Annotated in this window: 49 protein-coding genes (2 of these 49 cut by a window edge); 21 read left to right on the forward strand and 28 right to left on the reverse strand. The window is 35.3% G+C overall.

Annotated features, from left to right (window positions below; genetic code table 11):
- From A6I66_RS06335 to hemA, 12 genes are all read right to left on the reverse strand, one after another.
- On the reverse strand, positions 1-354 hold the 5' portion of the coding sequence (locus A6I66_RS06335; protein WP_157614110.1) for a serine hydrolase domain-containing protein. It extends 795 nt beyond the left edge of the window; 354 of the gene's 1,149 nt are visible here — the first part of the coding sequence; the start codon lies at positions 352-354; its stop codon lies beyond the left edge, outside the window.
- A 73-nt stretch (positions 355-427) separates the two neighbouring features.
- Positions 428-901 carry a methylated-DNA--[protein]-cysteine S-methyltransferase gene (locus A6I66_RS06340; protein WP_067146786.1) on the reverse strand — a complete coding sequence of 158 codons (474 nt, stop codon included), beginning with the start codon at positions 899-901 and terminating at the stop codon, positions 428-430.
- Entirely contained in the window at positions 902-1,990 is a 1,089-nt protein-coding gene (locus A6I66_RS06345; protein ID WP_067146788.1) for a CNNM domain-containing protein, read from the reverse strand.
- Between the two features lie 110 nt (positions 1,991-2,100).
- Positions 2,101-3,093 carry a porphobilinogen synthase gene (hemB, locus tag A6I66_RS06350; protein ID WP_067146790.1) on the reverse strand — a complete coding sequence of 331 codons (993 nt, stop codon included), beginning with the start codon at positions 3,091-3,093 and terminating at the stop codon, positions 2,101-2,103.
- 7 nt (positions 3,094-3,100) lie between these two features.
- Positions 3,101-3,487, reverse strand: coding sequence for a YchJ family protein (locus A6I66_RS06355; RefSeq protein WP_067146792.1), 387 nt, complete (start codon positions 3,485-3,487; stop codon positions 3,101-3,103).
- Between the two features lie 3 nt (positions 3,488-3,490).
- On the reverse strand, positions 3,491-4,522 hold the full coding sequence (locus A6I66_RS06360) for a DUF4421 family protein (RefSeq protein ID WP_169815713.1): 1,032 nt from the start codon (positions 4,520-4,522) through the stop codon (positions 3,491-3,493).
- The gene (gene hemF, locus A6I66_RS06365) at positions 4,519-5,421 is read right to left on the reverse strand and encodes an oxygen-dependent coproporphyrinogen oxidase (protein WP_067146796.1); all 903 of its coding nucleotides are present in this window, start codon (positions 5,419-5,421) and stop codon (positions 4,519-4,521) included. Before hemF ends, A6I66_RS06360 begins: the two co-directional genes overlap by 4 nt.
- Positions 5,422-5,454: 33 nt before the next feature.
- Complete coding sequence (gene nhaA, locus A6I66_RS06370; RefSeq protein WP_067146798.1) at positions 5,455-6,807, reverse strand: Na+/H+ antiporter NhaA; 1,353 nt, start codon at positions 6,805-6,807, stop codon at positions 5,455-5,457.
- 13 nt (positions 6,808-6,820) lie between these two features.
- Positions 6,821-7,558 carry an EI24 domain-containing protein gene (locus A6I66_RS06375; RefSeq protein WP_067146800.1) on the reverse strand — a complete coding sequence of 246 codons (738 nt, stop codon included), beginning with the start codon at positions 7,556-7,558 and terminating at the stop codon, positions 6,821-6,823.
- A 97-nt stretch (positions 7,559-7,655) separates the two neighbouring features.
- Positions 7,656-8,681: a uroporphyrinogen decarboxylase gene (gene hemE / locus A6I66_RS06380; protein ID WP_067146802.1), complete on the reverse strand. Its 1,026-nt coding sequence runs from the start codon at positions 8,679-8,681 to the stop codon at positions 7,656-7,658.
- A gap of 211 nt (positions 8,682-8,892) precedes the next feature.
- The gene (gene hemC, locus A6I66_RS06385; RefSeq protein WP_067146804.1) at positions 8,893-10,470 is read right to left on the reverse strand and encodes a hydroxymethylbilane synthase; all 1,578 of its coding nucleotides are present in this window, start codon (positions 10,468-10,470) and stop codon (positions 8,893-8,895) included.
- Positions 10,463-11,725 carry a glutamyl-tRNA reductase gene (hemA, locus tag A6I66_RS06390; RefSeq protein WP_067146806.1) on the reverse strand — a complete coding sequence of 421 codons (1,263 nt, stop codon included), beginning with the start codon at positions 11,723-11,725 and terminating at the stop codon, positions 10,463-10,465. Before hemA ends, hemC begins: the two co-directional genes overlap by 8 nt.
- Before the next feature lie 188 nt (positions 11,726-11,913).
- Here hemA and A6I66_RS06395 point away from each other — a divergent pair, with 188 nt between their 5' ends.
- From A6I66_RS06395 to A6I66_RS06425, 8 genes are all read left to right on the forward strand, one after another.
- Positions 11,914-12,813: a helix-turn-helix transcriptional regulator gene (locus A6I66_RS06395; protein ID WP_067146808.1), complete on the forward strand. Its 900-nt coding sequence runs from the start codon at positions 11,914-11,916 to the stop codon at positions 12,811-12,813.
- A gap of 94 nt (positions 12,814-12,907) precedes the next feature.
- Positions 12,908-13,072 carry a hypothetical protein gene (locus tag A6I66_RS16730; protein WP_169815714.1) on the forward strand — a complete coding sequence of 55 codons (165 nt, stop codon included), beginning with the start codon at positions 12,908-12,910 and terminating at the stop codon, positions 13,070-13,072.
- Between the two features lie 500 nt (positions 13,073-13,572).
- Complete coding sequence (locus tag A6I66_RS06400; protein WP_157614113.1) at positions 13,573-14,322, forward strand: hypothetical protein; 750 nt, start codon at positions 13,573-13,575, stop codon at positions 14,320-14,322.
- Between the two features lie 153 nt (positions 14,323-14,475).
- Complete coding sequence (hemH, locus tag A6I66_RS06405; RefSeq protein ID WP_067146812.1) at positions 14,476-15,501, forward strand: ferrochelatase; 1,026 nt, start codon at positions 14,476-14,478, stop codon at positions 15,499-15,501.
- A gap of 8 nt (positions 15,502-15,509) precedes the next feature.
- Positions 15,510-16,862, forward strand: a complete 1,353-nt coding sequence (locus A6I66_RS06410; RefSeq protein WP_067146814.1) for an MATE family efflux transporter — start codon at positions 15,510-15,512, stop codon at positions 16,860-16,862.
- 22 nt (positions 16,863-16,884) lie between these two features.
- Positions 16,885-17,433, forward strand: coding sequence for a CopD family protein (locus tag A6I66_RS06415; RefSeq protein WP_067146820.1), 549 nt, complete (start codon positions 16,885-16,887; stop codon positions 17,431-17,433).
- Between the two features lie 145 nt (positions 17,434-17,578).
- Complete coding sequence (locus A6I66_RS06420) at positions 17,579-18,994, forward strand: sensor histidine kinase (protein WP_067146822.1); 1,416 nt, start codon at positions 17,579-17,581, stop codon at positions 18,992-18,994.
- Between the two features lie 121 nt (positions 18,995-19,115).
- Entirely contained in the window at positions 19,116-19,898 is a 783-nt protein-coding gene (locus A6I66_RS06425) for an enoyl-CoA hydratase/isomerase family protein (protein ID WP_067147069.1), read from the forward strand.
- 71 nt (positions 19,899-19,969) lie between these two features.
- Here A6I66_RS06425 and A6I66_RS06430 read toward each other — a convergent pair whose 3' ends face one another.
- Positions 19,970-20,323, reverse strand: coding sequence for a winged helix-turn-helix transcriptional regulator (locus A6I66_RS06430; RefSeq protein ID WP_067146824.1), 354 nt, complete (start codon positions 20,321-20,323; stop codon positions 19,970-19,972).
- A 110-nt stretch (positions 20,324-20,433) separates the two neighbouring features.
- On the opposite strand from A6I66_RS06430, the gene A6I66_RS06435 reads away from it, so the two are divergent.
- The gene (locus tag A6I66_RS06435; RefSeq protein ID WP_067146826.1) at positions 20,434-20,811 is read left to right on the forward strand and encodes a DoxX family protein; all 378 of its coding nucleotides are present in this window, start codon (positions 20,434-20,436) and stop codon (positions 20,809-20,811) included.
- Between the two features lie 138 nt (positions 20,812-20,949).
- Here the strand turns inward: A6I66_RS06435 and A6I66_RS06440 are convergent, their stop codons facing one another.
- The 6 genes from A6I66_RS06440 to A6I66_RS06465 form a co-directional block, all read right to left on the reverse strand.
- Positions 20,950-21,549, reverse strand: coding sequence for a hypothetical protein (locus A6I66_RS06440; protein WP_067146828.1), 600 nt, complete (start codon positions 21,547-21,549; stop codon positions 20,950-20,952).
- A gap of 224 nt (positions 21,550-21,773) precedes the next feature.
- Complete coding sequence (locus tag A6I66_RS06445; RefSeq protein WP_067146830.1) at positions 21,774-22,379, reverse strand: hypothetical protein; 606 nt, start codon at positions 22,377-22,379, stop codon at positions 21,774-21,776.
- Positions 22,380-22,799: 420 nt separating this feature from the next.
- Complete coding sequence (locus A6I66_RS06450; protein WP_067146832.1) at positions 22,800-23,405, reverse strand: hypothetical protein; 606 nt, start codon at positions 23,403-23,405, stop codon at positions 22,800-22,802.
- A 434-nt stretch (positions 23,406-23,839) separates the two neighbouring features.
- Positions 23,840-24,439: a hypothetical protein gene (locus A6I66_RS06455; RefSeq protein WP_067146834.1), complete on the reverse strand. Its 600-nt coding sequence runs from the start codon at positions 24,437-24,439 to the stop codon at positions 23,840-23,842.
- 231 nt (positions 24,440-24,670) lie between these two features.
- Positions 24,671-25,084 carry a hypothetical protein gene (locus tag A6I66_RS06460; protein WP_211267538.1) on the reverse strand — a complete coding sequence of 138 codons (414 nt, stop codon included), beginning with the start codon at positions 25,082-25,084 and terminating at the stop codon, positions 24,671-24,673.
- A 301-nt stretch (positions 25,085-25,385) separates the two neighbouring features.
- Positions 25,386-25,985 (reverse strand): hypothetical protein, encoded by a 600-nt coding sequence (locus tag A6I66_RS06465; protein WP_067146838.1) that lies wholly within the window; start codon positions 25,983-25,985, stop codon positions 25,386-25,388.
- A 205-nt stretch (positions 25,986-26,190) separates the two neighbouring features.
- On the opposite strand from A6I66_RS06465, the gene A6I66_RS06470 reads away from it, so the two are divergent.
- Positions 26,191-27,066 (forward strand): AraC family transcriptional regulator, encoded by an 876-nt coding sequence (locus tag A6I66_RS06470; RefSeq protein ID WP_067146840.1) that lies wholly within the window; start codon positions 26,191-26,193, stop codon positions 27,064-27,066.
- Between the two features lie 78 nt (positions 27,067-27,144).
- On the opposite strand, the gene A6I66_RS06475 is transcribed toward A6I66_RS06470, so the two are convergent.
- From A6I66_RS06475 to A6I66_RS06490, 4 genes are all read right to left on the reverse strand, one after another.
- Positions 27,145-27,801 carry an HD domain-containing protein gene (locus A6I66_RS06475; RefSeq protein ID WP_067146843.1) on the reverse strand — a complete coding sequence of 219 codons (657 nt, stop codon included), beginning with the start codon at positions 27,799-27,801 and terminating at the stop codon, positions 27,145-27,147.
- A gap of 205 nt (positions 27,802-28,006) precedes the next feature.
- On the reverse strand, positions 28,007-29,008 hold the full coding sequence (locus A6I66_RS06480; RefSeq protein WP_067146844.1) for an acyl-ACP desaturase: 1,002 nt from the start codon (positions 29,006-29,008) through the stop codon (positions 28,007-28,009).
- 11 nt (positions 29,009-29,019) lie between these two features.
- Entirely contained in the window at positions 29,020-29,757 is a 738-nt protein-coding gene (locus tag A6I66_RS06485) for a lysophospholipid acyltransferase family protein (protein WP_067146846.1), read from the reverse strand.
- A gap of 145 nt (positions 29,758-29,902) precedes the next feature.
- Positions 29,903-30,313, reverse strand: coding sequence for a BrxA/BrxB family bacilliredoxin (locus A6I66_RS06490; RefSeq protein WP_067146848.1), 411 nt, complete (start codon positions 30,311-30,313; stop codon positions 29,903-29,905).
- A 210-nt stretch (positions 30,314-30,523) separates the two neighbouring features.
- On the opposite strand from A6I66_RS06490, the gene A6I66_RS06495 reads away from it, so the two are divergent.
- Together A6I66_RS06495 and hmpA are read left to right on the forward strand one after the other, a co-directional pair.
- A complete protein-coding gene (locus A6I66_RS06495) occupies positions 30,524-31,279 on the forward strand; it encodes a TerB family tellurite resistance protein (RefSeq protein WP_067146851.1) in 756 nt (251 codons plus the stop codon).
- A gap of 210 nt (positions 31,280-31,489) precedes the next feature.
- A complete protein-coding gene (gene hmpA / locus A6I66_RS06500) occupies positions 31,490-32,695 on the forward strand; it encodes an NO-inducible flavohemoprotein (protein ID WP_067146853.1) in 1,206 nt (401 codons plus the stop codon).
- Between the two features lie 94 nt (positions 32,696-32,789).
- Here the strand turns inward: hmpA and A6I66_RS06505 are convergent, their stop codons facing one another.
- Positions 32,790-33,809: a S66 peptidase family protein gene (locus tag A6I66_RS06505; RefSeq protein WP_084399530.1), complete on the reverse strand. Its 1,020-nt coding sequence runs from the start codon at positions 33,807-33,809 to the stop codon at positions 32,790-32,792.
- Between the two features lie 129 nt (positions 33,810-33,938).
- Here A6I66_RS06505 and metG point away from each other — a divergent pair, with 129 nt between their 5' ends.
- The 6 genes from metG (at position 33,939) to A6I66_RS06535 (ending at position 41,752) form a co-directional block, all read left to right on the forward strand.
- The gene (gene metG / locus A6I66_RS06510; RefSeq protein ID WP_067146855.1) at positions 33,939-35,999 is read left to right on the forward strand and encodes a methionine--tRNA ligase; all 2,061 of its coding nucleotides are present in this window, start codon (positions 33,939-33,941) and stop codon (positions 35,997-35,999) included.
- 173 nt (positions 36,000-36,172) lie between these two features.
- A complete protein-coding gene (locus tag A6I66_RS06515; RefSeq protein WP_067146857.1) occupies positions 36,173-36,649 on the forward strand; it encodes a lipocalin family protein in 477 nt (158 codons plus the stop codon).
- Positions 36,650-36,695: 46 nt separating this feature from the next.
- Positions 36,696-37,397, forward strand: a complete 702-nt coding sequence (locus tag A6I66_RS06520) for an OmpA family protein (protein ID WP_067146858.1) — start codon at positions 36,696-36,698, stop codon at positions 37,395-37,397.
- 166 nt (positions 37,398-37,563) lie between these two features.
- Positions 37,564-38,082, forward strand: a complete 519-nt coding sequence (locus A6I66_RS06525; protein WP_067146860.1) for a ferritin — start codon at positions 37,564-37,566, stop codon at positions 38,080-38,082.
- Between the two features lie 683 nt (positions 38,083-38,765).
- Complete coding sequence (locus tag A6I66_RS06530; RefSeq protein WP_067146862.1) at positions 38,766-39,368, forward strand: alpha-ketoglutarate-dependent dioxygenase AlkB family protein; 603 nt, start codon at positions 38,766-38,768, stop codon at positions 39,366-39,368.
- Between the two features lie 257 nt (positions 39,369-39,625).
- A complete protein-coding gene (locus A6I66_RS06535) occupies positions 39,626-41,752 on the forward strand; it encodes a Tex family protein (RefSeq protein ID WP_067146864.1) in 2,127 nt (708 codons plus the stop codon).
- Positions 41,753-42,013: 261 nt separating this feature from the next.
- Here the strand turns inward: A6I66_RS06535 and A6I66_RS06540 are convergent, their stop codons facing one another.
- The 4 genes from A6I66_RS06540 to A6I66_RS06555 all read right to left on the reverse strand — a co-directional run bounded on the left by A6I66_RS06540 (position 42,014) and on the right by A6I66_RS06555 (position 47,536).
- Positions 42,014-42,445, reverse strand: a complete 432-nt coding sequence (locus A6I66_RS06540; RefSeq protein ID WP_067146866.1) for a tellurite resistance TerB family protein — start codon at positions 42,443-42,445, stop codon at positions 42,014-42,016.
- 92 nt (positions 42,446-42,537) lie between these two features.
- Positions 42,538-44,337 carry a YfiR/HmsC family protein gene (locus A6I66_RS06545; protein ID WP_169815715.1) on the reverse strand — a complete coding sequence of 600 codons (1,800 nt, stop codon included), beginning with the start codon at positions 44,335-44,337 and terminating at the stop codon, positions 42,538-42,540.
- Between the two features lie 4 nt (positions 44,338-44,341).
- The gene (locus tag A6I66_RS06550) at positions 44,342-47,047 is read right to left on the reverse strand and encodes a TonB-dependent receptor (RefSeq protein ID WP_067146870.1); all 2,706 of its coding nucleotides are present in this window, start codon (positions 47,045-47,047) and stop codon (positions 44,342-44,344) included.
- A 72-nt stretch (positions 47,048-47,119) separates the two neighbouring features.
- Positions 47,120-47,536 (reverse strand): response regulator, encoded by a 417-nt coding sequence (locus A6I66_RS06555; protein ID WP_067146872.1) that lies wholly within the window; start codon positions 47,534-47,536, stop codon positions 47,120-47,122.
- 241 nt (positions 47,537-47,777) lie between these two features.
- Between A6I66_RS06555 and mfd the strand changes: the two genes are divergently transcribed.
- The 3 genes from mfd to A6I66_RS06570 form a co-directional block, all read left to right on the forward strand.
- Positions 47,778-51,128, forward strand: a complete 3,351-nt coding sequence (gene mfd, locus A6I66_RS06560; protein WP_067146874.1) for a transcription-repair coupling factor — start codon at positions 47,778-47,780, stop codon at positions 51,126-51,128.
- Between the two features lie 107 nt (positions 51,129-51,235).
- A complete protein-coding gene (locus tag A6I66_RS06565) occupies positions 51,236-52,522 on the forward strand; it encodes a peroxiredoxin family protein (protein WP_157614117.1) in 1,287 nt (428 codons plus the stop codon).
- Positions 52,523-53,197: 675 nt separating this feature from the next.
- Positions 53,198-57,671 carry the 5' portion of a LamG-like jellyroll fold domain-containing protein gene (locus A6I66_RS06570; RefSeq protein ID WP_067146878.1) on the forward strand. The gene runs 53 nt beyond the window's last position, so only the first 4,474 of its 4,527 coding nucleotides appear in the window; the start codon lies at positions 53,198-53,200; the stop codon falls past the right edge of the window.

Genomic DNA, 57,671 nt, shown 5'->3' on the forward strand with positions numbered 1-57,671 from the left:
GTTGGTTTTTGAGGCATCGCTATAATCCGGCGCATACCATTCGTAATAAATACTGTCGTTTTTAATTATTAAATAGGCTACAGTACCTAATTTTTCATTAAAAGTGTTAAGTCTTTCAGTAGATTCTACCGTGTTGTAATTTTTATGAAGTGGCCATGGCGAAATGTTGTTTCCTTTTTTAATAGTATCGTTTTCAAAATATGGATAGTCGTCAATAAAAACGGTTTTATGTCCTGTGAAATATACAATTCTAGCACCTCTTAAAATATAGTCGTAATCGAAAATATAAAGTAATGCAATGATGGCTACAACAAGAATAGCAAGCCATTTAATAACGCGTTTAATGAATTTCATATAAAAAACTTTTAGTTGAAATAAATATAGGAAATATTTTAAGTTTTAGTACCTATAACCGCTTTGAAAGCTTTTAAAACAAAGTTTGTTGCTTGTTAGAGCTCTCGTGATTAAGAAGCCATTGTTTACGATGTAAGCCACCAGCATATCCGGTTAAACTACCGTCGCTACCAATGACGCGATAGCAAGGCACGATAATCCACAAGGGGTTTTTGGCATTAGCATTGGCAACAGCCCGAATGGCTTTTGGCTGATCCATTTGCTTTGATAACTCTAGATAAGACAGGCTTTTTCCAAAAGGAATTTGTTCCAAATATTTCCAGACTTTCTTTTGAAAATCGGTGCCTTTGGGGTTTAATGTTAATTGGAATTGTTGGCGTTCTCCGTTAAAATATGCTTTAAGTTGCCTAGCACAGTCTTGTAATACATGAGGGATGGTTTCGGTTTCCACAGCTTTAGAATTACTTATGCTAACCGAATTAATGCCGTTTTCATCACCACAAATTTTTGCATAGCCTAGAGGCGTATGGATGATGCAGCTTTCCATTTATTCTAAAGGCTTGGTTTTGTCTTCAAAAATCCCTAGTTTTTTGGCGCGTACTTCCCAGCTTTTTCTGGCTAAAAGTTGCAGGTCTGATACGTTGTCACTCTCATCCATAATTTCTAGACCTAATAAGGTTTCGATAACATCTTCCATAGTTACTAGGCCGCTTACGGTACCATATTCGTCGACAACTAAAGCCATGTGATTTCTGCTTTCGATAAGTTGTTCAAACAAATCGGGGATGGGCAGGGTGCGGTTCACAATAATAATGTTTCGTTTAAGTTCGGAAAGTGTTTTGCTACCGTTCCCTAAAGCCATTTCTTTAAAAATTTCATCTTTAAGTACCAACCCTTTGATATCGTCGGGTTCGTTTACAAAAACAGGAATACGAGAAAAACGTAAATTGATATTTTGTTTGAAAAATTCTTCAACGGTGGTGTTTTCATCAACAGTTTTCATGACGGTTCTAGGGGTCATAACATCTTTGGCGAAGACCTCTTTAAAAGTTAATAGGTTTTTTATGACTTTGCTCTCATTCTCTTGAAAAACGCCTTCTTCATGAGCTAAATCGGTCATATCCATAAAACTTTGACGGGTTAGAACACTACCATGACCTTTACCGCCTATAAGTTTAGTGGTAAGTTGTAGTAACCATAAAATACCGGTCCATTTTAATGGAAAAATTAAAATCGTTAGGGTTTTTGAAGTGAAATTAGCCAACTGCCTCCAATAGGTAGCACCAATAGTTTTCGGAATAATTTCTGAAGCTACTAGAATTAAAAAAGTCATTATAGCCGAAACTACCCCAACGGTATTAATGCCAAAAAGTTCAATTTTAAATGGTAATTTTTCTGCTTGTATACCAACCATCATGGCTCCTAAAGTATGTGCAATGGTGTTAAGAGTTAAAATGGCTATAAGCGGTTTATCGACATCTTTTTTAAGGGACTCTAAAGTGAGTGCGTATTCTTTTTGTTCACGCTTTTTAAGGTTGATAAAAGTAGGCGTGACGCTTAGTAAAACGGCTTCTAGTATAGAACATAAAAAGGAAAAAAAGATGGATAAGGTTGCCCAAAAAATTAATGTGCTCATTAAAAATGTTTTTTGATGAAGACTAATTTACGAAAGTAATTTTACAACAGGATTTTGCAGCCTTTTATTTAGTTGAAAGGCTGCAAAATTAATTTGATTTGAAGGTTTAATTAGCCGTTTAAAATTTTAATCACATCTTTGGCAAAATAAGAAGCGATAATATCAGCGCCAGCACGCTTAAAAGCGGTGGTAGTTTCCATCATAACTTGATCGTGATCTAACCAGCCTTTTTCGGCAGCAGCTTTTATCATAGCATATTCACCAGAAACTTGATATACAGCTACGGGAACATCCACTTCATTTTTAATGTCTCTTAAGATATCTAAATAAGAAAGTCCTGGTTTTACCATCACGATATCGGCACCTTCATCAATATCCATTTCGGTTTCACGAAGGGCTTCAAAACGGTTACCGTAATCCATTTGATAGGTTTTTTTATCTTTTGGAATATCAACTAAATCCACAGGAGCAGAATCTAAAGCATCACGAAAAGGACCATAAAAAGCAGAGGCATATTTTGCTGAGTAGCTCATAATCCCTGTGTTGATGAAACCTTCATCTTCCAAAGCTTCACGAATGCTTAAAATACGACCATCCATCATATCGCTTGGTGCTACAAAATCGGCACCAGCTGTAGCGTGAGAAATGCTCATTTCAGCTAAAAACGCGGCAGTATCGTCGTTTATAATTTGTCCGTTTTCAATAATACCATCATGACCGTAAATTGAGTATGGATCTAGGGCTACATCGGTCATAACCAACATATCAGGGCAGGCATTTTTAACCGTTTTAATGGCGCGTTGCATCAAACCGTTTGGGTTTAAAGCTTCAGTACCCTTATTGTCTTTTAAGTTATCTGGTACTTTTACAAAAAGCAACACCGATTTTAAGCCTAGTTGCCAAAGTGCTTTAACTTCAGCTTCTAATAAATCCAAACTATAACGGAAGTAATTAGGCATCGATGGAATTTCATCTTTAACCCCTTTGCCTTCAACCACAAAAAGCGGTACTAAAAAATCGTTTGGCGTGAGTATGGTTTCTCTAACTAGAGAACGAATGGCTTCATTGGTTCTTAATCGTCTATTTCTTTTTAAAGGGAACATAGTTTTTTTATTTACTGAGTCCTAAATACATCCAAAGGTTGTTTTCTTTTAAAAATGCCGATTTTTCATGAATACAGTCTACTTTACCATTTTCATAAAAATAGGCATCAAAGGTAACAGTGCCTTCAGAATCTTTTTCTAGGCCTTTTGTGGTTTCTAATACGTCTAATTTAATCCATTGTACCGATTTTGCCCAGTTTACAATGGCTTTCTTTTCTTTAGGTTGCCTTGTTTTACTGTGGTGACTAGCCATTAAATAATCGCCATCGGCCAAAACAAAAGCACTATATCTAGAGCGCATAAGCTGCTCGGCAGTTTTAGCATGAGCTATGTTTTGGTGCACTTTTATGCAACAATTGGCATAGGTTTCTTGGCTTCCGCAGGGGCAATTCATAACTTAGTTAAAATGTAGTTTTTTGTTAACGCTATCGGCTTTGTTTACCATTTTTCTGGAAGCTTTAAAACGATATCCTACAAAAAATTGCATGAAGGGAATGTTATCTTTAACATAGGACGAGGCATCACTATTATAGTTTAAGATAAGATAATTGTATTGAGCGCCTAAGTATAATTGTTTGATGTCGTAGGTTATGGTTCCCGAAAAGTCTAATTCTGTAAGCAGGGAAACTAAATTTTCATCATCATCAGAATTTTTACTGAAGTTAGCGCCAATACCGGCCGAAACCCCTGCGGAGATAAACAAATTTTTAGTTGGCACAAAATTGTATAAGTATGAAGGTGCTAAGGCTATATCGAAGGCCCTATATTCTGTGTCTACAGACGCTCCTGTTGCTTCATTATAAGCTCTGAGGTTATGTTTTGTATAGTAATACACGAGGTTAGGCATAAACGTTCCTGCGCTTTTTAGCTGTTTTTCGTTTTGTGATGCTCGGGCCCTATACGAGAAATTTTCATTAAATATGTATGAGGTGGTACCACCTATTTTAAATGATTTAGTTTTAGGGAGGTAGACTTGATGATTGTCTTGATCTTTTAAATGAAAGCCCTTTTGGCTATAAATATCTAAAGTTTGCATCCAATGTTTACCAAAGTAATTTCTGAAATTAAAATTTACAACCTTGGAATCCTTGTCATCAGGATTTTCAGCTAATGCATTTGGAGAAAATGAATAGGATGCTGAAATTGATCTAAAAGCCACCGAAGCTCCAATTTTATCTTGTTTATTAGGGTTTAACTGATACTGAATATGCGATTCATCACCACGTCCTCTTATTGTTAAAGGGTTGGAGGTTTTTATAAAGAATGCACGTGCTGTAACTCGATTTTTATAAATGTATATGTAATCGTTATTTTGTACGCCGTAAATAATTTCTTGTAAGCTGTCGTTTACTGCATTTTGTGGTTCATTTTGAGCAAAAAGTGAGGTGCTTAATAAGCTCAGAAGGAGGTAGATTGGTTTTAATTTCAAACCCATGATTTTGGTTCTTGTAATGTTTTAATTAGTTTTTCTTCGTCACTGCCAGGTTTTGGGTGGTGGTCATACACCCATTGTACATGCGGCGGTAAACTCATTAAAATACTTTCTATACGGCCGTTTGTTTTTAAACCGAAAAGGGTGCCTTTGTCGTGTACCAGATTAAATTCCACATAGCGCCCACGACGAATTTCTTGCCAATTGCGCTGATCTTGGGTATAGGGAAGATCTTTTCTACGTTCAATAATAGGAACATAAGCCTCTAGGAAACTATCGCCAACTTCGGTAACAAAGTTGTACCAATCTTCCATGGACATGGTGTCATTGGCTTTGCAATAATCGAAAAACAAGCCACCAATACCACGCCCCTCATTGCGGTGGGCATTATAAAAGTATTCGTCGCAACGTTTTTTATAGGTTGGGTAAAACTCTGGGCTGTGTTTATCGCAAGCTGTTTTACAGGTTTGATGAAAATGTTTAGCATCTTCATCAAACAAGTAATACGGTGTTAAATCTTGTCCGCCACCAAACCAGCTATCAATAATTTCACCTTTATCATCATACATTTCAAAGTAGCGCCAATTGGCATGTACCGTCGGAGCCATAGGGTTTTTAGGGTGGAGCACTAAACTTAATCCGCAGGCAAAAAAATCAACATCACCTACTTTAAAATAGGCCTGCATAGATTTAGGTAATTTACCGTGTACACCGGAGATGTTTACACCGCCTTTTTCAAAAACATGTCCATTTTCAATTACTCGGGTTCTTCCGCCGCCACCTTCTGGACGTTCCCATAAATCTTCTTGAAATATGGCTTTACCATCAATAAGCTCTAATTTAGAAGTGATTTGATCTTGTAAATTTTGAATGTATTGATAAAATTTATCTTTCATCTATAAATGAATCTTCTTGTTTTAAATGGTGTTTTAAGGTATTATTACTTCATCAGGATCTTGATTTTGTTTCACTTTCGAGCCCTGACTTTTAAGTAGAAAATAACCAATAATCCCTGAAATTGATGAACCAATTAAGATACCTATTTTGGCAGAATCTATATATTTTGGTTGATCTGCAAATGCTAAACTAGCAATAAATATTGCCATAGTAAACCCGATACCCGCTAAAAACGAAACACCAATAATATGTGATTTCGAGATATCGATAGGGATACTAATTATTTTTAATTTATTTGCCAACAACACAAATACGGAAACTCCAATACTTTTACCTAATAGTAAACATAAAGCAATATTAAGTACTAGTGGAAAATCTAAACCTTCACTACTGCTCAAACTAACTCCCGAATTGGCCAGTGCAAATATAGGAATGATAAAGTAAGCGACCCAATCGTGTAAATGATGTTCTAAATTTTGAAGTGGCGATTGGTATTTGTATGTCCATTCTTGTAATTCGTCAATTTCATGAATTTGCTCGGCAGAAAGAATGGGTTCTTTTAATTCTGAAGATCCTTTAATTTTGGTTGTGATTTCTTCTAATCGTGATAGGAATTGAGAAGTGTCCACTTTTTGTCTAATTGGCACAGAAAAGGCTAATAAGATACCTGCAAGAGTAGGGTGTACTCCAGATTTTAGGAATAAAATCCAAATGGCAATCCCGAAAATAATCATTAAGAATTTAGAATAATACCCTTTATTAGATAAGAAATATAAAATAGCTAGAAGCCCTAGTGCAACACCTAAAAACACCATTTTAATAGTGCCTGTATAGAATAAGGCAATGACAATAACAGCACCTAAATCGTCTACAATGGCGAAGGCCGTTAAAAATATTTTAAGGCTAATAGGCACTCGATCTCCCAAAACTTTTAAAATGGCTAAAGAAAAGGCAATATCGGTAGCCATAGGAATTCCCCAACCGTGTAAAGTCGCATCAGCATGTCCGCTAAAATATTTATTAATAATAAGAAAAAATACCACGGGAATAACCATACCGCCAATAGCTCCAACAAGTGGGAAAGCTAATTTTTTAGGGGAGTTAAGTTCTCCAATCAGAAATTCTCTTTTAATTTCCAGACCAATAAGGAAAAAGAAAACCGCCATGAATCCATCGTTTATCCAGTGTAATAAGGATAAATTAAGTTCAAAACGATCCGATTTGTATCCTAAATGATAGTGTTGTAATGCTGTATATCCCTCTGCAAATGGCGAATTTGCCCAGATAAGGGCTGCAATGGCAGCAAATAGGAGTAGTATACCACTAAAACTCTCAATTTTGATGAATTTTTGAAATGGGGATAAAAAGCTATTTTTTGTTTCCATATGTCTATTGTATTTATTTCTGATTTAGAACTTTAACGGTTTGGGTTGTAGCGGCGGTTACCGAAAGTGGTAATACTAAAATTACCCCAATAAATGGAATAAAGAGGCAAAGCATAAAAACGATACCGTTTCCAATAGCCAATCCGCGATTTTCATGTACAAATTTGATGCTGTTTTTATAGTTAAAATGACGTTCTAGGGTGTAATCCATATTCCCGAATCCCGCATAATAGGATTGTAAAAAAAACAATAATATGGTCGAGAAAATGTTCACAATGGGAATGAATTTCAATACTAAGATAGGCATTGTAAATAATAATTCTCTAATCAAATTACGCAGGTTAATGCGTATGCCCCGCCACAGTTGTTGAGCGAACGTGTTGTTTGTAAAATTTTGGTTAGGGTTATTGGTTAAATACACCTCAATTTTTTCGGAAACCGGACTCATAAAGGGCGCCGAAAATGCCATGACAATATGTTTAAAAAGAATAATGCCAATAGCAATTATAATTAACAGACCTAAAATGGTACCTAGGGTTGTAAACGCACTTTTACCCCAGTCCCAAATCCATAAATCTGAAACATAAGCACCTAAATTATCCGACAAGTTGTAAGCTATAATACTTATGCCAGAAGCTGTAATTAAGCTTATAAGCATAGGTATAATAAAGTATTTCCAGAGCTTTAGTTTAGATAATAAACTAAAAGCCCCTAAGTATGCTTTAACACCGCTTAGTATATTTTTTAGCATTTATTAACCAGTTTTATACTTTAATTCTTTAGGTTAAACGTTTAAGCAAGTTTTGCTGCTTTAAATATAAGCGTTATTTAGTTAGATAAAAAGCGGTTTATCGATACTCTTTTACAGCATCAATAAACGCTTTAGCATGGTCTAAAGGTATATGTGGTAGAATACCATGACCTAGATTTACAATATATTTGTCTTTACCAAACGCATCAATCATTTGGTGAACCATTTTTTTAATTTCAGCTGGAGGAGATAACAAGCGTACAGGATCAAAATTACCTTGTAAGGTGATGTTTCCTCCTGTTAAATAACGAGCATTCTGTGGTGAGCAAGTCCAATCGACACCTAAGGCCGATGCGTTACTTTTAGCCATTTCTCCAAGGGCAAACCAGCACCCTTTTCCAAAAGCAATTACTGGAGCATCGTCTTTTAAAGCTTCAATAATTTGATTGATGTATTGCCAAGAAAACTCTTGATAATCGGTTGGTGATAACATCCCTCCCCATGAATCAAACACCTGAACCGCATTTACACCTGCAACTACTTTTTCTTTTAAGTAAGCAATAGTCGTATCGGTTATTTTTTGCAATAGTTGATGCGCCGCAACGGGATTTGTAAAACAAAATTCCTTGGCTTTATCAAAGTTTTTACTGCCTTGACCTTGTACGCAGTAGCATAAAATCGTCCAAGGTGATCCAGCAAAACCAATAAGTGGGATCTCGTTATTTAAAAGTTCTTTTGTAGCCTTAATACCTTCGAAAACATAGTTTAATGCCTCTTTAACATCAGGCACTATTACGTTATCTACATCTTTTTGAGTACGCACTGGATTTGGTAAATAAGGGCCAAAATTAGGTTTCATCTGTACCTCAATATTCATAGCTTGAGGAATTACCAAAATGTCACTAAACAAAATAGCAGCATCCATACCGTAGCGTCTAATAGGCTGAACAGTAATTTCACTAGCTAGTTCTGGAGTTTGACAACGCGTGAAAAAATCATATTTTTCACGAATGGCCATGAATTCTGGTAAATAACGTCCAGCTTGACGCATCATCCAAACAGGTGGACGTTCAACAGTTTCTCCTTTTAATGCTCTTAAAAATAAATCGTTTTTAATACTCATTTTCTTGTTCCGCGAAAGCGGTAATCTTTTATCTGAAATCAGAAATCGTGTAAAACTACTAGATAAATCATTTTTCAAAAATGATATTTATCATAGTTTTAAATTCTCAACTAGAAAGTAGGTTCCCTATTTTGGGGGTACTTTAAAGTTTTAAATCTTTTTCGTTTCAGTGGTTATAAAATGTTTATTGCAGCCAAAAAATAGTTGCCTGTTAGGAAGTATAATGCGTGTTTACTAACTCAATTACACTTTCTACCGTTGGCACTTTAGCGATACGAACATCTTCAAAATGTTTTCTTGCTTCTTTAGCTGTGGTTTCACCAATACAGAATGCAATCACGTTCGATTTGTTATTTTGAACGAAACTTTCAACCGTAGAAGGGCTGTAAAACATGACACTTTCTACAGAATCAGCAACTTTAAATCCGTCAAATTTAGTTTGATATGCTTCTACCTCGGTTACCTTAATGTTATTTTCTTCTAGAATATTTGGTAAATCGTCTAGCCTTAAATCACTGCAAAAATACATGACTTCAGTACCTTCTAAATAATCAACTAAATAGGAGGCCAGTTTTTTAGCGCTATTTTCGGAGTGCTTAACTTTTCCTATGGTATTTTCTACAAGGCGTTTGGTACGACGGCCTACACAGTAAATATTTTTAAATTGTAATTCCAAGGCCGAGTAGTTTGTAATTAATGACTGTACGGCATTTTTACTGGTTATAATTACGTTTTCAACTTCGTTTTTTAGGAAACGTGGATGAATACGATTTAGGCTTATTTTAATGAAATCGGAGCTTTCGCTTGCAATATTTTCATGGAATAATAAGCGTTGATCTTCGGTAAGAGATTTTGTAGAAAAGACCGTGGTTTTCTTGCTGGATTTAATGTTATCCATCAATCGTTTACCTCCACGTTCAATTACAAAATCGGCGCAAAATTGGGCCATATCTTTATGTTCTCCTAGTTTTTTAACTCGGGTGACATCAATACGTTTAGAGCCATCTTCGCTTAATAACACTCCTTTAAAGTGAATTTCTTCATCTTTAATATAGGCTAACGCGCCTATGGGAGCAGTACAGCCGCCTTCTAATTTATTTAAAAATTCGCGCTCAATACTGGTGCAAATTTCGGTTTCTTCATGGTTTAATTCGGCACAAGCGGTTTTAACGAATTCGTCATTTTCTAATGCTGTAATCATAATCGCACCTTGCGCAGGTGCTGGAATCATCCAATCTAGGTTAAAAGATTCTTCAGGACGAATGCCTATTCTACCAATACCTGCGGCAGCAAAAATAGCAGCGTTCCAATGCTCGTTATCTTGTAATTTTTGAAGGCGTGAATTGACATTACCTCTTAAATCTACAATGGTATGCGAAGGAAAGCGGTTAAGCCATTGTGCACGACGTCTTAAGCTCCCGGTGGCAATGACAGCTTTTTTTGAAGCTAAAAACTCTTCATTGTGTTTAAAAACTAGGGTGTCGTTAACATTGCCTCGTTTTAAAACGGCAGCCTGAATAATGCCTTTAGGTAGCACTGTAGGGACATCTTTTAAAGAGTGTACGGCAATATCGATATCATCATTAAGCATGGCAATATCAAGAGTTCTTGTAAAAATACCGGTGATGCCTAATTCATAAAGAGGCTTGTCTAAAACTAAATCGCCTGTAGATTTTACAGGAACCAGTTTAGTTTTATGCCCAAGGGCTTCCAGTTGCGTTTTTACGATGTTGGCTTGCCATAGTGCTAATTCACTATCGCGCGTACCAATTCTTATGGTTTTAGACATTTTTTGTTGCGGGTTCTAACTGAAATACTTTTTTAATAAGTTCTAAACTATCGTCTGTAGAAATATTATCATCTTTAAGGTGATGAGCAAAGTGATTCGTTATTTTTTGAATGATGTTGTTGCTAATTAATTCGGCTTGTGCTTCATTAAAATCAACATTTTTTTTGCGTTGTGTGTCTAATTCTGCGGCAGCAAAATCAGATAATTTATGTTTTAATGCCTTAATGGTTGGTGCAAACTTTCTAGTTTCTAACCAACTTTTAAATTCGGCTTTAATTTCTTCAATAATAACTTCAGCTGAAGGAATATGTGCTTTACGAGCTTCTAAAGTTTGATCGGTAATTTGAGATAAATGATCGAGGTGTACTAAATTGACATGATTTAATTCTTCAACATTAGAATCAACATTTTTAGGAATGGACAAATCTAATATTAAAAGCGGTTTTTCCGACTGAATGATATGTTTATCAATGGTAGGACGTTGTGCGCCGGTAGCTACAATTAAGATGTCTGTTTTGTTTATCTCTTCTTGTAAGTTGGCGTAATCTTTAACCACCAAATTGAATTTCCCAGCAATTTGCTCAGCTCTCGTTTTGGTTCGGTTAATTAGAGTAATGTGTTCGTTTTTAGTGTGTTTTACTAAATTTTCACAGGTGTTTCTTCCAATTTTACCCGTACCGAATAACAAGATGTTTTTATCTGAAACGTTTTCTATAGTGTTTAAGATATATTGAACAGATGCAAAGGACACCGATGTGGCTCCAGATGAAATGTCAGTTTCAGTTTTTATACGCTTACTCGCTTGTATAACCGCATTAACCAAACGCTCGGTATAGTTGTTTAATAAACCGTGTTTTCTAGAAAGTTTGGTGCTTGTTTTTAACTGACTTATAATTTCAAAATCCCCTAAAATCTGACTATCTAAACCTGATCCCACACGAAACATGTGTGATATCGCCTCATTATTTTTATAGATGTAAGCCACGTTTTGAAACTCTTCAAGAGTGCCTCGGGTATTGTCACAAAGCAGCTGAATGAGTTGGAAAGGGTGTTCTGCAAAACCGTAAATTTCGGTACGGTTGCAGGTAGAAATAACCACAAGGCTTTCTATACCATTTTCTTTGGCTTGTTTTAGTAATGCTTGTTTGGCATCTTCGTCTAAGCTAAAGTGGCCTCTAATTTCGGCATCGGCTTTTTTGTAACTTAAGCCAATAGCGTAAAAGTAAGAACCTCGTGATTTATTTTTATTGTGCATGCTGGTCGCTGAAATATGTCACAAAAATATGTTCCTGCCATCAGATAAAATAACGCTAGAAGAACTTTAAGTGTCGTTTGTGGTTTTTTAGCGATGTTTTTTAGGGATATTGAGGAAATATGCTATTTTAGTACTAAAATAGGGTCATTGTAGCTTATTAGTTTAGAATCAATCTAAATAAAACAGATATGAATCAGGAATTGAATAGCGAGAAAAGTATCGCTAAAAGTACTTTTAATGAAACCTCTGTTGAGGATGGTGTTATCGTGCTTACTTTTAAAAATGAAGCCAGTGAAGTGCAATCGGCTGTAAAAGATATAGATAGTGATTATATTCAATTTCATTTTTGTGTAAAGGGTTCTAGTCAGTTTTTATTTAATGAAGGCCGTTACAAATTAAATATCCTAGAAGAAAATTCGTTGTTGCTCTATAATCCGCAACGCGATTTGCCAATCCATTTAGAAATTAATCCGCACTCATGGATGGTTTCCATTTTAATTTCCATTAAAAAGTTTCATGGTTTCTTTTCACACGAGGCCGATTATATAACTTTTTTAAGTGAAGACAATCGCGATAAAAAATACTATAAAGATGGTGTGATTACCCCTTCCATGGCCATTGTCCTTAATCAGCTCATCAATTATAATTTGAATCAATCTATTAAAGAACTTTATTTTAAAGGTAAGGCTTATGAGTTGTTAAGCTTGTATTTTAATAGAAGTGAAGATGCCGATGTGGAACAGTGTCCGTTTTTAGTTGATGAAACCAATGTGATAAAAATACGTAAGGCTAAAGATATTATTGTGGCTCGTATGGCAGAACCGCCTAGTCTACAAGAACTCGCCGATGAAATTGGTTTGAGTTTGAAAAAGCTAAAAGAAGGATTTAAGCAAATTTATGGCGATTCAGTTTTTAGTTTTCTTTTCGACTATAAAATGGAAGTAGCCCGAAAATTATTGGAATCGGGTGAAAATAATGTCAATGAAGTGGGATTAAAAGTGGGGTACAGTGCTTCCAGCCATTTCATTTCGGCCTTTAAAAAGAAGTATGGTACGACACCAAAAAAATATATTATGTCATTGAACTGATTTAGACTTTTTCTTATGCTAAAAAAATGTCCTTTTTCGCTTAAACACAAAAAGCCTAAATCAGTTCATTAAGTTGAATTTAAATTTGATGAATATGAAATATTTAACTCCAGAAATTGCCGCTTTTTATGAGCAAGCGTCAAAGAAATCTTTAGTGCAATCTAATACCTCTTGTGGCATCTTTCAAGCTTGTGAATACAATAATAAAGACCAAGAAGCTTATCAACAATATTTAGAGCGTCAATTACGTAAAGATTAATGTCGCTTTAATACCATTCTTCATTAATACAAAACTCATGCTTAAAGTTCTGTAACATAGTTTTGTATGAAAAAACTTTCTGAAAATTACCTTTCATCGATTTTTTTAAAGGATAATCCTACTTGTATCAGTTTTTGCCTATATTGGTGTAGTACAAATTGTTAGAGCAACTAGCTAACGAATGTTTAAAATGATACTGAAAGGTTTTAGAATTCAGATTTATTTTAAATGAACATTCACTCCCTCATCCGCTAGGTAAACACCAATTGAACTTGAATGCGTTTTATAATTCGTTTTCATCTCTCTCAATTTCGGTAAAATTAAAAACAACCTTTTTGGACTGTTTTATTTTATTTGAATTGATTCTGAAAGCATAAAAAAGTATAAGACGGGTTTCGATAAGTTTATTGGTAAAAAGTGAAAAATTTAATCAACTAAATTATACTAACCAAGTAAGTTTAATAGCCACCAACACTATTAACTTGCATTAAACCCAAATTATGATGAGAACTTTACTAAAAACCCTATTAATTTTTTGTGTGATTGTATCATGTAAAACAAACGGATCGGAAACGAAAGTTTCAAAAAACTGCGATTTGTTTCAAATAGGAAATTATAAATTTTTTAACCCGAGAGTTTATGAACACCCTGTAATTTTTGAAAAAGGGAATCATAATTTACTTAACAAGGATTTTACTCCAGTTTGGTATAATGGCTATTGCGCCGAGAATTTACCATCACATTTTGCGACCAAGGATGAATACCTTAAATACATCCCTACGGCTCGTATTAATAAGGAAGGCCGCGCACCATTCGATTCTTTTTATGAAGTTAATAAAAACAGTGTAAAAGGTAAGCCAGGTTTATATCACGACGATTATCACTTGCTGTTTAGAGGTACCGTGAGTGTGAAGCATTTGAAATCGGATAAAGAATACCTTCTAGTTGCTGGAAAAAACTACATCCTAAAAGAAGAAGATTACGATAAAAATACTGAGTTTTATGAGCCTAGTGTAAAAACCATGTTTGCTTATTTATTAGAAGATGGGGTTTACAAATCGGTAGATATCGATTATGTGTTAGGAAACTTTACTAAAGCACAACACGATAAAGTTTTTGAAGTTTTAAATGTGAAAAACTTAGTGAATTCAGTATGTGTTGAAAGTGTAAATACACAAGGTAAGCCAAATTTTGATAGTGCTTCATTACCTAAATGGGTGTATGATAAATCATCGGTGAGCGATTATTAATAAGAACTGCGCTATCAGTTTATAACTGATTATCTAGAATATAAATTAAAGCTTCACTTTTGTGGAGCTTTTTTTTGTCTGTCTTTGTCCTTAACTAAATTTTAAGGGCTATTACAATTAACTATTGTATTTTTGTAGCAATTAAAAAAATTGATGAAAAAAGGCGTATTACTTGTAAATTTAGGTTCTCCCGATAGTCCGGAGCCTAAAGATGTTAAAAGATATTTAGGCGAATTTTTAATGGATGAGCGCGTTATAGATATTCCCCTAGTTGCTAGAACGGCACTTGTAAAAGGAATTATTTTAAAAACACGTCCGAAAGCATCGGCAGCAGCCTACAAGAAAATATGGTGGGACGAAGGTTCGCCCTTAATCGTAATTTCGGAAAGACTTCAAAAAGGTATTCAGAAACAAGTAGATGTTCCCGTAGCCTTAGCCATGCGTTATGGAAGTATGACCATTAAAAAAGGGCTTCAGGAATTGGTAGATCAAGGTGTTGATGAGGTTTTGCTTTTTCCACTATACCCACAGTTTGCCATGGCTACCACCGAAACCATCACAGTTTTGGCTGAAGAAATTCGTCAGGCATTCTTTCCTAATTTAAAAATAGAATCTGTTCCCGCTTTTTACAACAAACCTGATTATATAGAAGTGCTATCAAATTCTGTAAAGAGACATTTGGAAGGTAAGCAAATCGATCATTTATTGTTTTCGTATCACGGGGTTCCAGAGCGTCATATTAGAAAAAGTGATGTCACCAAATCGCATTGTAAAATTGATGGGAGTTGTTGTGCTACGCCAAGTAAAGCCCACGAATTTTGTTACAGACACCAATGCCTGGAGGTTACTCGTTTAGTTGCCGAAAAACTGAATCTGAAAGAAGGTACCTTTTCTACATCCTTTCAATCCCGTTTAGGATTCGATCCTTGGTTATTGCCTTATACCGATAGAACCATAGAGCGTTTAGGGAAAAATGGCATAAAAAATATGGCTATAGTAACACCTGCTTTTGTTAGCGATTGTTTAGAAACGCTTGAAGAAATAGCCATGGAGGGTCAAGAAATCTTTCATGAAATGGGTGGAAAGGAATTTACGACCATCCCTTGTTTGAATGATGATAAACCTTTTGTAGATTTATTGTCTAACTGGATCAACACCTGGGTAACGCCACAAGCATAAATTAAATTATGGCAAAAATATCATCTCAAGACTTAGGGTCGCAGCCCATAGGAAAGCTTTTAATAAGACAAGCGGTTCCGGCGGCCATAGGAATTTTGGTGATGTCTTTAAATATATTAGTTGATACGATTTTCGTAGGCCACTGGATCGGGGTAACCGCTATTGCAGCTATAAATGTTGTACTTCCGGTGTCTTTCTTTATTGCTGCTTTAGGTATGGCCATTGGTATAGGTGGTTCGTCCATTATATCTCGAGCACTCGGGGCATCAAACCACAAAAAAGCCCTTAAGACTTTTGGCAATCAAATCACCTTAACCTTATTGCTGTGTTGCACTTTTGTTTTTGTGGGATTGCTTTATCAAGATGCTATCATTCATTCTTTTGGAGGTAAAGGCGCTATTTTTGAGCCTGCAAAAATTTATTACCGTATTGTGCTTTATGGTGTGCCTATTTTAGCTTTAAGCATGATGGGTAATACGGTTATTCGTGCTGAAGGCAAACCCAAGTTTGGTATGTATGCCATGATGATTCCGTCGGTAAGTAATTTGCTTTTAGATTACCTTTTTATAAATGTATTAGACTTAGGTATGGCGGGAGCTGCCTGGGCGACGACCTTATCATACGTATTTTGTTTTGCCTTTATTTTATGGTTTTTCTTATCGAAACATTCCGAACTTAAATTAAATTTTTCGCATTTCAGATTGCACCTCAGTGAGGTTAAAGAAATAAGTTCTTTAGGTTTTGTCACTTTAGCTAGACAAGCTGTTGTAAGTGTTACCTATTTGTTTATGAATAATATTCTGTATGAATTAGGTGGTGTTAATTCGGTTACCGCTTACGCGATTGTTGGTCGCATGCTTATGTTTGCTATGTTTCCTGTTTTAGGTGTTACCCAAGGTTTCTTGCCTATTGCTGGCTTTAATTATGGTGCTCAACAGTACAATCGTGTTAAACAATCCATTTATATCGCTATTAAATATGCATCGCTTTTAGCGACCTTAGTGTTTATAGTATTAATGACTTTTCCAGATGCGATCACTAAAATGTTTACTACCGATGCCGAGGTGATAAAAGAGACACCAAGTGCCATGCGATGGGTATTTGCGGCGACACCCATAATAGCACTGCAGCTTATTGGAGCCGCTTATTTTCAAGCTATAGGGAAGGCTAAGCCGGCGTTGTTACTAACCTTAACACGACAGGGCTTTTTCTTTATTCCGCTTATTTTTATTTTACCACAATTTTATGGGGAACTAGGCGTATGGATTTCTTTTCCTATTGCCGATACCTTGGCTACGATTGTTACGGCCTATTTTTTGAATCGTGAAATTGTTAAGACATTAAATCCGATTAAAGACTGAAAATACATCTACTATTTTAATTATGGAATATTACAATTACATTAAATCTTTTCACCTGATTTTCGTTATCACTTGGTTTGCGGGTCTGTTTTATATTCCTAGACTTTTTGTGTACCAAATTGAAGCTTTTCATAAGTCATCTCCAGATAAGGAAATCCTTGGAGATCAGTTAAAACTCATGGCGAAACGACTTTGGTATATTATTACCTGGCCTTCAGCCATATTAGCCACTATTTTTGCGATTTGGTTACTTGTTTTGCAGCCGTATTGGTTAGAGCAACCTTGGATGCATGTTAAGTTAGCCTTTGTACTTTTACTCTTTGTATATCATTTTAAAACCCATCAGTACTTTAAGCAGCTACAAAAAGGAGTGGTTAAAAAAACATCAAACTTTATGCGCATGTGGAATGAAGGTGCCACTTTTATTCTTTTTGCGGTAGTGTTTTTGGTTATATTAAAATCTGCTATTAATTGGATTTGGGGTGTGGTTGGAATCATCGTTCTTGGTATTCTTATTATGATTGGTTTTAAGGTGTATAAACGCATTCGAGATAAGAACCCGAATGCTTAACATGATAAGACAATAGCCACTTTCACTTTTTAGTAGGCTTTAAATCGCTTTGGTTTAATTATTGCTATATTTAAATCATTCAATATAAATTGACGTGCCGTTTAAATTTAAAAAACCATCGCTTCGTACTCGAATTTTTCTAGCCATGATTATGCTTGTGCTGCTGGGATCTGTGCTTATTTCTGTGGTTGCCATCAAACAATATAAACAACAGAGTGAAGATTATCACAACGACCGTTTATACGCAAAAGAGCATAGTATTAGTACGCATTTAAAGCGTGTGCTTAACGGTAGAAACAACACTTGGGAGGTTAAAACTGAGAATATTGCCGTTATTTTTAAGGAAGAAATTTATAACATAGCCGATATTCATAAACTTCAAATTAATTTATATGATTTAGATGGGACTTTGCTCATCTCTTCAAAAGCAGGTTTTAGAAATAATGTTGCAGATAAATGCATCAAAACAGAGGTTTTAAATGCGATTTCTAACACAGCTGGCCATCGGTATGTTGATAAGCATATGGAAAACGGCGAAACCTTTTTATCTTCCTACACCTATCTTACCGATCAGAAATCTAAGGCCTTAGTTATCCTTAATATACCTTATTTAGAAAACGACGATTTTTTAACCAAAGAGCTTGAAGCATTTTTAACACGAATGGCTTATGCTTTTTCCTTTGTGCTTTTTATGGCTATCGGATTGGCGTTTTTGCTTTCAAAATTCATAACCAAATCTTTAAAAACCATTAGCGATAAAATTAACGCCACACGCTTAGAAAGGTTAAATGAAAAAATTGTTATAGATGATACTAGCGAAGAGATAACAACGCTTGTAAATTCATACAATAGTATGATTGATGAACTTGAAGAAAGTGCTATACAATTGGCTAAAAGTGAACGTGAACAGGCATGGCGAGAAATGGCGAAACAGGTTGCTCATGAAATTAAAAACCCGTTAACCCCAATGCGATTAACGGTGCAAGACTTTCAAAGAAAGTTTAACCCTGAAGATGAAAATATCTATTTAAAAGTTGATGAATATACTAAAACTCTAATTCAACAAATCGACACAATGAGTTCCATTGCCTCGGCATTTTCAAATTTTGCGAAGATGCCTGCGCAACAGAATGAAAATTTAAATGTGGTTGAAATTGTTAAACTGGCCTTAGATATTTTTAATGAAAATTATATTGTTTTCTCTTCCGATCGTGAACATATCATTGCAAAATTAGACCGCACACAATTAATTCGAGTGGTTACCAACCTTGTTAAAAATGCGATTCAGGCCATGTCTGAAAATGATGAGCCCAAAATTCTAGTTAATGTTTCAGAAGTGAATAATAACGTGGTTGTTTCGGTTTCAGATAATGGTGTGGGGATTTCCGAAGCAAGTAAAAATATGGTGTTCGAACCAAAATTTACCACTAAAACAAGTGGTATGGGATTAGGCTTAGCCATGGTTAAAAATATTGTAGAAACCTATAATGGAACCATTTCCTTTGTGTCAGAAAAAGGTAAAGGTACCACGTTTAAAGTGACTTTTCCAACAGCTAATTAGAATGTTGATTACTTCGAATTTAGAAACTCTTAACAGTTAAGCTTTAAAAAATCAGTAAATTTAAGGCTTGAAAACATGGGCCTTTATGCTGATGTTGCAATTATTATTAAAAAACTTCGCTATGAGTTATAATACCATTCTTTTAAATAAATCGGCTGCCATTAGTACGATAACTATTAATCGTCCGAAAAAATTAAATGCTTTAAATAAAGAAACAATAGCCGAGTTACATGACGCCATTGACGCTTCCGATCGCGATAAAGAAACAAAAGTGATTATTATTACTGGAAGTGGAGAAAAAGCTTTTGTTGCAGGAGCCGATATTAGTGAGTTTTCAAATTTTTCTGCGGCTCAAGGTAAAATGTTGGCTGCTGAAGGTCATGAAAGTTTATTCGATTTTATTGAAAATTTATCAACCCCTGTTATCGCGGCTATAAATGGTTTTGCTTTAGGTGGCGGATTAGAATTGGCTATGGCTTGTCATTTTCGCGTGGCTAGTAATAATGCGAAACTAGGGCTTCCAGAAACTTCTCTAGGGCTTATCCCTGGTTATGGGGGTACACAACGCCTGCCACAATTAATTGGTAAAGGTCGCGCTTTAGAAATGATTATGACTGCAGGGATGATTAATGCTTCTCGGGCGTTGCATTATGGTTTGGTGAATCATGTGGTTGCTCAAGAAGAATTATTATCGTTTACTGAAAGTTTAGCTGATAAAATAACTGGTAATTCTAGTGTGGCAATAAGTACGGCTATCAAGGCTGTAAACGCTAATTTTAAGTCTGGTGTCGATGGTTTTCAAGTAGAAATACAAGGTTTTGGGGACTGTTTTGGAACCGACGATTTTAAAGAAGGTACTACTGCTTTCCTTGAAAAGCGAAAAGCCAATTTTCCAGGAAAATAAAATGGTTTTACCGAGACAGGGCTGTTTCCAGTAAGGTTTACCATACCTAGGTTAGATTTTCATACAGTTTGCTAACTGGGAATTGTAGCAAAGATTTTTTTTCTATGATTGACGCCCCAATTGTATAATTCTAAAATAACTTTTTTTAAGGATTTCGAATGTTCTGTTGGGGTGTATTCTGTTCTTACAGGAAAACCATTTAAAACAGTCCTAGTAATCAACTGGTTTTCTTCCATATCCTTTAATTCTTTTGATAGTACTTTGGTGCTTAATTTTGGAATACTACGTTCAATTTCTCTGAAATGTTTATTTCCTTCCCAAATTGAAATGAGTATTAAAATTTTCCATTTACCACCTATCACGTCTAATGTGTCTCTAACAGGAATCAGAGCAGACATACATTCTTTGTGTTCTTTCTTTTTCATTACTAATGATTTTGATTACCTTTAGGTAACCAGTTACCTAAAGGTACCTGATTACTAATGGTAATCAAAAATAGTTAATTTTGCCATATAAATAAAAACCAATATTTAAAATGAAAAATAAAGTACTTACAGTTCTATGTATTCTTTTCGGATTAATGATGATTAATTCAGGTTTTAACAAATTCTTCCACTATATGCCAATGCCAGAAATGTCTGAAGACATGATGCAAATAATGGGTGGATTTATGACCATAAAATGGATTTTTCCATTGGTTGCCATTGTTGAAATTATCGGTGGGATTCTCATTGCTATTCCAAAAAAACGAGCATTAGGAGCTATCGTAATTCTTCCTGTCGTTATAGGGATTTTTGTGCATCATCTAGTACATGATGTAGCAGGTATTGGAATAGCAATAATACTATTGGCGATTAACATTTGGGCTATTAGTGCAAATTGGGATAAATTCAAGCCAATTGTAGGAAGTTAGTTTGCTTAATTAATAAGCTATAGTAGTAAGTTTGCACTATACAAATTCTTGGAAGTGCACTACTTCTAAATACATATTACGAAAAAAGAGGGCTAGTACAGCCCTCTTTTAGTAGTTAATAAGTGGTTCTTAATTGTTTTAAAGGTGTTCAATAAATTCTCTGCCTTCGGTTTCGAAAACAATTTTATGACTGCCATCTTCTAAACCATTTAATCGATAAATGCGTTCAATGTTTGTCGTATTTTCTATGGTTTCCGAATATAAAAGACCTTCATATCCTGTGGCTACAGCATATATGTAAATTTTAAGAGGTTCGCCATTTAAAGCCAATTTGCTAATGTAAACCACATTGCCTTCAACACGTGTATGTGGCTTATAAATGATTTGCTCTTCTTCTTTATTAAATAGTACCAATCCAGATTTAACAGTAAATGGAATAGAACTAATTACAAGGCCTTTATCGACTTCAAACTTATAAGCGCCATTTGGCAATAATGTAAGATCAAATTTAGAAGAAAAATTCCCTGTTGCCTGTATCACTTCTTTATGTACTATCACGCCATGACTATCTTTAATAGATAGTAGGTTCCCTGCTTTTAAACGTTTTAAAACCAGCGAGGTGCTTGATGTTTCATTTTTAATGTTGAAAAATGGAACTTCATTTGCGAAACTTAACATGGCAGTGCACATAATTACCATCAAGATTCCTTTTTTTGAATGTTTAAGTACGTTTTTCATAATAAAGTGTTTTTAACGTTCAACATATCAAACTTAACAACTACATACGGAATATAAAACACTGATATTGACGTGTTTATATGTTATTTTACCCATTATTTTTAAGTTGTTTTAAGGTTAATAAATGCGTTTTATTCCGCCCTCTTTTGTTAAATTAATGGAAACAAAAAAAGGTGGATCTTTCATAAGATCCACCTTTTTCAGCAAAATTTAACTTTAAATTTTTAAATCGATTTTTCGAAAATACGGTCAGAAGAACGTAATACGACTTTATAGGTTCCAAAATTTAAACCATCAAGTTTATAAGCTCTTTCAATTTTTATTTCGTTTGAAGCTATTTCAGAAAGAATTAATTTTTGATCATTACCTGCTTTGCTTGTGTAATAGATGTCTATTTCTAACGGCTCACCATCTACTGCTAGCTTAGTAATGTACAAGAAGTCTCCAGCAACTCTAATAAATGGTTTATAAACCGTTTTTTCTTTTTCTTTATTGAAAATAGCGTTTCCTGAGGTAATAGAAAAAGGAATTTCTCTAATTTCTAAATCCTTTTCAACCTCAAATCTGTATTTGCCGTTGGTTAAAAAAGTTAAGTCAAATGCTCTAGAGTATCTGCCAGTTACTTTTATCATTTCCGAATAAAGTACAGTTCCATGGATGTCTTTAATCGATAATGCGCTACCTTCTTGCACACTGTTTAATGTAAAGGTTGTTTTTGCTCCAACAACATCAACGCTGAAAGTTAAATTTTCGTTAGCGAAACTTAGCATTGTAACGAATAAAGTTACTAGCAATAATCCTTTTTTTGAAAGTGTAAATATATTATTCATAATCTATTGTTTTTATCTTTTTACATGACAAAGGTATAGGAGATTGCTAATATGTAAAACATGGGGATTGACTAATTTATATACTATATTGTCTGTTATGTTGATACTGTATTTATATTGAGGTAATATAACATATAACTAGGTTAATTTGTCAGAATTGATCCAGTCAGTTACAGAGTTACAAAAAGGCAAAAGTTCAAAATTTAAAAGGTATTTCAAGAGTTAATATGATAAATTAAATGAACTTATATTATTTTTAAAATTGAGAAGATATTCTCCTGGAGGGTATTATAGGAGGGAGCGTTTTTATAATGTTTTTTAAAGCGTTTAAATTCAATACTATTCTAATTGGTGAAAACTAAAAAAGGTGACCTTATAATAAGATCACCTTTTTTATCAACTAAACTAAACTAAAATCTCTTAGATCTTTTTTTCAAACCTTCTTCCTGCAGTGTGAAGAACAACCTGGTATTCTCCGTTTTTTGCACCGCTTAATTGGTAAGCTCTTTCTATTTTATCTTTACTTTTTACTGTTTCTGAAACTACCACACTAGAATTAGCACTGTTTTTAGGAGTGAAAATAATTTCAATATCTAATGGTTCGCCATCAATGGCCAATTTGCTAACAAATACTATGTCTCCAGATACGCGAATGAAAGGTTTGTAAATTACTTTTTCTTCATTCTTATTAAATAATGCTACTCCAGATTTTACTGCGAAAGGAATTTCTTTAATCTCTAAATCTTTATCTACTTCAAACATGTAGTCTCCGTTTGCTAAGAATGATAAATCAAATTCTCTAGTGTATTTTCCAGAAGTTTTAATAGTTTCTGAAGCAATAACATGTCCTAAAGCATCTTTAAGTGAAAGTAAGCTTCCTTCTTTTACATTATTAATAGTTAAAGTTGTTTTGTTCGCTTCAACAGTAACATTGTAAAATGAATTTTCATTGGCGAAACTTACCATAGATACACATAATGCTACTAGTAAGAATCCTTTTTTTGTGTTTGTTATTATATTTTTCATAGTAAAATAATTTTATCTTTTTGTATACCACAAAGATATAGCAGAAGTATGTGCTGCAAAACATGGGAATTGACGAATTTATATGCTAGATTATCTGTTATATTTATGTTGATTTTGTGTTAAGTTAATATAGTATATATCTGAGGTAATTTTGTTTTATTTTGTGAGTTTTATCCGATGTCTTAAATGATGTTATAGCGAGGATTTCTTTGTGGATGCTGTTTTAAAAGTGGGATAAAAGAAGAGTAGACCTTTTAATTCGATTGTACGTCAATCTGAATTTATTTTAGATTCCCATATCATTGAATTTTATTAGCTTGAAATTCTGTTTCGAGTACAGATTGACTAATATTTTAATTTTTAACCTAATCCATTGTATGGAAAAAGGGTAACCTTTTTAAAGATTACCCTTATGCTATAAATCTGAGATATGTTTAGATCTTTTTTTCGAAGCTTCTATTTGCAGAATGTAATATGATTTGGTATTCACCTTTATCTTTACCTTCTAACTTATAAACTTTTTCGATTTTATCGTTAGATTGTAATTTTTCTGAAACAACAAGTGTCGAATTGAATTTGTTTTTTTCAGTAAAATAGATTTTTACATCTAAAGGTTCGCCATCTAGAGCTAGTTTGCTAATATAGACTAAATTGTTTACTACTCTAATAAATGGTTTGTAAACCACTTTTTCTTCATTAAATTCAGCAACTCCAGAATTTAAAGTAAAAGGAATTTCTTTAATCTCTAAATCTTTCACTAATTCAAAGAAATAGTTTCCGTTTGGTAAAAAGTTTAGGTCAAATTCTCTTTTGTATCTTCCAGTTGTATTAATGTTTTCAGAATATAAAACAGATCCGCTAACGTCTTTAATGGCTAAAGCTGTACCTTCTTTAGCATAGTTTAAAGTTAATGTCGTTTTGTTAGCCTCTACATTGATACTGTATAATGTGTTTTCGTTTGCGAAACTTAAGGTAGAAATTAATAATGCTACGATTAATAATCCTTTTTTTGTGTTTGTCAATATGTTATTCATAATATATAAATTTTCTATTTTGATACTACAAAGATACATGAGGTATCTGTGTTGTAAAACACTGCAATTGACGTATTTATATACCATATTAACTGTCATGCTGTCATTGTTTTATACCAGGGTTAATTGAGCATATTTTAGTGATAATTTTGCTATATTTTGAGGGCTTCCAAAAAAAAAAGGTGCACTTAAAGTACACCGTGTAATTGCTATCAATCTATTTGAGAATTATTAATATGATTTGTATAGATCAATTTTGTGTTTTTTGGGCTCTGTGTATAGCGTAATTTGCGATCTATGTTCGTAGATATTTTTAATATGACAAAAACTTTGAAATTGTTTAAGAGAAATTAGTGCTTCCTTGTTATTTATGAATGCTATTCCCGATGAAATAATAACAGGAATTCTCATAACGTTCTCAGCGTTTATTATTTTAAACGTATAGCGCCCATCATTTAAAAATTGTAGGTCAACCGATTTAATGTTCCAATAGTGTTTTTTGAAAATGACCTGCTTATTGTCATTTAGTACGACAACAGAACTTCCTTTAGGAATATCGTTCAAGGTTAGAACCGATTGTTCTTTGGTATGACTAATATTATAGTAAGCAGCTTTCTTCGCATGGCCTTGTATATGGTATAGCAAGACTATTAATAGAAGCAATGTTTGTGAGAGACTAGTTATGTTTTTCAAAATGAGAGGTTTACGTTGTAAATTTAATGTAGAGATCCTCATTTCAAAACACCATAATTGATCATAATATATGTTATATTGACTTTAAAAGTATTATGATGCTATTTTAATGTTTATTGAGATGGTTATTATGCTTCTATGAGAAAGGAAACAGTCAAGAATTTTACGTTTTGCTTAGTAAAAAAAAGGCAAAAAAAAAGTGGGCCACCACAGCCCACTTTACCAACTAAACTAAACTAAATAAGACATTAAACTAATTATTAATGAATTTCGTGTACTCCTTGTTATTAGAGTGTATTGTAATTTTATAATTTCCTTTATTCAACTTATAAACCTTCTTGATCATAAAGGCATTTTCTACTAATTCAGAATGAATCATTTCGTAAGCACCTTGTTCAACTTCATTAAAAATACTAATAATAGCTGTTTCATCGTTAGAGCAAAGTTTCGTTACATAAAGTAAATCGGCTTCTTTCTTAGTATGAGGTTTAAAGTATGTTGATTCTTCAGCTTCATCAAATTCTATTTCAGTAGCACTTACTGTAAATGGAATCATGTTTACTTCTAAATCTTTATCAATTTCAAAAACATATTCGCCACTGGCTAAATCTGTTAAATCAAATCCTTTTTTATAAGTTCCAGTGGTTTCCACCGACTCTTTAAAAATAATGATACCTTGGTTGTCTTTAATAGAAACTAAATCCCCTTGTTTGACATCCTCTAGTGTTATAGACGTTTTCTTAGCGTCTCTCTTTACGATAACCTTAGCATCTCCTTCAGCGAATCCTAAAACCGTTGCTAGCATAGCTACCATCAGGATTCCTTTTTTCGTTAGTGTAAGTACGTTTTTCATAGTGAGTCGTTTATAACGTTCAACGGTACAAAGATATGTGAGATGTAGAAGGTGCAAAACATCAATTTTGGCTTATTTATATGCTATTTTATCTGTTAACGATTTGTTAACTGTATGTGAAGTTAATTTAACATATATTTGAGTTAAATAAATATACAATGTATGCATAATAAGTATTAATTTTGCTAATAAAACAACCTCGGTTATGATTGCTAAGAAACCCACATTAAAGAAGCTAAGCCCAAGTTTTGGTAGCTCAATCTTGGTCAAACAGCATGTAGAACAGGTAGATAAGAACGGTGCCTTCTGGCATTTCCATCCAGAATTAGAACTTATATATATAAATAAAGGACAAGGTAAAACTCATATTGGTACACACTTGTCTTATTTTAACAATAGTCAGTTAATATTAATAGGTTCTAATTTACCACATAATGGTTTTACAGATCGTTTAACAGCAAATGGTACAGAAACGACCATCCAATTTAAGTCTAATTTTTTAGGAGACGATTTTTTAAGTGTTCCTGAAATGGCCAATGTCGCAGCTTTATTTGAAAGAGCTAAAAAGGGTATTCGCTTTAAAGTGGAAACCAAACAAAAATTAGGTCCGAAAATTGAAAAGTTATTTCAATATAATGGACTTAAACGTGTGATTAAATTTTTGGAGATTTTACACTATTTATCAAAAACAGACGATTACAGTTTATTAAATGCTGATGGTTTGGCTTTCGAAGCCGAAGCTCAGGACAGTGCTAAAATAGGTGTGATTTTTAAATATGTGAATAAAAACTTTACACACCATATAGCTTTAGATGAAATTGCCGATAAGGTGAGTATGACGGTTCCTGCGTTTTGTAGATACTTTAAAAAGGCCACTGGAAAAACTTTTACCCAAATTGTAAATGAATACCGAGTGGTTCATGCTACTAAATTACTTTCTGAAGAGTTAGAAATGAGTATTGCAGATGTTTGTTTCGAATGCGGATTTAATAACTTTTCACACTTTAATAAAACCTTTAATGATATTACAGGAAAAAGCGCCTCAAGTTATAGAAAGGAAATCAAGAAGATGATTAGTTAAAAGGTTATCCTTTATGACATAAAATAAAAACCTCAGGTTGGTACTATCCAATCTGAGGTTTTTTATTTGGTAATCTTATTAATTCTGTCCTTCCCATTCCTTATAAAACTGATCTAAAAACTCTAACATATAATTATGACGTTCTAATGCTATTTTTTTACCTGTTTCGGTATTCATACGATCCTTTAATAATAGGAGCTTTTCATAAAAATGATTGATAGAAGGTGCCGTTGAGTTTTTATATTCGGCTTTGGTCATATTTAAATTAGGAGCAATATCTGGATTATACAGCGCTCTATTTTTAAACCCTCCGTAATTAAAGCACCTCGCAATACCTATGGCGCCTATGGCATCCAGTCGGTCGGCATCTTGAACAATATCTAACTCTACCGATTTAAAATTTTGAGTTTCGTTTCCTCCTTTAAATGATATGTGTTTGATGATGTTTACCACGTGATTTATTACAGCTGTATCCACATGAAGCTCTGTTAAAAAACGTGAAGCCATTTTTGGTCCAACGGTTTCATCGCCATCGTGAAATTTACTATCGGCAATATCGTGAAGTAAGGCTCCTAAAGCTACGACTAATGCATCGGCCGATTCAGTCTTAGAAATGAGTAAAGCATTATTGTAAACGCGTTCTATATGAAACCAATCATGACCGCCTTCAGCATCGGCTAAAGTGGTTTTCACAAAGGCTATGGTTTTACTAATGATGACTACGGAAGTATACATAAGCTGAAATAAAAAATGAGGCTATCTAAAAAGTAAGTTTTTCGTCAACCTGAATTTATTTCAGGTTCTCATAATGATTGATTTTCAATATGATGAGATTCTGAAATAAATTCAGAATGACGATTTTTAACACTTTTTAGATAGTCTCATTAATGTGAGAACCTGAATCAAGTTCAGGTTGACGTATGTTTTTTGATTCAACAATCTATTTAATAATCGCTGGCTCTACCCATTTAAACTGAAATGAGTTTTCTGGTACTTTCATACGCTCAGATAAACGATACATTCGCGATGGAAGTTTCATTAAATAATCTCTAGCCTTTTCAGCTTCATCATTTAATCCGGTAATTTTATCAATTTCCCAACGGTCTATTAATTTCTGAAGGATATCTACATAATCAGTAGCTGTGTAAACACCAATACGTTGCGCTGTATTTGAAAATTCTTCGAAAGCAGAACTTATTTTACCACCCGATTCTCTTAAGAAATGTGCAGGCATGGTAATTTTTTGTTTCATCATATAATGAAAAGCCATCATCATCTGGCTTGGGTCTACCTTAAAAATACGATCAACAAAATCGGAATAGGCATGGTGGTGACGCATTTCATCACCAGAAATAATTTTACACATTTTAGACAAACGCTTGTTGCCCATGTCTTTCGCTATTTTAGCTACACGGTTGTGCGAGATGTATGTTGCCAACTCCTGGAAACTGGTATATACAAAGTTTTTGTAAGGATCTCTATCGGTACCAATATCAAAACCATCGGCAATTAAATGCTGGGTGGTTTTTTCAATTTCTTTCATGTTTACCCTTCCAGAAAGATAAAGGTATTTGTTAAGTACATCACCGTGTCTGTTTTCTTCGGAAGTCCACTGGCGTACCCACTTGGCCCAACCATTTTCCTTACCATCCATTTGGTCGACACCTTCCACATCCATAAGCCATGATTCGTATGTAGGTAAGGCTTCTTCGGTAATCATATCACCTACTAAAACCACCCAAAAATCATAAGGGAGTTCTTTGGCTAGTTCTCTAATTTCTCTAACCTCTTCGAAAAACTTGTCATCGGTAGTTTCAGAATTGGGTAAAAAGTCAGTTGGTTGCCAGATGGAATCTATAGGGATTAAATATTTTTCCATTAGCATGTCAACGTCTTTTTCTAAAAACTGCATGACTTCTAATCTTTTATTTTTCAATGACATGGATTGTAATGTTAGGGTTCTATACTGTTTGTAATAGTAGTTTCAATACTATGTATTAGCTCTTGTTTATCTGCAAAGGTACTAACTTTTAAAGGCTTATGCACGGTAAATGTGATATGAGTACCTAAACCCATAGGGAAATTCCCGTATTTTAACATTTTCCATGAGTTATTAATCGTGATAGGGACTACAAGTGCCGAAGGAATTTTTTTAAATAATATTTCTAAGCCTTTGGTTTGAAAAGGTTTTGGAGTGCCGTCTTTACTACGTGTACCTTCAGGGAAAATTACTGCTGCGCGCTTATTCGTTTCAATATATTCGCCAAACTTCATTAAAGCAGGAATAGATTGTCGTGGATTTTTACGGTCTATTAAGGCGCCTCCACCATGTCGTAAATTATACGAAACACTAGGTATGCCTTTTCCTAATTCTATTTTACTAATAAATTTAGGATGGTGTTTGCGCATGTACCAAGTGATGGGGTAAATATCATGTAAACTTTGGTGGTTAGCTACGATTATTAAGGGCACATCGGTATCAATATTATAAGGGTTTGTAAAAGTAAAACGGGTGCCTAAAATATTAGCACAGCGCATTAAAGCGAATTGCAAGCCATCGACAACTTTTTTATGCACACTATAACCAAAAACATTAAAGGCAAACCATTGTAAACCGTGAAAAACAACAAGGGTTATAAAAAAGAAAAAAGCATATATAATACTTAATGGGTATGAGATGATTTTTTGCATGGTTCAAAAATAAGTAAATCTTGGTTTGGTTTAAATACGGGGTACAAAAAAACCACAATAAGTGTATTATCGTGGTTTTTGTATGGTAATAAACCTGTAGTTTATCGTTCTGAAAAGCTTTCGAATTTCAGTGAAAAACTAATGTTTAACAATGCTCGTTATAAGCATCTTTTAAGTTGTCTGCAATAAGTTCGGCTGGACGACCTTCAATATGATGACGTTCTAACATGTGAACTAATTCACCATCTTTAAATAAAGCCATGCTTGGTGAGCTTGGAGGGAAAGGTACCATATAACCACGTGCAGCATCAACAGCTTCTTTGTCAACCCCAGCAAAAACCGTTACAATATGGTTCGGCTTTTTGGCATTGTCTAAACTCATTCTTGCTCCTGGACGTGCATTAGCAGCGGCACAACCACAAACTGAATTTACAACCACTAAAGTTGTTCCTTCTTTTGCTAAAGCAGCATCAACCTCTTGAGCTGTATGTAATTCTTCAAAACCAACTTTGGTCAAATCTTCGCGCATTGGTTTTACTAATTCTGCTGGATACATATTTTTAAATTTTAATTATTAACAATTTAGATTGCAAAGATACCAATTGTGTTACAATTGCGTAAAGCAATCCATTAACAAATATTATATTTACGCTCATAAATTAAATTTAAAATTTTAGCTGAGCGTAAACGCTATCATACACAAGTCTTTCTAATTAAAAGAAATATGTAATGATGTGGTTTGACGTTTATTAAAACAAATACTTACATGAGTTATTCAAAATGGATTGGTGGTGCTATTGGGTGGTCGTTTGGAGGACCTATAGGCGCTATCATTGGTGTGGCACTAGGGAGTTTAATTGATTCGATGTCGGAGGGTATTCATCCGTTTTTTTCCGATAAGGAAGCCTTCGATAAAAGACAAAGACCTCAAACACGAACACAATCGGGCGATTTTGAGGTGAGTTTGCTCATTTTAGCTTCTTCGGTTATTAAGGCTAATGGTAAACTAGATCAGCGTGAATTGGATTTCGTGCGTCAGCAATTTGTAGGTATGTACGGAAAGGAACGTGCTAATCATGCCTTTAAACTTTTTAAGAACATCAACAAGCAACAGATTGAGCTTCGCCCGGTTTGTTTGCAAATTAGGCAAATGATGGAACACGCCTCACGATTACAGCTACTTCACTTTTTGTTTGGAATTGCTAAAGCCGATGGTGCTGTTACCCAAGATGAGGTGAATCAAATTTTTAAGATTTCGGGCTATTTAGGGATTTCAGAAAGAGATTATGAAAGTATTAAGGCCATGTTTTATAACGATAGCAATGCGGCTTATAAAGTTTTAGAGATCGATAAATCGGCTACTGTCGACGAGATTAAAAAAGCCTACCGAAAAATGGCTAAAAAATACCATCCGGATAAAGTAATTCATCTCGGACCTGCACATCAAAAAGGCGCCGAAGAAAAGTTTAGGCAAGTGCAGGCTGCTTATGAACAAATTCAAAAGGAGCGAGGATTCAAATAAATTTCAGGACTTTTTTAGTGATTAATCCAGAGGGCTGATATCACTTGTCTTACTTTTGGGTTTCTGGATTTTTTGATGTATCTGTCTTGTTTTCAATTGGGTATGTTCTGCAGTCTTGCAAGCGATTTTAATTGTAATTAATTTTTGTAGCGTTTTTATTACTATCTTTAGTAGCAGTACTATGGCTAAATAAAAACAAAATAATTAATTATGGCAAGCAAAGAAACAATTGAAATCGTTAAGGCTACGGCGCCTGTTCTAGAAGAGCATGGAGAGGCCATCGCAAAGGTGTTTTATGAGATGTTATTTGACAAACATCCAGAGCTAAAGAGTGTTTTTAACATGGCAAACCAAAAAAAGGGTACTCAGCAAAGGGCCCTTGCGAATGCTGTGTTCCAGTATGCTGTCCATATTGATAAATTAGAAAAACTTGGTGATGCCGTCGAGCTTATTGCACAGAAGCATGCCAGTTTAGCGATCCCAAAAGAAGCCTACCCTATCGTTGGGGAAAATTTACTTATAGCCATAAAAAAAGTGCTAGGCGATGCAGCTACTCCAGAAATTATCGATGCCTGGGCAGAGGCCTATGGCGATTTGGCGGTTATTTTTGTAAGTAGAGAGGAAGCGCTATACAGTAGTAGAGAAAAGAGTAAAGGCGGATTTAGAGGCATGAAACCCTTTGTTGTCACTCAAAAAGTTAAAGAGAGCTCTAATATCACGTCGTTTTATCTAAAAAGAGAAGATGGCGAACCCATCCCAAATTTTGTTTCGGGTCAGTATGTAGCTATTACTATTGAAATTCCTGGAACTCCTCACAGGCATACTAGAAATTATAGTTTATCCGATTCTAATGATAAAGATTATCTAAGAATTAGTGTTAAAAAAGAAGAAGGGAATCCTAATGGAATGGTCTCTAATTACATACATTCCAATATGGAAGTGGGGTCTGTTTTACACATAGGCATGCCTTCTGGAGAATTTGTTTTAAAGCCTACCGAAAACCCTATTGTTTTTATTAGCGGAGGAGTGGGTGTTACACCTTTATTAAGTATGTTTAAAGAAGCTTCTAAACACCACGATAATCTAACTTTTATTCAATGTGCTCAGAACAGTACCTGTCAGGCATTCGATGTCGAAATTAAAGCTTCAGCTGGTAATAAATCACGGTTTGTCAAAGTGTTTGATTTACCATCACCCTCTGATAGTCTTGGTGTAAATTACGATTATAAGGGGTATTTCAGACCTGAAATATTGAGTGATTTAGGGATTAAAAACACCAGTGATTTTTATTTCTGTGGACCTAAGCCATTTATGGCTAGTGTCTTGTCAATCCTAAAGGGTTTAGGTGTGAAAGATGAAAATATTAACTTCGAGTTTTTTGGTCCATTTGAAGAATTGAGTGTCGGTAAATCTTAAACTAGAAAATCTATAAAATATAGCCGTTTAGAAACTCAGTTATACTTGATTTTTCAGGGAAAACTGTTGAAATTGATGAAATCAAAAAACAAGGTTATTTTTCGAAGTTTATTGTAGATTTTTCTTTTTCAACAGATAGGTTTACAACACGACCAAAAATTAATGCACAATTGTCTTTGTCATGCCCTGCATGCATATTAAAGGCCACAGGAAAGTCGTAATCGGCTAAAACGTCTAAAATAAGCTGTTCTACAGAGCTGCCCCAAGGGGTGGTGTTTTTCTTTATTTTGGTCATATCGCCAACAATAACCCCTGCGCAATGATCAAAATAACCTGCCCGCTTTAAGCTTTGTAATAAGCGATCAATATGATATTTGTATTCACCTATTTCTTCAATAAATAGTATTTTTCCAGAGGTATTAAGGCTAGAATTAGAACCTAACATGGTTTGTAAAATACTTAAATTTCCACCAACTAATTCGCCCGAAACTGTTCCTGGTTTGTTATAGTTAGAGCCTTTTAAAGTATAAGAAATAGGCGTTCCCATAAGGGCGTTTTTAAAGGTTGAAATAGTCTCTTTAATAGTTTCTGGAGCATCTTGTAAACTCGTACACATCATAGCGTGTAGCGATTGGTAGCCTAAATTATGGACATCGCTATGTAGGGCTGTAATGTCTGAATATCCAATGACCCACTTCGGATGCTTTTTAAAATTCGTCCAGTTCAATTTGTCCAAAATACGCACAGCGCCGTAACCGCCTCTAGCACACCAAACGGCTTTAATACTAGGATCGTCTATGGCGTTTTGGAAATCTTCACAGCGTTCATCATCACTGCCAGCAAAATGATTATTTTGTGTAAATACATGTTTTCCAACCACAGGGTGTAAGCCCCAGCTTTTTAAAAGTGCTTGGGCTTTTTGTATTTCAGCTTGTCTGTTTTTTAAAATGCCAGAAGGCGCTACAATAGCAACAGAATCGCCTGCTTCTAAATATGGTGGTTGTTTCAAACTGCTTAGTGATGTTTTAATAGCAACATTTTGAGCGGTATAATTTTGAATTCCGAAGAAAAAAAACGCGCAAAATAAGCTGAATGTTAGAAGGTTTTTTGCCATAATGTAAAAGTACATTTTTTTTCTAAATCGCTTGTTAAATCATTACTTTTGTGGCTTGAAAATAATGCGAAAGCATGCGTAAATTGAAGTTAACCTGCGCGAAAGGGCAGTCTGAAAATATTTAAATTGATGAATAAACCAAAACGTTATACAGTCACCACCGCTTTACCTTACACCAACGGCCCAATTCACATTGGCCATTTAGCGGGCGTTTATGTGCCCGCCGATATTTATGTGCGTTATTTACGCCTAACGGGTAATGATGTTGCTTTTATTGGAGGTAGCGACGAACACGGTGTGCCTATTACGATTAAGGCGAAAAACGAAGGGGTTACACCTCAAGATATCGTAGATAAATACCATGCGATTATCAAGAAATCATTTGAAGACTTCGGAATTACATATGATAATTATTCGCGTACTTCGGCTCCTATTCATCATGAAACCGCTTCAGAATTTTTCAAAACTTTGTATGATAAGGGTGAATTTATTGAAGAGTCTACCGAACAATTATACGATGCTGAAGCCAATCAATTTTTAGCCGATCGTTTTGTCGTTGGAACTTGTCCGAAATGTGGCAATGAAGAAAGTTATGGCGATCAATGTGAAGCTTGTGGAACTAGCCATAATGCTACCGATTTAATTAATCCGAAATCGGCACTCACAGGAAATACGCCTACACTAAAAGAAACAAAACACTGGTTTTTACCATTAGATAAACATGAAGCCTTTTTAAAAGAATGGATTCTTGAAGGTCATAAAAAAGATTGGAAACCTAATGTGTATGGCCAAGTTAAATCGTGGATTGATGATGGTTTACGACCAAGAGCGGTAACTCGTGATTTAGATTGGGGTATTCCTGTACCTGTTGAAGGTGGCGAGGGAAAAGTGCTTTATGTGTGGTTTGATGCCCCTATCGGTTATATTTCATCAACTAAAGAATGGGCTGATCGAGAAGGTAAAGATTGGGAACCGTATTGGAAAGATAAAGACACCAAATTGGTGCATTTTATAGGTAAAGATAATATTGTATTTCACTGTATCATTTTTCCAGCGATGCTTAAAGCTGAAGGCTCTTATATCATGCCAGACAATGTACCTGCAAACGAATTCTTGAATCTTGAAGGGAATAAGTTGTCAACCTCTAAAAACTGGGCGGTTTGGTTACCAGAATATTTGGAAGAATTTCCAGGGCAACAAGATGTGTTGCGTTATGTGTTAACTGCAAATGCTCCAGAAACAAAAGATAACGACTTTACTTGGAAAGATTTTCAAGCTAGAAATAATAATGAATTGGTAGCTATTTTTGGAAACTTCATCAATCGTGTGGTGGTTTTAACTAATAAATATTACGAAGGCATTGTTCCTATACCTAACAGTTTAGAAGCTGTCGATGAAGAGACCTTAGCTGCCGTAAAAGCATATCCAGACGTGATTTCAAGTTCTATAGAACGTTACCGTTTTAGAGAGGCCGGACAAGAACTTATGAATTTAGCTCGTCTAGGAAACAAATACCTAGCAGATGCTGAACCGTGGAAAGTGATTAAAGTCGATGAAGAACGCACCAAAACGATTATGTATGTAGCGCTTCAAATTGCTTCAGCTTTAGCGACTTTAAGCGAACCGTTTTTACCATTTACTTCCGAAAAACTTAAAAACATTTTAAATTTAAATACGGAAGTAGCAAATTGGAATGAGGTTAAAACTAAAGATGTGCTACTTTCCGCAGGACATAAAATAGGAAAAGCCGAATTATTGTTTTCTAAAATTGAAGATGAAACCATCCAAAAACAATTGGATAAATTAGAAGCCAGTAAAAAGGCTAACGAAGCTGCTAATAAAGCTGTCGAGCCTCAAAAAGATACGATTACTTTCGATGATTTTACCAAACTAGATCTTCGTGTGGGGACTATTATTGAAGCTGAAAAAATGCCAAAAGCTAAAAAGTTATTGGTTTTAAAAGTTGATACAGGCATCGATGTGCGTACCATAGTTTCTGGAATTGCCGAGAGTTTTAAACCAGAAGATATTATTGGTAAACAAGTTACTGTTTTGGTGAACTTGGCCCCTAGAGCACTTCGTGGTGTAGAAAGTGAAGGCATGATTTTAATGACTGAAAACGCCGAAGGAAAACTAGTATTCGTTAATCCAGATGAAGCTAATATACCAAATGGATTAACCATTAGCTAGATACGGAATTTCATAAAAAGTCTTAAGTGAGTTAGCTTCTAAATCTGAAGTTTTCATTAATTGCGTTAGTGATGGTTTTTATACAGCTAAAAGAATAGCTAAAAATCGTTCTTTTTTGTTTTATAGAATATTCATGACTATATTTATTTAAAACTTTATAAAAACCATAATCCATGAAAAAATTAGTATTAGTATTAATGACCTTAAGTCTTGTGGCTTGCGGATCTAGTAAAACAGCCTCGCCTGTAAAACCAAAAAAAGAAATTAAGGGCGATTGGACCCTTAGTGCGATTTCCTATAGTGAAGAAGGTGAGTTTAACGTGACGCTTTTAAATGAAGATAATAAGGCATGCTTTGAAGGCAGTACTTGGAATTTCATACCTAATAACAACACAGGCAGCTATTCTATAGATGGCGCCGATTGTAATTCAGGTTTAAGACATTTTATCTTCACCATTCAAAAAATAGATGAGCAATCAGGATTATACGATTTCTTATTAAAACCAACCGATGCTAAAGGAAAGTCTATGACGAACCAAGGTTATCGTTTTAATCTGACTTCAATTTCTGAATCGACTATGACTTGGGAACAAGCTCTAACCGTAGATAATGAGCCTTTTGTAATCACTTGGCATTTCAGTAAATACTAATTATAAAATCCCTTAAAAATTAATAGTAACCGTTAAATTAAATAACATGAAAAAATATATTCAAAAAACATCAATAGTATTATTGGCAGCGATCACTTTATTTTCTTTTGTGAATTGTAAGGCTGTAGATAACGCGAATAATAAACAAAAAGGTGCTGCTATTGGTGCTGTGGGTGGTGCGCTTTTAGGTGCCATTATTGGTAACAATGTTGGTCATGGAAACAGCGAATTAGGAGCTGCCATTGGAGCTGCCATTGGTGGTGGAGCCGGAGTTATCATTGGAAATAAAATGGATAAACAAGCTCAGCAAATTGAACAAGAAGTTCCTGGTGCTCAAGTAGAGCGTGTCGACCAAGGGATTGTAGTAACTTTTGAAGATGGTAGCGGGGTGTATTTCGCTACGAACAAATACAATATTAATGGTGAGTCTGAAACCACATTAAATAAATTGGTTGGAATTATTCAGGTCTATCCTGACACTAACTTATTGGTAGTAGGACATACTGATAGCCAAGGTGATGCTAATTACAACATGACGCTTTCAAAAAATAGAGCTAATGCGGTAACTAGTTTCTTAAAACAAAAAGGTGTTAATTCAGGAAGATTAACAACGCACTGGTTTGGTGAAGAGCAACCTGTTGCAGATAATAGTACTGCCGAAGGTCGTGCTCAAAACAGACGTGTTAATATCGTAATCGTGCCTAATGAAGATATGATTAACGATGCTAAACAAGAAGCTGGAAACTAAAATAATTTCGATTTATTTCTAAAAAAAGACTGCTGAAACAGGTGTTTCAGCAGTCTTTTTTTTCTTATTTAAATTAATTAAGACTCATTATGTTTTAGTGATATTCTTTTTACTGTTTTTAAAAAAGAATAAAGAAATCTGTAACTTTACGTAAAAAGCAAACATTATGTTATCAAAAACGATAGAAGATGCGTTAAACACGCAAATAAGAATAGAAGCCGAATCCTCTCAAATATATTTAGCTATGGCTTGTTGGGCCGAAGTTAAAGGTTTGGAAGGTGTAGCAAACTTTATGTACGCACAATCTGATGAAGAGCGTGAGCACATGTTAAAACTGGTAAAGTTCGTAAACGAACGTGGCGGGCATGCTAAAATTTCGGAGTTAAAGGCACCCAATGTGACTTTTACTTCTTTTAAGGAAATGTTCGAAAAATTATTCGATCACGAAGTGTATGTGTCTCAAAGTATTAATGAATTGGTACATATTAGTCTTCAAGAAAAGGACTATGCAAGCCATAACTTTTTACAGTGGTACGTCGCCGAGCAAATAGAAGAAGAAGCTGTAGCGCGTACGATCTTGGATAAGATTAATATGATTGGTGATGATAAAGGTGGCCTGTATTTATTTGATAGAGATATCGAAAATTTAACCGTAACTACCGCAGCGACAGATACGCCACAATAAATTTTAACATTTAATCTTATTTAGATTTAATTAAAATAATTTACATTTGCCCACAAGTGTTAATTATAGAATCCTATTGTGGGCAAAAAAAAGCAAAAAAAGGCAGAGAAAAAATTACGTAAATTAGGAATAGAACTTCCTGAAAAAGTAAAAAGTAGCTGTTGTAAAAAGTTTAAAAAAGGAGAAAACAAGCGCTGTAAAAAATGCCCTTGTTTCGATTTAATTAAGAAAGTAGCGTAGAATCATTCTGGTTGTTAAAAGCATTTAGCAATATGGTAGCGTTAGTTTCCATAAAATATAACCTGTTCATGTGTACCAACATGAACAGGTTTTTTTGTTTATTAAAGTTATAAAGTTGCATAGTTTCAAAGAGGCAGAGTTACAAAGCTATAAGGTTAAATAGCTATAGAGGTTTAAAGTCATTTTTTAGACCATTCGATTAGGGTAAAGCCAATAGGATTCGTGTTAATTCGTGAAATTTGTGTCTAAATCACTGTTTATTTGTTTTATCGTGTAATCGTAGCGTTCTAATCATTTAGAGCCATATTATGTATGATTCCTCAGTTGTGCCTTTATTGAAATAACAAGATTCTTTGTGAATCTTAGAGTCAGCTCTGTGAATCTCTTCGTAATAGCTTTATTCGTATAATTAGTACCTATATTTACATTTATTTGCATCATATATGGACTTGTTTAATCCTAATCCCGTAACTCAAATTTTGCCTTTTGATGGCGAGGTGCTCCATTATGGTCAAGTCATATCAGCGAAACAAGCGCTTTATTACTTTGAGCGTTTAATGGAAAACATAGCATGGGAAAATGATCAAGCCATTATTTTTGGAAAGCTCATCATAACCAAACGTAAAGTAGCCTGGCATGGTGATAAGCCTTTTGATTACACTTATTCTAAAACCACAAAATCAGCTTTGCCTTGGACAAAAGAGCTTTTAGAACTGAAAGCCATCGTTGAAGCGAAATCTGGTGAGACCTATAATTCCTGCTTGCTTAATTTGTATCAAAATGGCAGCGAAGGCATGGCTTGGCATAGCGATGCTGAAAAGGATTTGAAAAAAAATGGTGCCATTGCCTCCTTAAGTTTTGGAGCTAACCGTAAATTTTCTTTCAAGCATAAAGAATCAAAACAAACCGTTTCAGTGTTATTAGAAAAAGGGAGTTTGTTAGTCATGAAAGGTGACACACAAACTCACTGGACGCACCGTTTACCGCCCACAAAAACCGTAAAAATACCACGTATTAATCTCACTTTTAGAACCATTGTGACTTAATATACATTCGAAGTCATGCTGTCATCCAGAAGGAGGTACGACTGAAGGATCTTTTTAAAGTCGCATAAGGGATTTCGCAGAGTTTCCGCCAAGGTTATAAATCATTAGGGGAAGATGCCTCACTTCGGTCTCCATGATTGCGTATTACTATTGGATTTTCTCAGGGTATATGGTATATGCTATTAAAGCTTTCATGAATTTCAATATTTTCACAGGGAAATTCTTTAGTTTAGCGTTCTTTTATTACGTTAGAATTCATGATAAAATATATCGTTCAACATACGCAACTTCAAGAAAAATCGGTTAGAAACACGGTTGAATTATTAAATGAAGATTGCACCATCCCTTTCATATCACGTTACCGCAAAGAAGCTACAGGAAACTTAGATGAGGTTCAAATTGGTGAGATTGTTAAGTTTAAAGAACAATTTGAAGCACTTGAAAAACGTAAAAATGCCATTTTAAAAGCTTTAGAAGAACAAGAGGTACTAACGGCCGAACTTCGACAAAAAATAGCGAATTGCACCAATTTAACGGCGCTTGAAGACTTGTACTTACCATTTAAGAAAAGCCGTAAAACTAAGGCTGAAAAAGCAAGGCAGAATGGTTTGGAACCGTTGGCCAAGATTATTATGAGTCAGAATGCTAATGATGTTGAGTCTATAGCCTATAAATATGTAAAGGGTGATGTAAATTCTATTGATGTCGCATTAGAAGGTGCTAGGCATATTATTGCCGAATGGGTAAACGAACGCACCGATATACGAAATCAAATTCGTTATCAGTTGGAGCGCTTCGCCATGCTTTCCACGAAAGTGGTAAAAACGAAAGCCGACGATGAGAACGCTCAAAAATTTAGAGATTATTTCGATTGGGAAGAAAATCTAAGCCGCATGCCATCACATCGGTTTTTAGCTATTTTAAGAGCTGAAAAAGAAGGGTTTATAAGGGTGAAAGTGTTAATTGACGATACTCGTGCTTTAGATAAAATTGAACAGCGTATGGTTCGTGCTCAAAATGCTTGTGCCGAACAAATTGAACTCGCTATTAACGATGCTTATAAACGTTTGCTGTTGCCGTCGTTGGTTAATGAGGCCTTGCAAATTGCAAAAGATAAGGCAGACGCATCGGCAATTAGTGTTTTTGCGAAAAATTTAAAGCAGCTTTTACTAGGGTCGCCTTTGGGTGAAAAACGTGTTATGGGTATCGACCCTGGGTTTCGAACAGGTTGTAAAGTGGTGTGTTTAGACGCTCAAGGGCGATTGAAATATAATGAAACCATATACCCACACCCTCCAAAAAGTGATAGTGTTGGAGCCATGAAAAAAATCAGTTCGTTGGCCGATGCCTATAAAATTGAGGCGATTGCCATCGGAAATGGTACCGCATCACGAGAAACAGAGGCTCTCATTAGAAAAGTTCATTTTAAAAACGACGTTCAGGTTTTTGTGGTAAGTGAAGCAGGAGCGAGTATTTATTCGGCTTCCAAAATAGCACGAGAAGAGTTTCCAAATTATGATGTTACGGTTAGAGGATCGGTATCAATTGGGAGACGCTTGCAAGATCCTTTGGCCGAATTGGTTAAAATAGATGCCAAATCTATTGGGATTGGACAATACCAGCATGATGTCGATCAACTTAAGCTTCAAAAAGAATTGGATGTGGTGGTTGAAAATTGTGTAAATGCTGTTGGTGTAAACATCAATACGGCGAGCAAATCGTTACTGAGTTATGTGTCTGGTATTGGACCCAAATTAGCTGAAAATATATTTAACTATAGAAATGAAAATGGGGCATTCACCTCTAGAAGTGCTATTAAAAAAGTGCCGCGTTTGGGTGATAAAGCATTTCAGCAAGGGGCTGCATTTTTACGCATTAAAGGTGCTAAAAACCCTTTAGACGATTCTGCTGTGCATCCTGAAAGTTATGGTGTTGTGACTAAAATGGCCAAAGATTTAGGGAAATCGGTATCCGAATTGATTGGTAATTCCGAACAGCTTAAAAAAATAGACCTAAAAAAATACTGCAACGAAACGATTGGTTTATTAACGCTAGAAGATATTATTAAAGAGCTTGAAAAACCAGGTTTAGATATTAGAGAGCAGGCTAAAGTGTTTACTTTTAATCAGAACATAAAAACCATAAACGATTTAAGAGAAGGTCAATTATTGCCTGGTATTGTAAACAATATTACCAATTTTGGGTGTTTTGTTGATGTTGGTATCAAAGAAAGTGGCCTAATTCATGTGTCTAATTTATCAGATGTTTTTGTAAAAGACGTGAATGAACATGTGAGTTTACATCAGCAAATTATCGTTAAAGTATTAGAGGTAGATATTCCGCGAAAGCGTATACAACTTAAACTTCATCAAAAGAAGGTGTAGTTATCTAGTTGCAGAGTTTCAAGGGCTCAAAGATGTAGAGTTTCAAAGTACTTAACGTAGTAGAGGTTTTTTTTAGAGCTATATGTTCAAGGCAATCTGTAGTATGCATAGGGTTTAAAAAAAAGACACGAATTTCAAGAATTTACACGAATTGCAATGGCGCTATGATTCGTGAAAATTATTAAAATTCGTGTCTTATTATTAGATTACTTTGATGGTTAATAGTATTCCGAATACCCGATTAAAGATAAAAACAAAGGACTATTGATTCATCGTTTTAATTTCCTGGATAAAGGTATCTAAATCTACACCGTTTTGCACAAGGGTTAAGGCTTTGTCTACAATGTATTTCACGTTAACCGCATGAAAACCTAGACCTACACTTATTTTATGTAATAGGCGGTGTTCCGGGTCACCTTTAATTTGATCCACATGTACCATACGTACCAAATCGTACAAACGTTCTAAACGACGATCGTAAGAGGCTGGTGGATTTATGGGGTGTGATTTATAATCTTTTAAAATAGCAATATAAGCTTCTTTGTGTATATCTAAGTTGTGTGCTAATCGGTCTAAAAAGGCTTGTTCATCGGAGGTTATAATTCCGTCATCCATGGCTACACGTACAATGGCAGCAAAATGGTTTTCATTACGTTTTTTAAAACCGCTATCAAATAGTTTGGAAATTGACATGTTTTTTTTTGAGTTTAGTGTAATAACAAATATAATTAAAGTTTGGTGCTTTTTTCACTAAAGTAAAGCTAATTTACTTTTTTGAAATGCCACTATTGTTGTGGTATTGTAAAGAAAAAAGTGGTGCCTTCGTTTAAGGTAGATTCAAACCAAATTTGGCCGCCTAAAGTTTCTACAATTTTTTTGCAAAAGGCTAAACCAATCCCTGTACCTTCATAGGTTTCGCGCGAATGTAAACGTTGAAATATGGCAAAAATTTTGTCTTTATGCTGCTTCTTAATTCCAATACCGTTATCGGTAACCTCGAATTTCCAGAAAACCTGAGTTTGATGGTCCGGAACCATGGTACCACATGAAATGTTTATAATGGGAGATGTATCTGATTTCCTAAACTTTATTGCGTTGTTTATTAAATTTTGGAATAACACTCTTAATTCAATTTCACTGGCGCGTACCGTGGGTAAATCTTGGTATGAAATAACAGCATGGTTTCGGTGTATAGCATTATCTAAATCATGAATAATATCCGAAACCAAGGTGTTGCAGTTTATTTCAGTTTTTTCGTTAGCCTTACCAAGCCTTGAGTAATTAAGTAAGGCATCAATAAGATTTCGCATGCGATAACTCGATTTACTTATAAAATTCATGCTTATTATGGCATCTTCATCCAATTGGTCTCTGTAGTCGTCTTGAAGCAAATCTATAAGTCCTGAAATGGTAGTAAGTGGTTCCTTAAGGTCATGACTGGTAATGTATGCGAATTCTTCTAGCTCTTTATTTTTAGAAGCAATTTCTAAAGATTTATTAAAAATATCGTTGTTCTTTTCTTGTAAGTCTTCATTCAATAATTTAATCGATCTATAATTTCGATAAATTAAAATTACAGATGTTACAATGATAATAAGAAGCGCTAGTAAAAGGTAATTCACCGTTTTTTGGGTGCTTAGGCTTTTGTTAATCAGGTTAATCTTCTCTAGTTTAGCTTCAATTTCTTGTTTTTGATGTGCTAAAGTATCTTGTTGAAGGGTTATAGTGGCATTGTTAGAAGATATAAAGGCTTGTTTTTCTTTTAAAGCCTCCATTTGTTCTAGGATGCGGTTTTCTAACTGCTTTTCAATGATTAATTTTTCGGAGTATTTTTTCTTTTGAAATTCCGATAGCGTTGTCAGTTCATTAATTTCAGATTCCTGAGTTTTTAAAACATTTTTTTGCTGATGAATTTGTGAATTTATTGTATTGATGGTTTTCTTTTGCTTGGAAAGGTTGGCGTTTTTATGCTTAATATCGTCTTTTGCTAGTTCGAGAGCTTCCTGTGTAGCTTCAAGTTGGTGTTCTGTGTTTTGAAAAAGTTGCTTCCATTTTTCAATGGAGGAAATGGCATGTTCTTTTAAGCTATAAGTCGCACTTAAGTTGTTTCCATTCAGTAGATCTTCATTAATCTCATATTGAAATTCTTCACCGATATTTACAATATTCACCATAGAAGTGTTAAAAGGATAATCTTCTGTAATTAATAGGGTGTTATTGCCCGAAATTTTGTTTAGGATATACGAAACGTCGAAATTTTTATTATGATTTACATAAACCACATCAACATCCTGAATGTCTTTAATGTTTTTGAAACTTAAAACACGAACGGGTTTGTTTTTGATTTGACGTTTTTGAGAAAGGCCTCTTAAATCTATAATCGTACGATCCTGACCAAGGACACCAATAGTGAAATCAGGATTCTCGTTGCTATCTAAAAACTGAATTTGATCGGAAATATTAAAGATGAAAAGGGCTCGTTTTACACGTTTTATTTGTTCGTTTAGGGTTGCTTGTGAATGCAGAACACTGCCCCATGATTGTAGGCAAAAAATAAAGACGTAAAGTAGGGTTCTAGCCTTCATGAGTTTAAAGTCGTAATAATATTTGAACAAAACAGTTAGCGCCATTTACACCAAATTGTTGTACACGTCGACTGTATGTAAAACTGCCATTGTCTGTATTACTTGAATGTGTGTGTTTGTCTGGATATACGTTAAAAATATTATTACAGCCTGCTGTTGCTTCCAAAAATTTAGCAAAGCGGTAACTTATCGCGAAGTCTGTGATAAATTTTGGACTAAAGGTCTGGTCACGAGTTTCTACACGACCAGTGTATTCGTTAAGTTGCCAATTGTTTGGGTCGCCATCGTCTGGGTGAAGGTAAATTAAACTCCCGAAATAAGTACCCACTAAATTAAACTTAAAGTTGTGAATTTCATATTGAAAGAAGGAATTAATCTTAAAATTAGGCGTGGACGATTCTACTCTCGAACGTTCTTCACGGTCGAAAAGAGTGTTTATATCAACATTTTCAACACTGTCCTCATTAACATTTGTAACTTTGGTTTTAGTGAAATTTGTGGAAATCTGTCCGTTAAATAGACCACTTCCTAATTTATCTTGATACATAAATGAAGCTTCAAAACCATTGGTGTTAGAGTCAATCGCATTCACAAAAAACTGAGCGGTTGAAACGTCATAGGGAGCCAGTTGTGGTTCGTATCCTAAGCTAAAGCCACCAGATAAAATAATACGATCTTTAATGTTAATATTATAATAGTCGAAAGCAAAGGTGTATTTGTTTTTAAATTTTGAACTCCAACCTAAACTGAAATGTTTGGATCTTTCGGGGGTTAATGGATTTACTTTAAAAACATCGGTAATCAAAGAACTTTCGTGGTTGAAAGTTCCAACCTGACTAATGTCGCCGTCAAAATACTGAGTACTTATCTTTTGAAAATAAACCTGATGTAAAGAAGGCGCTCTAAACCCTGTAGAATAACTCGAACGAAACGAAATGTTGTTGTTTAATAAATACCGTCCTGAAACTTTCCAAACTGAGCTTTCACCAAAATCGTTGTTAGATTCAAATCGGTAAGCCGCTTTAAATAAAAAGGGTTCTGAAGGTTTTAATTCTAAATCGATGTATCCAGATGCATTAGATCGTATACGAACAAGTTCATCAGAGGGTTGGATTCCAGGAAAAACTTGAGCCCCTATAAGTCGTGGTTGTTCTGCGCCGTTTTCATCAATATAGGTGTTGCCACCATTGATATACGAATCTTCCTCACCGCTAATAATTTCGTAACCTTCCACACGAAGTTCTCCACCAAACGCCACATTAAGACCTCCTAAAAAATCAAATTCTTTATCGATATCGAGATTGGTGGTATTTAGTTTATACAAGTATCCACCCGATTTGAATGTTTTTGGAGATCGAATACCTAGTGAAGCATTATTGGAATTGCTTACAGTAAAGTCGATACTGTTATTTCCAATCGAATGACTAAAATCTAAGTCCCAATCATTTTTTTGCCCTTTAAGACCAATGGTAAGAGCGTTGTCTTGTATGTTGGTTATAATTTTAGGAGAAAATCCGTTAGGGAATAATTCATCAACCACACGATCCTTTTCATAAGGGAAACGGTAAAAGCCAGCAGATGCACCTTCTCTAGAATTTCTACCACCAAAAAAATAAAGATTGGCCTTTTTAAACATTAAGAGCTCACCATTAAAAGAAATGGCCGAATTACGCACGGCAGCACTTCCTATTTCCATAACCTGTTTGTCGTTATAGCCCGTTTGTGCGAAGAAGTTATTTTGCTCGATAAGCGCGGCATCTTCGGCTTCATCTTGACTATAAACATATCCTGTATAGTTGCCCGCTCTATTGGTGGCCTTTCGGTCTCTAAATTCTCCAGTGATGTTTATATACCCCGTATTACCTACTTTAAATCCGAAATTCCCACTAAAATAACTGGTAGTTCCATCTCCTTCAATATTTGTTTTGAGTCTAGAATCTAAATGGATAACATCGGTTTGGTTTTTAAGCACGATATTGATAACCCCGGCTATAGCATCAGAGCCGTATTGTGATGTGGCTCCATCACGTAAAATTTCAATATAGTCGATGGAGGCCACAGGAATGGCATTAAAATCGGTTCCTACACTACCTCGGCCAATAGTGCCATTTACATTAAGCATGGAACTGGTGTGTCGGCGCTTGCCATTAATTAAAACCAAAACCTGATCGGGACCTAAACCGCGTAAAGTGGCAGGGTCGATATGGTCGGTACCATCAGAAATAGTTTGGTTTGTAGAGTGGAACGACGGTGATAAATAGTGTAATATTTCACTTAATTCGAAATGCGATGAACTACTAATTTGTTCCGGGGTAATAATTTCAATAGGCACCGTAGTTTCTAAAGATGATTGTGGTTTTGAACGCGTTCCTAATGACACCGGTTCGTCGGCTGATAATCCCGTTTCTAAAATAAAATCGGAAACTAAAGCTTCCCCAACTTGAATGGTTACAGAAACACTTTTCGATTGGTACATGATGAAGGATGCCGTAACAACATAGGAGCCTTCCTCTAAATTTAGGCTGTAATAACCATCAATATTGGTTGTGGTTTGTATATTGGTGCCTTCAACGGCAATACGTGCTCCAGGGAGTTTTCCAAATTCATCGGAAACAGTTCCTGATAATGAGGCCCTGTTTTGAGCAGTGAGCGAATGCCCTAGTAGAAAACTCGTCAAGGTTAGTAGGTATAGACAAATTTTTATACGCATGTAGTGGTTCGGTTATTGTGTCGAACTTCATAAAATATTCAATTTTTGAGGGCAAGAAATTTTAGAACGTTTTTATGAGGTTTTAACAGGAATTAAATCTTTTATTATTTCATCTAAAATGGGGAGGGAAAGTGGTTTGTTAATATAATTTGCTATTTCATTTATGGTTTGCGACCTTTCTTTATCTTTTGGATTGGAAGAAGTCGTTAACATAATTATTTTTATGGTACTCGTAAATTCAATATCTAATTTTCTATAGGCTTCAATAAATTCCCAGCCATTCATAGCAGGCATGTTTATGTCAAGAAAAATAACATCGGGTTTTAAAGCGTTTCCTTCTATAGCATCTTCCAAGTATTCAATAGCAGCTTTACCACTATTTACAGAAATGATTTCACCAAATTGGTTATGTTTTTTTACAATCTTTTCGTTGTAAAAACTAGTAAACTTATCATCGTCTATTAGTAATGTTGATGTTATAGATTTCATTTAGAGGGATTAATTTATACAAGGATAACACCTTTTTTTTAAAATTTAACCTAAAGTTAAAAACTCTAAGTTATTTTTTCTACTTATTAGTTAAAATGACAAAAAACAGCTACAACATACTCTTTTTTTAAAAACTGGTTTGGCAGAAGTTCATTTTAATTTATTGATATCTTAGGATGACTAAATTTCAGAATAACAATATGCTGCTTATATTTGCTGTTCAAAAATGAAAATATTCTAAGTGAGTAAATCTACCCTCTCTGAAATTTATGCACAGGCTTTGCAAACGCAAAATCTGCAAAATGCTATTGCCCAAAACGAAAGTAAAACACATGTAAAAGGATTAGTTGGTTCTTCCTTGTCGTTCGTAATTTCCAGTGTTTTTAAAAACGCCAATAAACCTTTTTTGTTGATTTTTGATGACAAAGAAGAGGCTGCACATTATTTAAACGATCTAGAACAACTTTGTGGTAGTAAAGATGTTTTATTTTACCCAGGAAGTTATCGCCGACCATATGATATAGAAGAAACCGATAATGCTAATGTCCTGTTACGCGCTGAGGTTTTAAACCGAATTAACTCCCAAAAAAAACCAGCGATTATTGTAACCTACCCCGATGCGCTTTTCGAGCAGGTAGTTACTCGTAAGGAGTTAGAACGTAATACTCTAAAAGTTGGGGTGAACGATAATTTATCCATCGATTTTGTAAACGAAGTGCTGTTTGAATATAAGTTTAAACGAGTTGATTTTGTTACCGAACCGGGCGAGTTTTCGATGCGTGGTGGTATTGTAGATGTTTTTTCTTTTTCACATGACGAACCCTACCGTATTGAATTTTTTGGTGATGAGGTAGATAGCATTCGTACCTTCGATGTGGAATCTCAATTATCGGTGGAACAGATAAAAAAGATTAATATTATTCCCAATGTAGCGAATAAATTAATGCAGGAAAGCCGACAAAGTTTCTTGAAATATATTGCTCAAAAAACAGTGATAGGGATAAAAAATGCCGATTTACTTTTTTCAAGAATTGATGATTTTTACGAAAAAGCCGAAACTGCTTTTAAATCGCTTTCCGAAGACATTAAACACGCTAAACCTGAAGCCTTATTCTGTAATTCAAAACTATTGAAACGTCAGCTTTTGGATTTTTCGATCATGGAGTTTGGTAACTCTTTTGTTATGGCTACGAATTCCAAACCCTATACTACCATAGCGTTTGAAGTTTCCCCGCAACCGTCATTCAACAAGCAGTTTAATTTATTAATCGACGACTTAAACAGCAAACACAATCAAGGATATACCAATTATATTGTATGCGTCAGTGAGCAGCAGGCCAGACGTTTTCATGATATTTTTGATGATGCCGAAGAAGAAGTAGCTTATAAAACCGTAGTGTTATCCTTGCATCAAGGTTTTGTAGATCATGATACGAAAACTGTGTGCTACACGGATCATCAAATTTTTGAGCGCTATCATAAATTTCAGCTTAAAAATGGTTACGCTAAAAAGCAGGCCATCACTTTAAAAGAACTTACAAATTTAGATATTGGCGATTATGTCACGCATATCGATCATGGTATAGGACGCTTTGGTGGACTTCAAAAAATTGATGTTGAAGGCAAAATGCAAGAGGCTATTAAATTGGTGTATGGTGAGCGCGATGTCTTGTATTTGAGTATTCATTCCCTTCATAAAATCACAAAATTTAATGGTAAAGATGGCAAACCGCCTAAGATTTACAAATTAGGTAGTACGGCTTGGAAAACTTTAAAGCAAAAAACCAAAGCGCGTGTTAAGCACGTTGCATTCAATTTAATAAAACTTTACGCTAAGCGTAAAACCGAAAAAGGATTTCAATACCGTCCAGATAGTTCTATGCAACATGAGTTGGAGGCGTCTTTTATCTATGAAGATACCCCCGACCAAAGCACCGCTACTGCCGATATTAAATTGGATATGGAAAGCGAACGCCCTATGGATCGCTTAGTTTGTGGTGATGTAGGTTTTGGTAAAACCGAAGTGGCCATCCGTGCCGCTTTTAAAGCTGTAGACAATGGTAAACAAGTGGCTGTTTTAGTGCCCACAACCATTTTGGCTTATCAGCATTCCAGAACATTTAAAAAGCGATTACGTGATTTTCCTGTTACAGTCGATTATGTAAACCGATTTAGAACCGCCAAAGAAAAACGAGAAACTCTCGAGGCTTTAGAACAAGGTAAAGTAGATATCATTATTGGAACCCATCAATTGGTTAACAAAAATGTGAAATTTAAAGATTTAGGACTGCTCATTGTTGATGAAGAACAAAAATTTGGAGTGGCTGTCAAAGAAAAATTAAAGGCCATGAAGGATAATGTGGATGTGTTAACTCTTACCGCCACACCTATTCCTAGAACACTTCAGTTTAGTTTAATGGCGGCTAGGGATTTATCGGTGATTACTACGCCACCGCCAAACCGATATCCAATTGAGAGTCATGTAATTCGTTTTGCCGAAGAGACCATTCGAGATGCTGTGAGTTACGAGATAGAGCGTGGCGGACAAGTTTTCTTCATTCATAACCGCATTGAAAATATTAAGGAAGTGGCAGGTATGCTCCAGCGCTTGGTGCCCGATGCTAAAATAGCTGTTGGTCACGGACAAATGGAAGGAAAAAAGCTTGAAGAGCTCATGCTGGCCTTTATGGATGGCGCTTTCGATGTGTTGGTGAGTACCACGATTATTGAAAGTGGGTTGGATGTGTCTAATGCCAATACTATTTTTATTAATAACGCCAATAATTTTGGTTTGAGTGATTTGCACCAAATGCGTGGTCGTGTAGGACGTAGCAACAAAAAGGCATTCTGTTATTTTATAACGCCCGATTATTCCGCAATGACCGAAGATGCCAGAAAACGTATTTCGGCCCTAGAGCAGTTTACCGAATTAGGTAGTGGTTTCAATATTGCTATGAAAGATTTAGAAATTCGTGGGGCAGGTGATTTATTAGGTGGGGAACAAAGCGGATTTATTAATGATATTGGCTTTGATACCTATCAGAAAATTTTAAATGAAGCTATTGAAGAACTCAAAGAAAATGAGTTTAAAGATTTATATGATGAACCTGAAGAAGATAAAGTCTACGTTAAAGAGGTAACCATTGATACCGATTTCTCGCTGCTTTTTCCTGATGATTACGTGAATAATATTGCTGAACGATTAAATTTATATACACAGCTAAATAATTTAAAATCAGAAGATGAATTGCATATCTTTGAGAAGCAATTAGTCGATCGTTTTGGCGAGTTACCCACTCAGGTTGTCGATTTACTGAACAGCGTTAAAATCAAGTGGTTGGCAACCAAAATCGGGTTTGAAAAAATTGTGATGAAACAAGGCAAACTCATAGGGTATTTTATCAACGATCAGCAAAGTCGTTTCTATCAGAGTCCTGGATTTACCAAGGTATTGCAGTTTGTACAAACGCATCCAGGAGTTTGTAAAATGAAGGAAAAACAAACACGTCAAGGCTTGCGTTTGTTGTTAACTTTCGATAAAATTAAAAGTGTAAAACAAGCCTTGGAAGCCATCGAGCCGATAGTAAAATAATGTGTATTTTTATAAATTAATAATCCGTACCTCCCTTTATGTTAGTTAATAACAAACAATGCCCTTTAAAATATCTTATCTGTTTCTTTTTGTGTTTGCCAGTTTTCATGTTTGGGCAGCATACCATAAAAGGCACTTTTTTGCCAGCCCAAGATTATAATGTTGTGTTGTTGTATAAAGTGAAGCCAACCATTTCAGAATACATTACAAGCGCTGAAGTTAATAGTGAAGGCAAGTTTGGTTTTCTGTTAGATTCTACAGCAACCAAAGGTATGTATCGTTTGGTTTATGCCATTCCGCAGGAAGACTTTAATTTCGATATTATTTACAACGGAAAGGAAGATATTGAGTTGAAATTTAACTCCGAAACTGGTGTGAAATTCACAAAATCTTCCGAAAATAAAATGTTAGCGTCTTATCATAATAGCATGTCGGCCGTAGTACATAGTATTAGTAACTATTATGCCAGTGAAAAGAAAGATACCACCGCGCTAAAAGGAATTTATAAAGCCCAAGGTCAGGCGCAATTAAGTTATGAAAAAGCGGCTTCTGGCACCTTAGCACTTCAGTTTATAAAAGCCAATAAACCTTATATTCCTACCAAAGCCTTATCAGCTCAAAACTATATCGCGAAGCTTAAAACGCATTATTTTGATTATGTCGATTTTACTAATCCAACCCTTCAAAGTTCTGCTTTTTTAGAAGAAAAAATGCTGAGTTATGTGTTTGGAATGACGTCTAAAGATTTAAATGAAGTCGATAACTATAAAGCCAATATCGACGTGGTTTACAAGGCCATGGCAAAAGCACCTAACGAAGTTAAGCGTATGCTTTTACTAGATTTATGGCAAGAAATGGTCGATTTAAAACAGGAGGAAATAGCAAATTATATTTCAGACAAATATTTACGCGATATAGGCCTAGCTTTAGAAGATCACGAACTTGTAAATGCGCTCAACGCTTACAAACGTGTTTCCCTTGGAAATAAGGCACCCGATTTTGAGCTTTCGGTAACCGAAAACGGAAAAAAAGTCAACAAAAAATTAAGTCAGTTAAACCTTGCCAAACAATACATTTTGGTGTTTTGGAACAGCTCTTGTTCGCACTGTTTAGATGAAATTCCACAGTTAAAAACTTTTGTAAATGGTTTAGGGAAAGGTGAAGTAAAAGTGATAGCCATAGGTATTGAAGCCGATGAAGAAATAGAAGATTGGAAAAAAGAAATTAAAAAATATCCAGAATTCATAAATGTTCTTGGTTCAGGGAAATGGGGTAGCAAAATTGCTGAAACCTATGGTATTGTTGAAACCCCAACTTACTTCATTTTAAATGCTCAAAAAGAAATTATCGAAAAGCCAGACCAGTTAGATGATTTGGTTGAATTCTTTGAGTAGTTATTCTCACTAAGAGCGATGTTTGTCATCCTGAGCTTGTCGAAGGACAATTGTTAGTAGAAGTCAAAAATTAAAGTTAGAAGTTAACAGCAATTGTCATACCCGTACCTCGATAACCCGTCATTCAGCGTGTAAACTAAATAGCAAGCTCAATATCCCCTAGAGGGGATTATAGGGGTGTTCAATTTATTCTTTTTAAAGGTTAAAAACCCTACAGATACAGCACATTATTACAACTACTCGTGTGAAATGAACGGCTCATCTTAATATTTTTATCGTATTACTTTTTTGTTGTAACTTGGAAGTTAACAAGTTATAGTATGAGCTGTTTTTATTACAGGCTTTACTTTTAGGCCATAATTGTAAGAGGTTTACTATTGGTTATGTTGAGAATATCGCGTTTTATTGAATATCATAACCATGTTAATAGCGTAGTTAATGAGAGAAAATATATATTTGTTATGAAAAATGGCACAGATGACTTTAATAGTAATTTAATTAAAGCATAGTATTTTTATCAGTTTTAAAACGCTGCTCTGCTTTAGCTTAAATTACTAATAGTATGAGGTTATTTTTTTAAATGTGACCTAAAACAAAACAAATATTAAAAGATTAGAAATAGCTTAATACATCACAAATTTTTAAACAACCAACAACCATTAATACCCTCAAATCATGAAAACGACTTCCCCCACTAAGTTTTTGATTTTATTTTTTTTAGTGTTAACCACTCATTTTGCCGTGCAAGCTCAAATAAATTTTGACACACCTGGTCCCCATTCATATCCGGTTCCTGCTTCAGGTGTAGCTGCTATAAAAGTGGAAGTTTGGGGAGCAGGAGGTGCAGGTGCTAATACCTCTAGTAATAGTTATGGTGCAGGCGGCGGTGGCGGTGCTTATGCTACTCGAACCTTAGCTGTAACTCCTGGACAGACGTTTAATGTTGTTGTAGGCGCAGGAGGTAACGGGTCAAGTACTGCTACAGCAGCGGCAAGAAACGGTGGCGTTTCTGAGTTTGATACTACTGGTGGTGTTCATTATGTTATAGCAGCTGGAGGTAAAGGAGCTTTGGCTTCTGGTTTAGCAGGGGGTGAAGGTGGTTTGGCTTCAGCTTCAGGAGGTCACCTTAAGCTCAGTGGAGGTAATGGCGGTGACGGTGCGACTAGTGGAGCTATGCTTTCTGGCGGCGGCGGCGGTGCAGGTGGTACAAATGGCGCCGGTGGTGCTGGGGCGAGTGCTTCAAATGGTGGTGCCGGCGGTGTAGCTAATGCCGGGGATGCGAGTACACCTAGTGGTAATGGTGGTAATGGGGTTCATGCAACTGGTCAGGGTTATGCAGGTTTAGATTACGGCGGCGGCGGTGCTGGTGGCGCCGGTGCAAACCAAAATGGAGGAAATGGTGCCCCTGGATTGGTAAGGATTACTGAGTTAGCTTCATCGGTTCCAGAAATACGTATATCAGGATTAGGTATTAAAATCAATTCTGGTAATACACCCACTACTACCGATAATACCGATTTCGGAATTGGTTTTGTCGGGCAAGATGTAGAACGAGTTTTTACCATCTCAAATATGGGGTCAGCTACTTTGGATAATATTAGTTTTACGCATGGGTCAGGAGACTCCGAATTTCGCGTAAAAAGTTCTTCAAGTACTCCCTTGCCTGATGGAACTAACACAACTTTTACTTTACTATTTAATCCTTCGCGTGATGGGGTATTTAATGCAGTCATATATATTCAAACTAATGATCCAAATTTGCCCCAATTTGAACTTCATGTTACAGGTGTAGGTAGATACGTTTATTACGATAGCGATGGCGACGGGGTTAAAGATAATATCGATTTAGACGATGATAACGATGGAATTTATGATACCGAAGAAGAAAAGGCTTGTCCACCAGGAACCATATGCGATACCGACGGCGATGGTGTGCCCGATGTATACGATCTCGATAGCGATAACGACGGGATTCCCGATGTGGTGGAAGCCGGTTTAGGAGCGGATAGCGATGGTACAGGTGTTTTACAAGGTAGTGCAGATGCCGATGGGTTAATGACTAATGCTGGAGTAACGCCATTAGATTCTGATAACGATGGCATTCCCGATTACCGCGATTTAGACTCCGATAACGATGGTGTTTTTGATGTGGATGAATATGGTATAGGAAACCAGAATGATCCTGCTTTCCAGAACGGGGACGGCGATATTTCAGGCGATGGGGTAGGTGATGGTCCAGAAAGTGAAACTTTTAGAGAACAAGATCTCGATAATAATAGTATGCCCGATGCCGTTGGTTTTGGTGATGGGATTTTGGATATTTTCGATTTCCATACGGCAACTACTAATCAGGATTATACCAATTCCTACGGAAATGTTGATCAAGGTACTGCCTCACCTTATGAATTAGATACCGATAATGATGGGTTCGCCGATTATCGTGACCCAGTAACAGGGAGTGTAAACGATTTTACTAAAATAGAAATATTAGATCCAGCACTTTTTGACCTAAATACAGGCGTTTTACTAGATGGTACCGATGCCGATGGCGATGGAATTATGGATTCCCGAGATGGAGACGCAACTGTTTTTGGCTCGCCAAGAAATTTAAACGATAGCTATAGTCTCTATTTTGATGGCCGTAACGATTATGTGGAAGAACCTGAGTTTTTAAATGGTATTGATGAAGGGACTATGATGTGTTGGGTGAAATTAGATGTCGGGGTGAATGATGCTGAGTTTATTGTGGGACAAGAAAATATTAACTTCGCTTATAGAGCTGGTCGTATAATAGCAGATGTAAATGGTACTGAGTTAGTTGGTATTACTCAAAATCATAATGGAAAGTGGATGCATTTAGCGCTTACTTATTCGGTTTCTATTAATAAAAGTGTCTTTTATGTAAATGGAGAACATGTAGGAGACAATTCTGCAAGTGGGTTAAACAGTTTAGGAACGGGATTTTTAATAGGTCGTACACCAGCTGGTCTAAGTAGTTTTTTCCAAGGCGAAATAGACGAAGTCCGTGTGTTCAATAGAGCCCTCACTGAAACCGAGGTAAAACGCATGGTGTACCAAGAGTTGGACGATACAAACAAATTTAATCGTGGGAAAATTATTCCTTTAGAGATAGCCTCAGATTTTGAAACTAGCTTAATTCGCTATTACAAAATGGATCATTATGAGGACGATAAATTAATTGATATTTCTGGTGGAAACCCTACAGGAGCAACGATTTACAACGCTAAAGATATCTTGTTTCAAACAGCACCGCTACCTTATGTGACGGCTATGGATGGAGATTGGACCAATGAAGCTGTATGGAAACATGGCGATGTATGGGATATAAGCGACAAAAAAGATAACCCTGATGATGCGGCTATAATTCAGGTGAATCATCATATAGAAACCAGCGAGACTGAAGGGACACTTGGTATTATATTGCCTTTTGGTACAAAAATAACGGTAAATAACCCTAAAGGCTTGTATAATAATTGGTATACCAAATTAGATGGCATACTAGATATCGAGGGTGAATCTCAATTTATACAAACTGAAGAAAGTGTTTTAGATGTTAACAGTGGAGGTTATTTAGAAATAGACCAACAAGGCACAAAAGATTTATATACTTATAATTATTGGGGTTCACCTGTAGGTAAACGAATTTTAGGTTCTATAAATAATAGTTTTATATTAACCGATGTCCTTTACGATGGTACAATTGCATCAAATACTTCTAAAGATAAAGTCCTTTTTACCAGCTCGGGTTATAATGGGAGCCCAGGAACACCCATTACCCTTGCCAATTATTGGATAGATAAATTTGTTAATGGCCAAGCCGATAACTATTATGCTTGGCATCGTATAGGTAGTACGGGTACCATAGATGTAGGTGAAGGCTTTACCATGAAAGGTTCTGATAATACAGCAACCTCTTTTAACGAAACACAAAACTATTCGTTTCGAGGAAAGCCTAATAATGGTGATATTACATTAACCGTCTCTGCAGGTAACCAATATTTGATAGGAAATCCTTATCCTTCGGCTATTGATGCTAGAGCTTTTATTTTGGATAATATTACTAGTGCTAATTCTGACCCAAATGGTGGAGCACCTGGTACAAACTCCAAAAACGTGATAAATGGGGCCTTATATTTTTGGGATCATTTTGCTAATAAAACCCATACGTTACGAGAGTATGAAGGTGGATATGCGGTTTATAATCTAATGGGGGATACTTATGCAGTATCCGATGATCCATTAATTAATGCTTCCGGTAATTATACTGGCAAAACACCAGGACGATTTATTCCTGTTGCACAAGGCTTTTTTGTCTCGGCGACTTTAGATTCTGATTTGACAGGTGGACCTATAGATCCTACTTTATCTGGTGCCATTGAAGGTGGTGATATTATCTTTAAAAATAGTCAGCGTGTTTTTGAGACCGAATTTGGAGGAAATTCAGTATTCTTTAAAGAAGGGACTACTAAAAAATCGGCGCAAACCACATCAGCAAATACAGACACTAGAGAAAAAATTAAACTGCGTTTTGAATCATCAACAGGTGTTAACCGCCAGTTGCTCGTAGGTGTCGATAGTTTGGCGTCAAGCGGATTTAATATCGGTTACGATGCGCCGTTAATTGAAGATTTTAGCGAAGACATGTATTGGTATTTCTTAAATAGCAAATTTATTATTCAAGGTACCGATAGCTTTGATGAATCGGTGGTGTTACCGTTGGGTGTTAAAGTGGCTCACCAAGGCTTGGTAAGTATCAGTATCGATAGCTTACAAAATATTGATGTCGCTAAAAACATCTATCTGCATGATAAAGTGAAAGATGTGTACCATGATATGCGCGTTTCAGATTATGAGGTGAACCTTAGTGCAGGTGAATATTTAGACCGCTTTGCACTCACCTTCTCGAAGCAGGGTGTATTGGCTACTCAAGAGGAGTTAGAAGCAAACTTTGGTATTACCTATGTTAATAATGAAAAGGCTTTAATTATCAAAAATCCTAAAAACATGGCGGTACAGTCGGTGGCTGTGTATTCTAGTTTAGGACAGTTAATACACCGTTTTAATGAGGAAGATGATGATGCTCGAATTGTAAAATCTTTGAACAATTTGAGTCAGGGTGCCTATCTTG

This window comes from Pseudotamlana agarivorans (assembly GCF_001642835.1).
Lineage (GTDB): Bacteria > Bacteroidota > Bacteroidia > Flavobacteriales > Flavobacteriaceae > Pseudotamlana > Pseudotamlana agarivorans.

Excerpts from the sequence above, each read along its gene's own strand:
- A6I66_RS06430 (WP_067146824.1), bottom strand. The coding sequence starts at position 20,323 with ATGAAAAAGAAAGAACACAAAGAATGTATGTCTGCTCTGATTCCTGTT.
- A6I66_RS06525 (WP_067146860.1), top strand. The coding sequence starts at position 37,564 with ATGTTATCAAAAACGATAGAAGATGCGTTAAACACGCAAATAAGAATA.
- hemH (WP_067146812.1), top strand. The coding sequence starts at position 14,476 with ATGAAAAAAGGCGTATTACTTGTAAATTTAGGTTCTCCCGATAGTCCG.
- A6I66_RS06345 (WP_067146788.1), bottom strand. The coding sequence starts at position 1,990 with ATGAGCACATTAATTTTTTGGGCAACCTTATCCATCTTTTTTTCCTTT.
- A6I66_RS06465 (WP_067146838.1), bottom strand. The coding sequence starts at position 25,985 with ATGAAAAACGTACTTACACTAACGAAAAAAGGAATCCTGATGGTAGCT.
- A6I66_RS06555 (WP_067146872.1), bottom strand. The coding sequence starts at position 47,536 with ATGAAATCTATAACATCAACATTACTAATAGACGATGATAAGTTTACT.
- A6I66_RS06415 (WP_067146820.1), top strand. The coding sequence starts at position 16,885 with ATGGAATATTACAATTACATTAAATCTTTTCACCTGATTTTCGTTATC.
- A6I66_RS06485 (WP_067146846.1), bottom strand. The coding sequence starts at position 29,757 with ATGCAAAAAATCATCTCATACCCATTAAGTATTATATATGCTTTTTTC.
- metG (WP_067146855.1), top strand. The coding sequence starts at position 33,939 with ATGAATAAACCAAAACGTTATACAGTCACCACCGCTTTACCTTACACC.
- A6I66_RS06455 (WP_067146834.1), bottom strand. The coding sequence starts at position 24,439 with ATGAATAACATATTGACAAACACAAAAAAAGGATTATTAATCGTAGCA.
- A6I66_RS06435 (WP_067146826.1), top strand. The coding sequence starts at position 20,434 with ATGAAAAATAAAGTACTTACAGTTCTATGTATTCTTTTCGGATTAATG.
- A6I66_RS06505 (WP_084399530.1), bottom strand. The coding sequence starts at position 33,809 with ATGGCAAAAAACCTTCTAACATTCAGCTTATTTTGCGCGTTTTTTTTC.
- hemE (WP_067146802.1), bottom strand. The coding sequence starts at position 8,681 with ATGAGTATTAAAAACGATTTATTTTTAAGAGCATTAAAAGGAGAAACT.
- A6I66_RS06440 (WP_067146828.1), bottom strand. The coding sequence starts at position 21,549 with ATGAAAAACGTACTTAAACATTCAAAAAAAGGAATCTTGATGGTAATT.
- A6I66_RS06475 (WP_067146843.1), bottom strand. The coding sequence starts at position 27,801 with ATGTATACTTCCGTAGTCATCATTAGTAAAACCATAGCCTTTGTGAAA.
- A6I66_RS06490 (WP_067146848.1), bottom strand. The coding sequence starts at position 30,313 with ATGTATCCAGCAGAATTAGTAAAACCAATGCGCGAAGATTTGACCAAA.
- A6I66_RS06340 (WP_067146786.1), bottom strand. The coding sequence starts at position 901 with ATGGAAAGCTGCATCATCCATACGCCTCTAGGCTATGCAAAAATTTGT.
- A6I66_RS06420 (WP_067146822.1), top strand. The coding sequence starts at position 17,579 with ATGATTATGCTTGTGCTGCTGGGATCTGTGCTTATTTCTGTGGTTGCC.
- A6I66_RS06400 (WP_157614113.1), top strand. The coding sequence starts at position 13,573 with ATGATGAGAACTTTACTAAAAACCCTATTAATTTTTTGTGTGATTGTA.
- A6I66_RS06515 (WP_067146857.1), top strand. The coding sequence starts at position 36,173 with ATGAAAAAATTAGTATTAGTATTAATGACCTTAAGTCTTGTGGCTTGC.
- A6I66_RS06375 (WP_067146800.1), bottom strand. The coding sequence starts at position 7,558 with ATGCTAAAAAATATACTAAGCGGTGTTAAAGCATACTTAGGGGCTTTT.
- A6I66_RS06495 (WP_067146851.1), top strand. The coding sequence starts at position 30,524 with ATGAGTTATTCAAAATGGATTGGTGGTGCTATTGGGTGGTCGTTTGGA.
- nhaA (WP_067146798.1), bottom strand. The coding sequence starts at position 6,807 with ATGGAAACAAAAAATAGCTTTTTATCCCCATTTCAAAAATTCATCAAA.
- hemA (WP_067146806.1), bottom strand. The coding sequence starts at position 11,725 with ATGCACAATAAAAATAAATCACGAGGTTCTTACTTTTACGCTATTGGC.
- hemC (WP_067146804.1), bottom strand. The coding sequence starts at position 10,470 with ATGTCTAAAACCATAAGAATTGGTACGCGCGATAGTGAATTAGCACTA.
- hemB (WP_067146790.1), bottom strand. The coding sequence starts at position 3,093 with ATGTTCCCTTTAAAAAGAAATAGACGATTAAGAACCAATGAAGCCATT.
- A6I66_RS06545 (WP_169815715.1), bottom strand. The coding sequence starts at position 44,337 with ATGAAGGCTAGAACCCTACTTTACGTCTTTATTTTTTGCCTACAATCA.
- A6I66_RS06565 (WP_157614117.1), top strand. The coding sequence starts at position 51,236 with ATGTTTGGGCAGCATACCATAAAAGGCACTTTTTTGCCAGCCCAAGAT.
- A6I66_RS06480 (WP_067146844.1), bottom strand. The coding sequence starts at position 29,008 with ATGTCATTGAAAAATAAAAGATTAGAAGTCATGCAGTTTTTAGAAAAA.
- A6I66_RS06550 (WP_067146870.1), bottom strand. The coding sequence starts at position 47,047 with ATGCGTATAAAAATTTGTCTATACCTACTAACCTTGACGAGTTTTCTA.
- A6I66_RS06540 (WP_067146866.1), bottom strand. The coding sequence starts at position 42,445 with ATGTCAATTTCCAAACTATTTGATAGCGGTTTTAAAAAACGTAATGAA.
- A6I66_RS06425 (WP_067147069.1), top strand. The coding sequence starts at position 19,116 with ATGAGTTATAATACCATTCTTTTAAATAAATCGGCTGCCATTAGTACG.
- A6I66_RS06445 (WP_067146830.1), bottom strand. The coding sequence starts at position 22,379 with ATGAATAATATATTTACACTTTCAAAAAAAGGATTATTGCTAGTAACT.
- A6I66_RS06395 (WP_067146808.1), top strand. The coding sequence starts at position 11,914 with ATGAATCAGGAATTGAATAGCGAGAAAAGTATCGCTAAAAGTACTTTT.
- A6I66_RS06535 (WP_067146864.1), top strand. The coding sequence starts at position 39,626 with ATGATAAAATATATCGTTCAACATACGCAACTTCAAGAAAAATCGGTT.
- A6I66_RS06355 (WP_067146792.1), bottom strand. The coding sequence starts at position 3,487 with ATGAATTGCCCCTGCGGAAGCCAAGAAACCTATGCCAATTGTTGCATA.
- A6I66_RS06520 (WP_067146858.1), top strand. The coding sequence starts at position 36,696 with ATGAAAAAATATATTCAAAAAACATCAATAGTATTATTGGCAGCGATC.
- A6I66_RS06530 (WP_067146862.1), top strand. The coding sequence starts at position 38,766 with ATGGACTTGTTTAATCCTAATCCCGTAACTCAAATTTTGCCTTTTGAT.
- A6I66_RS06410 (WP_067146814.1), top strand. The coding sequence starts at position 15,510 with ATGGCAAAAATATCATCTCAAGACTTAGGGTCGCAGCCCATAGGAAAG.
- A6I66_RS16730 (WP_169815714.1), top strand. The coding sequence starts at position 12,908 with ATGAAATATTTAACTCCAGAAATTGCCGCTTTTTATGAGCAAGCGTCA.
- A6I66_RS06470 (WP_067146840.1), top strand. The coding sequence starts at position 26,191 with ATGATTGCTAAGAAACCCACATTAAAGAAGCTAAGCCCAAGTTTTGGT.
- hemF (WP_067146796.1), bottom strand. The coding sequence starts at position 5,421 with ATGAAAGATAAATTTTATCAATACATTCAAAATTTACAAGATCAAATC.
- hmpA (WP_067146853.1), top strand. The coding sequence starts at position 31,490 with ATGGCAAGCAAAGAAACAATTGAAATCGTTAAGGCTACGGCGCCTGTT.
- A6I66_RS06450 (WP_067146832.1), bottom strand. The coding sequence starts at position 23,405 with ATGAAAAATATAATAACAAACACAAAAAAAGGATTCTTACTAGTAGCA.